This is a genomic window from Marinobacter sp., assembly GCF_048269445.1.
Lineage (GTDB): Bacteria > Pseudomonadota > Gammaproteobacteria > Pseudomonadales > Oleiphilaceae > Marinobacter.
Map to the genome: position 1 here is coordinate 112,263 of NZ_JBLXIQ010000009.1, position 48,068 is coordinate 160,330.

Annotated in this window: 46 protein-coding genes (1 of these 46 only partly in view); 26 read left to right on the top strand and 20 right to left on the bottom strand. The window is 57.1% G+C overall.

Annotated elements, in window-relative coordinates:
* The 7 genes from ACN0XM_RS17640 to pilG all read right to left on the bottom strand — a co-directional run.
* A protein-coding gene (locus ACN0XM_RS17640) for a chemotaxis protein CheB (RefSeq protein ID WP_417568248.1) crosses the window boundary here: on the bottom strand, window positions 1-671 show its 5' portion. The gene continues 382 nt to the left of window position 1, outside the view; the window shows 671 of its 1,053 coding nt (coding positions 1-671); its start codon is at window positions 669-671; its stop codon lies off the left edge, out of view.
* The gene (locus tag ACN0XM_RS17645; protein WP_417568249.1) at window positions 671-8,122 is read right to left on the bottom strand and encodes an Hpt domain-containing protein; all 7,452 of its coding nucleotides are present in this window, start codon (window positions 8,120-8,122) and stop codon (window positions 671-673) included. Before ACN0XM_RS17645 ends, ACN0XM_RS17640 begins: the two co-directional genes overlap by 1 nt.
* 11 nt (window positions 8,123-8,133) lie before the next feature.
* Complete coding sequence (locus ACN0XM_RS17650) at window positions 8,134-9,033, bottom strand: CheR family methyltransferase (RefSeq protein ID WP_417568250.1); 900 nt, start codon at window positions 9,031-9,033, stop codon at window positions 8,134-8,136.
* A gap of 27 nt (window positions 9,034-9,060) precedes the next feature.
* Window positions 9,061-11,136: a methyl-accepting chemotaxis protein gene (locus ACN0XM_RS17655; protein WP_417568251.1), complete on the bottom strand. Its 2,076-nt coding sequence runs from the start codon at window positions 11,134-11,136 to the stop codon at window positions 9,061-9,063.
* Window positions 11,137-11,227: 91 nt separating this feature from the next.
* Window positions 11,228-11,773, bottom strand: coding sequence for a chemotaxis protein CheW (locus tag ACN0XM_RS17660; protein ID WP_417568252.1), 546 nt, complete (start codon window positions 11,771-11,773; stop codon window positions 11,228-11,230).
* A gap of 20 nt (window positions 11,774-11,793) precedes the next feature.
* The gene (pilH, locus tag ACN0XM_RS17665; RefSeq protein WP_088558729.1) at window positions 11,794-12,156 is read right to left on the bottom strand and encodes a twitching motility response regulator PilH; all 363 of its coding nucleotides are present in this window, start codon (window positions 12,154-12,156) and stop codon (window positions 11,794-11,796) included.
* Between the two features lie 32 nt (window positions 12,157-12,188).
* Entirely contained in the window at window positions 12,189-12,581 is a 393-nt protein-coding gene (pilG, locus tag ACN0XM_RS17670; RefSeq protein WP_417568253.1) for a twitching motility response regulator PilG, read from the bottom strand.
* 297 nt (window positions 12,582-12,878) lie between these two features.
* Between pilG and gshB the strand changes: the two genes are divergently transcribed.
* The 8 genes from gshB (at window position 12,879) to ACN0XM_RS17710 (ending at window position 19,895) form a co-directional block, all read left to right on the top strand.
* Entirely contained in the window at window positions 12,879-13,832 is a 954-nt protein-coding gene (gene gshB / locus ACN0XM_RS17675) for a glutathione synthase (protein WP_417568254.1), read from the top strand.
* Window positions 13,833-13,880: 48 nt separating this feature from the next.
* Window positions 13,881-14,747, top strand: coding sequence for an energy transducer TonB (locus tag ACN0XM_RS17680; RefSeq protein ID WP_417568255.1), 867 nt, complete (start codon window positions 13,881-13,883; stop codon window positions 14,745-14,747).
* A complete protein-coding gene (locus ACN0XM_RS17685; RefSeq protein WP_417568256.1) occupies window positions 14,744-15,310 on the top strand; it encodes a YqgE/AlgH family protein in 567 nt (188 codons plus the stop codon). The genes ACN0XM_RS17680 and ACN0XM_RS17685 overlap by 4 nt, the downstream gene beginning before the upstream one ends.
* Window positions 15,303-15,746 carry a Holliday junction resolvase RuvX gene (ruvX, locus tag ACN0XM_RS17690; RefSeq protein WP_417568257.1) on the top strand — a complete coding sequence of 148 codons (444 nt, stop codon included), beginning with the start codon at window positions 15,303-15,305 and terminating at the stop codon, window positions 15,744-15,746. The genes ACN0XM_RS17685 and ruvX overlap by 8 nt, the downstream gene beginning before the upstream one ends.
* Window positions 15,747-15,789: 43 nt before the next feature.
* Window positions 15,790-16,299: a bifunctional pyr operon transcriptional regulator/uracil phosphoribosyltransferase PyrR gene (gene pyrR, locus ACN0XM_RS17695; RefSeq protein WP_417568258.1), complete on the top strand. Its 510-nt coding sequence runs from the start codon at window positions 15,790-15,792 to the stop codon at window positions 16,297-16,299.
* A 27-nt stretch (window positions 16,300-16,326) separates the two neighbouring features.
* Window positions 16,327-17,340 carry an aspartate carbamoyltransferase catalytic subunit gene (locus ACN0XM_RS17700; protein WP_417568259.1) on the top strand — a complete coding sequence of 338 codons (1,014 nt, stop codon included), beginning with the start codon at window positions 16,327-16,329 and terminating at the stop codon, window positions 17,338-17,340.
* Entirely contained in the window at window positions 17,337-18,644 is a 1,308-nt protein-coding gene (locus ACN0XM_RS17705) for a dihydroorotase (RefSeq protein WP_417568260.1), read from the top strand. The genes ACN0XM_RS17700 and ACN0XM_RS17705 overlap by 4 nt, the downstream gene beginning before the upstream one ends.
* Window positions 18,645-18,857: 213 nt before the next feature.
* Window positions 18,858-19,895: a putative solute-binding protein gene (locus ACN0XM_RS17710; RefSeq protein WP_417568261.1), complete on the top strand. Its 1,038-nt coding sequence runs from the start codon at window positions 18,858-18,860 to the stop codon at window positions 19,893-19,895.
* A 48-nt stretch (window positions 19,896-19,943) separates the two neighbouring features.
* Here ACN0XM_RS17710 and ACN0XM_RS17715 read toward each other — a convergent pair whose 3' ends face one another.
* Window positions 19,944-20,216 (bottom strand): HU family DNA-binding protein, encoded by a 273-nt coding sequence (locus tag ACN0XM_RS17715; protein WP_417568262.1) that lies wholly within the window; start codon window positions 20,214-20,216, stop codon window positions 19,944-19,946.
* 293 nt (window positions 20,217-20,509) lie between these two features.
* Here ACN0XM_RS17715 and ACN0XM_RS17720 point away from each other — a divergent pair, with 293 nt between their 5' ends.
* Together ACN0XM_RS17720 and ACN0XM_RS17725 are read left to right on the top strand one after the other, a co-directional pair.
* Window positions 20,510-21,574 carry a hypothetical protein gene (locus tag ACN0XM_RS17720; protein WP_417568263.1) on the top strand — a complete coding sequence of 355 codons (1,065 nt, stop codon included), beginning with the start codon at window positions 20,510-20,512 and terminating at the stop codon, window positions 21,572-21,574.
* A gap of 26 nt (window positions 21,575-21,600) precedes the next feature.
* Window positions 21,601-23,664: a TRAP transporter large permease subunit gene (locus ACN0XM_RS17725; protein WP_417568264.1), complete on the top strand. Its 2,064-nt coding sequence runs from the start codon at window positions 21,601-21,603 to the stop codon at window positions 23,662-23,664.
* Between the two features lie 25 nt (window positions 23,665-23,689).
* Here the strand turns inward: ACN0XM_RS17725 and ACN0XM_RS17730 are convergent, their stop codons facing one another.
* The 7 genes from ACN0XM_RS17730 to mutM all read right to left on the bottom strand — a co-directional run bounded on the left by ACN0XM_RS17730 (window position 23,690) and on the right by mutM (window position 29,298).
* Complete coding sequence (locus ACN0XM_RS17730) at window positions 23,690-23,968, bottom strand: hypothetical protein (protein WP_417568265.1); 279 nt, start codon at window positions 23,966-23,968, stop codon at window positions 23,690-23,692.
* Window positions 23,969-24,091: 123 nt separating this feature from the next.
* Window positions 24,092-25,627 carry a phosphoenolpyruvate carboxykinase gene (locus ACN0XM_RS17735; RefSeq protein ID WP_417568266.1) on the bottom strand — a complete coding sequence of 512 codons (1,536 nt, stop codon included), beginning with the start codon at window positions 25,625-25,627 and terminating at the stop codon, window positions 24,092-24,094.
* A 173-nt stretch (window positions 25,628-25,800) separates the two neighbouring features.
* Window positions 25,801-26,655 (bottom strand): Hsp33 family molecular chaperone HslO, encoded by an 855-nt coding sequence (gene hslO, locus ACN0XM_RS17740; RefSeq protein ID WP_417568267.1) that lies wholly within the window; start codon window positions 26,653-26,655, stop codon window positions 25,801-25,803.
* An 81-nt stretch (window positions 26,656-26,736) separates the two neighbouring features.
* Window positions 26,737-27,144: a ribosome-associated heat shock protein Hsp15 gene (hslR, locus tag ACN0XM_RS17745; protein ID WP_417568268.1), complete on the bottom strand. Its 408-nt coding sequence runs from the start codon at window positions 27,142-27,144 to the stop codon at window positions 26,737-26,739.
* Between the two features lie 41 nt (window positions 27,145-27,185).
* Window positions 27,186-27,875 carry a GMP/IMP nucleotidase gene (gene yrfG, locus ACN0XM_RS17750; RefSeq protein ID WP_417568269.1) on the bottom strand — a complete coding sequence of 230 codons (690 nt, stop codon included), beginning with the start codon at window positions 27,873-27,875 and terminating at the stop codon, window positions 27,186-27,188.
* A gap of 94 nt (window positions 27,876-27,969) precedes the next feature.
* Window positions 27,970-28,302, bottom strand: a complete 333-nt coding sequence (locus ACN0XM_RS17755) for a hypothetical protein (RefSeq protein WP_417568270.1) — start codon at window positions 28,300-28,302, stop codon at window positions 27,970-27,972.
* A gap of 183 nt (window positions 28,303-28,485) precedes the next feature.
* The gene (mutM, locus tag ACN0XM_RS17760; protein ID WP_417568271.1) at window positions 28,486-29,298 is read right to left on the bottom strand and encodes a bifunctional DNA-formamidopyrimidine glycosylase/DNA-(apurinic or apyrimidinic site) lyase; all 813 of its coding nucleotides are present in this window, start codon (window positions 29,296-29,298) and stop codon (window positions 28,486-28,488) included.
* A gap of 138 nt (window positions 29,299-29,436) precedes the next feature.
* Here mutM and ACN0XM_RS17765 point away from each other — a divergent pair, with 138 nt between their 5' ends.
* Window positions 29,437-30,615 carry a fatty acid desaturase gene (locus ACN0XM_RS17765; protein WP_417568272.1) on the top strand — a complete coding sequence of 393 codons (1,179 nt, stop codon included), beginning with the start codon at window positions 29,437-29,439 and terminating at the stop codon, window positions 30,613-30,615.
* A 68-nt stretch (window positions 30,616-30,683) separates the two neighbouring features.
* On the opposite strand, the gene rsmD is transcribed toward ACN0XM_RS17765, so the two are convergent.
* Window positions 30,684-31,334: a 16S rRNA (guanine(966)-N(2))-methyltransferase RsmD gene (rsmD, locus tag ACN0XM_RS17770; protein ID WP_417568273.1), complete on the bottom strand. Its 651-nt coding sequence runs from the start codon at window positions 31,332-31,334 to the stop codon at window positions 30,684-30,686.
* Between the two features lie 159 nt (window positions 31,335-31,493).
* Here rsmD and ftsY point away from each other — a divergent pair, with 159 nt between their 5' ends.
* The 8 genes from ftsY (at window position 31,494) to ACN0XM_RS17810 (ending at window position 39,738) form a co-directional block, all read left to right on the top strand.
* The gene (ftsY, locus tag ACN0XM_RS17775) at window positions 31,494-32,681 is read left to right on the top strand and encodes a signal recognition particle-docking protein FtsY (protein ID WP_417568274.1); all 1,188 of its coding nucleotides are present in this window, start codon (window positions 31,494-31,496) and stop codon (window positions 32,679-32,681) included.
* Between the two features lie 29 nt (window positions 32,682-32,710).
* Window positions 32,711-33,400, top strand: a complete 690-nt coding sequence (ftsE, locus tag ACN0XM_RS17780) for a cell division ATP-binding protein FtsE (RefSeq protein ID WP_417568275.1) — start codon at window positions 32,711-32,713, stop codon at window positions 33,398-33,400.
* Window positions 33,390-34,394, top strand: a complete 1,005-nt coding sequence (gene ftsX / locus ACN0XM_RS17785; RefSeq protein WP_417568276.1) for a permease-like cell division protein FtsX — start codon at window positions 33,390-33,392, stop codon at window positions 34,392-34,394. The genes ftsE and ftsX overlap by 11 nt, the downstream gene beginning before the upstream one ends.
* Window positions 34,395-34,589: 195 nt before the next feature.
* A complete protein-coding gene (rpoH, locus tag ACN0XM_RS17790) occupies window positions 34,590-35,450 on the top strand; it encodes an RNA polymerase sigma factor RpoH (RefSeq protein WP_417568277.1) in 861 nt (286 codons plus the stop codon).
* Window positions 35,451-35,778: 328 nt separating this feature from the next.
* The gene (locus ACN0XM_RS17795) at window positions 35,779-36,690 is read left to right on the top strand and encodes an NAD(P)-dependent oxidoreductase (protein WP_417568278.1); all 912 of its coding nucleotides are present in this window, start codon (window positions 35,779-35,781) and stop codon (window positions 36,688-36,690) included.
* Window positions 36,691-36,697: 7 nt separating this feature from the next.
* Entirely contained in the window at window positions 36,698-37,477 is a 780-nt protein-coding gene (gene hyi / locus ACN0XM_RS17800; RefSeq protein WP_417568279.1) for a hydroxypyruvate isomerase, read from the top strand.
* A gap of 103 nt (window positions 37,478-37,580) precedes the next feature.
* Window positions 37,581-38,261: a response regulator transcription factor gene (locus tag ACN0XM_RS17805; protein ID WP_099618467.1), complete on the top strand. Its 681-nt coding sequence runs from the start codon at window positions 37,581-37,583 to the stop codon at window positions 38,259-38,261.
* Entirely contained in the window at window positions 38,248-39,738 is a 1,491-nt protein-coding gene (locus ACN0XM_RS17810) for an ATP-binding protein (RefSeq protein WP_417568280.1), read from the top strand. Before ACN0XM_RS17805 ends, ACN0XM_RS17810 begins: the two co-directional genes overlap by 14 nt.
* Here the strand turns inward: ACN0XM_RS17810 and ACN0XM_RS17815 are convergent.
* Window positions 39,732-40,013, bottom strand: coding sequence for a hypothetical protein (locus tag ACN0XM_RS17815; RefSeq protein ID WP_417568281.1), 282 nt, complete (start codon window positions 40,011-40,013; stop codon window positions 39,732-39,734). The genes ACN0XM_RS17810 and ACN0XM_RS17815 overlap by 7 nt on opposite strands.
* Window positions 40,014-40,311: 298 nt before the next feature.
* On the opposite strand from ACN0XM_RS17815, the gene greB reads away from it, so the two are divergent.
* On the top strand, window positions 40,312-40,827 hold the full coding sequence (greB, locus tag ACN0XM_RS17820) for a transcription elongation factor GreB (RefSeq protein ID WP_417568282.1): 516 nt from the start codon (window positions 40,312-40,314) through the stop codon (window positions 40,825-40,827).
* Between the two features lie 113 nt (window positions 40,828-40,940).
* Window positions 40,941-41,414 (top strand): hypothetical protein, encoded by a 474-nt coding sequence (locus tag ACN0XM_RS17825; protein WP_417568283.1) that lies wholly within the window; start codon window positions 40,941-40,943, stop codon window positions 41,412-41,414.
* Window positions 41,415-41,422: 8 nt separating this feature from the next.
* Here ACN0XM_RS17825 and ACN0XM_RS17830 read toward each other — a convergent pair whose 3' ends face one another.
* The 3 genes from ACN0XM_RS17830 to ACN0XM_RS17840 all read right to left on the bottom strand — a co-directional run bounded on the left by ACN0XM_RS17830 (window position 41,423) and on the right by ACN0XM_RS17840 (window position 42,746).
* Entirely contained in the window at window positions 41,423-41,740 is a 318-nt protein-coding gene (locus ACN0XM_RS17830) for a site-specific integrase (protein ID WP_417568284.1), read from the bottom strand.
* 136 nt (window positions 41,741-41,876) lie between these two features.
* On the bottom strand, window positions 41,877-42,137 hold the full coding sequence (locus ACN0XM_RS17835; RefSeq protein ID WP_417568285.1) for an acyl-CoA-binding protein: 261 nt from the start codon (window positions 42,135-42,137) through the stop codon (window positions 41,877-41,879).
* A gap of 21 nt (window positions 42,138-42,158) precedes the next feature.
* Entirely contained in the window at window positions 42,159-42,746 is a 588-nt protein-coding gene (locus tag ACN0XM_RS17840) for a hypothetical protein (protein ID WP_417568286.1), read from the bottom strand.
* 510 nt (window positions 42,747-43,256) lie between these two features.
* On the opposite strand from ACN0XM_RS17840, the gene ACN0XM_RS17845 reads away from it, so the two are divergent.
* The 5 genes from ACN0XM_RS17845 (at window position 43,257) to ACN0XM_RS17865 (ending at window position 47,843) form a co-directional block, all read left to right on the top strand.
* On the top strand, window positions 43,257-43,865 hold the full coding sequence (locus ACN0XM_RS17845; protein WP_417568287.1) for a hypothetical protein: 609 nt from the start codon (window positions 43,257-43,259) through the stop codon (window positions 43,863-43,865).
* 34 nt (window positions 43,866-43,899) lie between these two features.
* Window positions 43,900-44,697, top strand: a complete 798-nt coding sequence (locus ACN0XM_RS17850; RefSeq protein WP_417568288.1) for a hypothetical protein — start codon at window positions 43,900-43,902, stop codon at window positions 44,695-44,697.
* Window positions 44,698-44,840: 143 nt separating this feature from the next.
* A complete protein-coding gene (locus tag ACN0XM_RS17855; RefSeq protein WP_417568289.1) occupies window positions 44,841-45,527 on the top strand; it encodes a hypothetical protein in 687 nt (228 codons plus the stop codon).
* A gap of 435 nt (window positions 45,528-45,962) precedes the next feature.
* Window positions 45,963-46,370: a hypothetical protein gene (locus tag ACN0XM_RS17860; RefSeq protein ID WP_417568290.1), complete on the top strand. Its 408-nt coding sequence runs from the start codon at window positions 45,963-45,965 to the stop codon at window positions 46,368-46,370.
* Between the two features lie 1,008 nt (window positions 46,371-47,378).
* Window positions 47,379-47,843, top strand: a complete 465-nt coding sequence (locus tag ACN0XM_RS17865; RefSeq protein ID WP_417568291.1) for a YpsA SLOG family protein — start codon at window positions 47,379-47,381, stop codon at window positions 47,841-47,843.
* The last annotated feature ends 225 nt before the right edge of the window (window positions 47,844-48,068 follow it).

The following is a 48,068-nucleotide window of genomic DNA, read 5'->3' on the forward strand; positions in this document are numbered from 1 at the left end:
AGTACCACATCGCCGTTTTTTACCCGGTAGCCTTCGTCTGCCCGCTTGAGTTTGTAATGGGCGTGGCGGCCCAACACCCGGGTCAGCACATCGGTGAAATTGCCATCGATATGCTGAGCGTAGATAAAGCCTACTGGAAGGCCGGCTGGAAGGTGATCAAGGAAGGTCTTGACCGCCGCCGGGCCACCAAGTGAGGCGCCGAGAATCCAGACCTCCTCGGCCACCGATCCGGGTGCCGCCGGCGAAATCCAGTGTGGCAGGTCTGGCGAGGGGGGGGCGGTCGGCACCTCCGCCTCCAGCTGCTCCAGCGTTGCCTCGGAGTCCAGTTCTTCCAGATGCCCCAGCTGTTGCTCCAGCTTTCCCAGCAATCGCCGTTCCCAGCGAAAATAATCGGTGCTACCGGGCTTGGGCGCTTCGTCCAGACCGAACAGCACCGGGGCTTCGGTGTTCTCCAGCAGGTGATCGAACAGAACCGGGTGGTCCGCCTCGTCTTCCAGTGTCACCAGCCAGAGACTGGCATCCGGAAATTCCGGATAGCCCTGGAGCCGGTCCGGATCCCCTGAGAAGCAGACGTCGAGGCCGAACTTGGCCGTGGCGGCCTGCAAGCGATGGCGCTGCAGGACCACATCCGAGACAATTCCGACCCGTGGCCTGGCGGATTGGCCAGCCATCACTGCCTTCCGGTCAGCCGCTCAATAGTCTCAAGCAACTCGGTTTCCTGGAACGGCTTGCCGAGATACTCATTCACGCCGATGGCGAGCGCCCGCTCACGGTGCTTCTCACCGGTACGGGAGGTGATCATACAGATCGGGGTTTCCCGCAGATTTTCATCATGGCGCACGAAGCTGGCAACCTCGAAGCCATCCATACGTGGCATCTCGATATCTAGCAGAATGATGTCCGGTTTGTGATCTTGAAGCTGGGCCACAGCATCCAGGCCGTCTTTCGCGGTGATGACTTCCATGCCGTTGCGCTCAAGCAATCGCGACGTAACTTTCCGTACCGTAACCGAATCGTCCACCACCATAACGACGGTGGCCTGTTCCTCAAACCGCGCTGACTCACGGGCCTTCTCAAGATTGGCCAGGCGCTGGCGCTCGGACAGTATGTCGGAACGGATCATCGCCGGCAGGTCGAGAATCACCACCACGTTACCATCACCCAGGATGGTCGCGCCGGACACGCCCCGGACCGTGCTGAACTGCGGGCCAAGGGATTTAACAACAATTTCCCGGCTGCCCATCAGGTTATCCACCTGCAGGGCCATGGGCTGCTCCGCACCACGAACCAGAATCACCGGAAGTGGCAGGGCCTGGCCCTGCAGCTTGGGATGGTGGTCGCTGTTCAGCAGGCTGCCGAGGTACTGAAGCCGGTATTCCTGGCCAGCATACTCATACATTGGCGCGTCCGGCTTATAGTATTCTTCGAGTTCGTAAGTGCTGACCCGAACAATGCCTTCAATGGTGTTCAGCGGGATAGCGTAGAAGTCTTCACCGGTGGAAACCATCAGGGCCCGGTTCACGGATACCGTAAACGGCAGGCGCACAGTGAAGGTCGTCCCACGACCTACCGAAGAATCGATATCCAGACTACCACCGAGCTGCTTGATCTCGCTGGCCACCACATCCATGCCCACACCACGGCCTGAAATCTGGGTAACCTGCTGGGCGGTTGAGAAACCGGGTTGCAGAATGAACTGTAGGACTTCTCGTTCGGACAGGTCTTCATCCTGCCGCAGCAAGCCCTGGCGGATGGCCTTGTCGCGGATCACCGAGGATGGAATGCCAGCGCCGTCGTCGATCATGCGCAGGACGACGTCCCCACCTTCCCGGGTCAGTGACAGGGTGACTTCGCCGGTTTCTGGCTTGCCAGCTTTCTTTCGGTCTGACGGGCTTTCGATACCATGGTCCAGAGCGTTCCGGAGCATGTGTTCCAGGGGCGCAATCATGCGCTCAAGGATGTTCCGGTCCATCTCGCCTTCGGCGTTACGGACATCAAACTCCACTTTCTTGCCAAGCTCGCCACTGATCTGGCGAACGATCCGCCGCAGGCGCGGCACCATGGAGGCAAACGGAATCATCCGGGTCTTCATCAGACCTTCCTGGAGTTCCGTATTGATCCGTGACTGCTGTACCAGCAGGGTTTCGGTGTCTCTTACCCGATCAGACAGGGTTTCACGAAGGTCTGTCAGGTCAGAGGAGGACTCGGTTAGCGCCCGTGACAGCTGCTGAATGGAAGAGTAACGGTCCATTTCCAGGGGATCGAAATCGTCTCCGTAATCCGGCCCGTGTTCTTTTTCGGCACTGAACAGGATCTGGGCTTCCGTCTCGATTTCCATGCGACGCAACTGTTCACGCAGACGCTCAATGGTGGCGGCCATTTCTTCCAGGGTGTGGCCGAAATCACTGGTCTGTTGCTCCAGCCGTCCACGGGTGATACTGGTTTCACCCGCCAGGTTGACCAGCTCGTCCAGCAGCGGCGCAGATACCCGGATGGTTTCCTGAGCCGCTCGCTGTGCTTCTGTCGCCTGCTTGCGAACTTTGGCGGGAGACTTTGCAGGTTTTGGTGCCGGTGCTGCCGGTTGTTCGGCTTTGGCTGGCGCCTCGGGCTTCTTCGACCCCAGTGCGGCGGGGGCTGGCTTGGGCTCTTCGGCCTGGACCGGCTCCGGCGCAGAGGCACCGGATTCAAAGCGTTTCCGGATATGCGAAACCAGGGCAATAATGGCGTCGTGGTCTTCGGTAATGGCCTGCCACTGTTGCTCATCGGGGGCATTGCCGCCCAGATCAATCAGCCGGGTTTCAAAGGCGTGGGCCTTGTCGCCAAGCTGGGTAAGCTGAGACAGGCGGGCGCCACCCTTGAGAGTGTGCAATGCCCGCTGGGCTTCCTGATTAAAGTTGTGGTTCGAAGGCTCTTTACGCCAGTCATCGAGCAGCTGTTCCAGCTGATCCATGATTTCACCAGCTTCCTCAAGGAAGATTTCCAGAACTTCCGGGTCAATCGCTTCCTGTCCGGATTCTGTGGTTTCTTGCTGGAGTTCTGCTGCTTCCTCGGCGGCGACGTCGTGGGCCGAACGGAATTCGGCAATGAGGGAAACGTCAGGTTCGGGCTTTTTGCCTTCTTCCAGGCTGTTGAGCATGCCCTTGAGGCTGGTCAACGCCCGGTCGCTGAGGCTGAGCAGGGTCTTCTGATTGTTGGCGCCTGAGATGAGCGGGTCAAGGGCATCAGACCAGGCATCTGCCAGGTCGGCAATCGGATCTACGTCGGACAGTTTCGCCCCGCCCTTCAGGGTATGCAGTTCCTGCTGCAGCTGGGTCAGACCGATCAGTTCCTCCGGTTCGTCCCGCCATTGGTCGAGACACTCACTGATGGCATCCTGAATTTCCAGACCTTCGTCCAGGAAGATGCCAATCAGGTCGTCATCACTGGCCTGAGCGAGGGTATCGCTTAGGCTGGTGGTTTCCGGCGGCGCTTCGCCACGAAGCAGAGACTGAACCTGCGCCACCAGTTCGTGCGCTGGCGGACAGGGCTTCTGGGTGGCGACCTGTTCGACCATCTGGGCCAGCCGGTCGTGGCAGGCGAACAGCAGGTCGTTCATGGTATCGCTGGCTTCCAGCTGACCTTCGGCAACCTTCTCGAAAAGGTCTTCAAGGACATGGGTCAGGTCGCCAATGGCGTCCACGCCGGCCATTCTGGCGCCACCCTTGAGGGTGTGCACGTCCCTTTGGAGTTCTGCTGCAACTGCACGATCTGAAGGATCTTCGGTCCAGGTGTGCAGGGCACTACCGGTGGAATTGATCAGGTCGTAGGCTTCTTCCAGGAAGATGCCCAACAGTTCCGGATCCAGGTGGGAGAGGTCGGTTACGCCCTCCTCCGGCTCTTCAAGCTCCGGAAGTGGAGTGTGTTCCCCGGAGCTATCCCCCAAATCAGGCTGGCCGTCCTCGCCACTGACGTCAGTCACCGGTCGTGTCCCGGTGGAACTGTCCATATAGGCTTGTATCTCACCGATCAGGTCCGGTGCCGGGCGTGGTGTTTCCCTGGCTTCCAGATTCTCTACCATACCGGCCAGACGATCGTGGCAGCGGAACAGGAGATCTGACAGCTCATCGTTGACGGACAGACGTTGTTCAGTCAGGCCTTCGAACAGGTTCTCCAACTCATGGGAGAGATCGCCAACCGCTGGAATATCCGCCAGTCGTGCACCGCCCTTGAGGGTATGCAGGTCCCTTTGCAGCAGGCGGAGGATATCGAGGTTGCCGGTATTCTCGCTCCAGCTCTGGAGGGCTTCCGCCGTGCTGTCGATTAAGTCCTGAGCCTCCTCCAGGAAGATTTCTGCCAGCTCTTCGTCCATATCATCGTCGGATTCTGACATTTCCGGCAGAGGCGGCTGCTCCTCGGCCGGGGATGCTTCTTCCGAAGGCGACTGGATATCATCCATGTCGAAGCTGAGATCGATCTCTTCGAGGTCCTCGGTGAACTCCTGTTCGAAGGCATTCGGTTCGGCGTTTTCTTCCGTAGGGGCCTGCTTCAGGGCTTCCAGGCTGGCGACCAGCTCGTCACTGGACTCGGTGGCGAGTCCGGCGGCGACCTGATCCATCATGTTGATCAATTGTTCGTGGGCTGCCCGAACAGTCTCAAAGAAACCGTTATCCGGCGCTTCATCATTTACGGCAGCGGAATCGTATGCATTTTGCAGGGCACCCGAGAGTGCGGCCACGTCAGTAAGACCCGCATTGGAAGAACCCTGGGTGAGCTGCTCAAGTTCGGCGCGAAGCTGGTCCAGTGAACCGGTGTCCTCGGGATTAGCCGCCCAGTGATCAAGAATTCGGTCGGCATCCAGAACGATGTCCAGACCTTCGTTAAGGAACAGTTGAACTAACTGAGAGGGCGCTTCCGGCTGATGCTGGCCGGACCTGTCTTCGCTATGAGTGCGCAACGTCTCATCCGTGAGGCGACCCAGCTTTTCCAGGAACGCTTCAGTGCCCGGCAGGGAGGCCTGCGGGTTTTCGCGAATCTGGGCCAGGCCCTGGGTCAGGAACTCGCAGGCCGATTCGATCAGCGAGAGAACCTCGCGGTTAGCCCGTTTGTTCTGGGCGCGGGATTCTTTGACGAAACGTTCCAGTGGCGTGATGACTGCCGCAATCGGTGCAATGCCAGCCGTATGGGCACTGCCCTTGAGTGTGTGAAGGGCCCGGGACAGGTCGTCGGTATAGGTGACGGCCGTTTTGTCTCCCGCGGTGGCCAGGAAGTCCTTCAACGCTTGCAGGTGAGACTCGGTTTCACTCTCAAAGATGTCCAGCAATACGGGATCGACGACGTCTTCGTCAGCGTGCCCGGCTCCAGCCCCAGGCGCCCTGGCGTCGACTTCGGATTCGGCAGCAGGCATCGTGCTGGCGTCCGGAATTTCTCCACTGGCCAGAGCGTCGGCACGGGCTTCAAGACTGGAAATGTCCAGCGAGGGTGCCCGACGCTTTTCAAAATCCTCAACCAGTTCCGGCAGATCGGCGGTAACATCGTCCAGCAGGCTGGCAATGTCATCATTCATGAAGATGCTGCCATCGATGACCCGGTTCAGCATGTTTTCCACGGACCAGGCCAGTTCCCCGACAACCAGCGCGCCAACCATCCGGCCGCTGCCCTTCAGGGTATGGAATGCCCGGCGAACTTCGGATAACGCGCTGCGGTCATCGTGCTGACGGAGGAGCATGGGCAGGTATTCGCGGATGGTTTCCAGGACCTCGCCGGCTTCCTCGACAAAGATTTCAAGGATCTCGTCGTCGATCAGGTCGTCGTCATCGCCGGGCTTTTCAGCTGCAGCGCTGGTGTCCTCGGGTGCGAGCTCCGGTTCCTCTGCAGACAGTTCCTGCGCTACTGGTGCTTCAGCTACTTCTTGAGCAACCGCTTCGGCCGCTGCCTCACCCTCGGTGCGACGTGTGGTAGCCATGGCTTCAGCGCGCTGAATGAGTTCGCTGACTTCACCGGTCGTCTGGCCAGACTTGAATTCCTGAATCAGAGAGGGAATGCGGGCATTAACCTCATCCACCAGGTTAAACATGTCGTCCGTAGGGCGGAGGGTCTGGTCGATCACCCGGTTGAGCAGGTTTTCGACCGACCAGGCCAGTTCACCAATGCTGGTTGCGCCAACGAGGCGGCCGCTGCCCTTGAGCGTATGGAAAGCGCGACGAACTTCGGTCAGGGCCTCATGATCATCATGATTCTGGCGCAGGCGCGGGTAGAACTCATGGATGGTTTCGAGAACTTCCTCGGCTTCTTCAACAAAAATACCGAGAATTTCATCGTCCAGAAGTTCCGAATCCGAGCTCTTGGACTCTTCGGGTGCGGTCGCACTGGTTTCCGGAAGCTCCTCAACCGGCTCAACCACGGGGATTTCTTCCGCGGCGGATGCGGACCAGGTGGGCTCCGCACCAACCGGGAACCCGAGGGAAGCCAGGCTGTCCTCTGCCACTCTGAGAATGGAGTCGTTCTCGCCGATTCCTTCGGCCAGGCGCTCCAGGTAATACTCGATGCTGGTAACCGCATCGGCCAGGATGTCGAGCTGTTTCCAGTCCGGCACCTGCTTGCTGTCCAGCAGCACCTCGGTAATGTAGCGTTCGGCTGAGGCCAGCATGTCGGCGACGCGATCCAGCGGAATCAGGCTGAGGCCACCACGGATGCTGTGAAGCAAACCGGGCACATGCTCAATTTCGCGGGTATCCCATTGTGAGGCAATGAAGTTCACAATGGCGGACTTGACCTGTTCCAGGGTGTTGCGGGATTCTCTCAGCAGGGCGCCGCTGGCTTCGCCAAGCTCGCGGGAACCCAGGTTGATCGGGGTATCGGTAGCTTCGTCGATAGGGGCTTGCCGGCGGCCTTCTGCGTCCAGGCCGGCCAGACTGGCTTCGACATAAAGAAGGGCGCCGGCAATATCCATAAGGGTGCCGTCATCCACCTGTTCTGTCTGGGCGCTGAGCTTCTCAACGAGTTCCACCTGCTCGGTGACGACCTTTCGCGGAATGCCAAGACCCAGTACCGCCAAGGTATTGGCCACCTGGCGCAGTCCCGGCAGCAGATCTTCAAGCTCTCTGTTCTGACGTAGCTCTGACCGTACATACAGGTCAAGCTGATCTTTCAGCTTGGCCAATTCTTCGTTAAGCGCGCCGACAACCGAGTGAATCGCATCCCGGCCGGGGCCGGAGACACGGCTTCGGGCGGCATCCACGTCGTCTTCCGAGGGCAGGGCCTGGTTGAGTTGGTAAGCTTCCCGCAGGGCGCTGACCTGGGGTGAATCCAGATCGCGGGCACGAGCCACGTAATACAACAGGTGCTTGAGCAGGGCTTCCGGCACTGGTTGCTGGAGAACATCCGCGTGCTCATCGGTCAGCCGGCGAACCTCGATGTCCAGTTCCCGAAGCAGGGACTTCACTGCCGCATTCACCGGATTGACGTTTGCCTGCAGGGTCTCAACAAAGGCGCTTGCGGTTTTCCAGAGTTCGCCCCGGGGCGTTTTCTCACACAACCGGATCAGTCGTTGGAGGACCTTTTGCATGTAATCGAAATGGGCGCTGAGATCCGCTTCCCGGATGACGCCCGCCAGAGCGAACTGGTACATCTGCCGCAGCTTGCGGATGTGGCCGAGAACCGTCGGGTCCTGCAGGCGCTGTGAAACCTTCCCGGTAACCCGGATCTTAGAGGGGCTGAGGTCGGGCTTGAACAGTGAAGTATCAGACAGCAGGGATTCGCCTCGGGCAGCACGGAGGTCATTCAGCAGCGGCAACAGCACCATCGGGAAATCGTCCTGGCTGCTGGCCAGGTGCTCAAGGTACTGGGGCAACTGAAGAATTGCCTGCATCAACACTTCGACGGCTTCGTCGGTATTGGCAACGGTGTCGTTCAGTACCGCCTGGGTGAGCTTTTCCATTTCCTCGGTGAGCAGCGCCGCACCGTAAAGCTCAACCATTTGCAGGGTGCCATGCACCTGATGGAGATAATTCAGGCAGAAGCGCAGGCGCGCAGTGTCGTCACGATTCTCGACATACGCTTCCAGTGCATGCTGACCCTGGGTCAGCGTGTCCTGTATTTCGCCCCGAACCCAGTCGAGTGCGATGCTGTCATGGTGATTGCCCATAACCACTCCGGTTATTCTTCGTCAGTCTGGCGTTTGATCCACGCCAGCACATGTTCCGAGGGAACTCTCTGTAAACCTGGAGGCTGCCAATCGGTCAGTTCCCCCTGGCCCAGCACCAGCAACCCCCCGGGCGCCAGCCGCTCTGCAAGTCGCTTGACAATTTCCCGCCGGCGCCAGCGGCGAAAATAAATCAGCAGATTCTGGCAGAATATTATGTTCATCCCGTGCATGGGTGCCTTGTCGAGATCCAGAACGTTCAGTCTGGTAAAGCACACCCGGTCACGGATGCTATTCACAATTTCTACAGTATTCCGCTCGGCCGGGCGGAAATACCGGGATTTCATGTCTTCGTCCATTCCCAGCAATTTGCGGGGATTGAACTGGCCGTTCCTGGCCTTGTCGATCACGGGCTTGCTGATATCAGAGCCGGTGACGCCAAAAAGTGGTGGCAACGCCAGCTGACTCATGCATTCGTTCAACACCATGGCCAGTGTGTATGGCTCTTCTCCGGTGGAGCACCCGACACTCCAGGCTTCCAAGGGGCGCTTCTTCAATGGCTCCCGCGGCCTTGTCAGCACATAGTCGGAAACCAGCCGGAAGGCGTCGGGATCCCGGAAGAACCGGGTCTCCTGAACCGTCAGTCTGTCTACCAGCGTTGCCCATTCCCTGATCGCATCCGGCCCGGACACGATCTGCTCATAATAGGCCTGATAGCTGCTGCAGCCGATTTCCCGCATCCGGATGGCAAGGTTGGTCTCCAGAAACGAACGGCGCTCGGCCGACAGGGTTATGCCGGTGCGATGTTCCAGCAGGGTTTGCCACTGGCTGAACTGCGCCTCGTCCATATCGGGGAGTCGACGCAGTGACCAGATGCCCTCGGCAGGTGACAGGTTGTTATGCATTTGCGCCATAAACCGTCAACAGCCCTGGAACCGAAATCAGCCCACCACCGGAACGTCGCTGTCTTCCTCTTCTTCCTGATCCGCCTCGTCTTCTTCTGGCAGGGTGAAGCCGGCAACGGAGGACCGCAACTCGGACGCCATTTCTGCCAGGTTACCGATGGACTTCGCCGTCGCATTGGTACCAGACGAAGTCTGGGACGTGATTTCCTGGATAACGTTCATGGTGTTGGAAATGTGCGCCGCAGAAGATGACTGCTGACGTGCGGCGTTGGAGATGTTCTGAATCAGTTCCGCCAGAGACATGGATACGTTCTCGATTTCCTCGAGCGCGATACCCGCATCCTGGGCCAGACGGGCACCACGGACCACCTCGGCGGTGGTGTGTTCCATGGAGATAACCGCTTCGTTGGTATCCGACTGGATCGTCTTAACCAGCGCTTCGATCTGTTTGGTTGCCGCGGAGGAACGTTCCGCCAGTCGCTGAACTTCGTCCGCAACTACCGCGAAGCCCCGGCCCGCGTCACCGGCCATAGAGGCCTGGATTGCAGCGTTCAGGGACAGGATGTTGGTCTGGTCGGCGATGTCGTTGATCAGCGATACGATGTCACCGATTTCCTGGGAAGACTCACCCAGACGCTTGATCCGTTTGGAGGTTTCCTGGATCTGTTCACGGATGTTGTCCATGCCGCGGATGGTGTTCTGTACCACTTCCGCGCCCTTCTTGGCGATCGCAACCGACCGCTCCGCAACCGCGGAGGATTCGGCTGCGTTCGAGGATACCTGGTCGATGGACACCGCCATCTCGTTGACAGCGGCCGAGGCGCCGGCAATTTCCTGAGCCTGGTGCTCGGAAGCATCGGCAAGGTGCATGGCCGTGGCCTGGGTTTCCTGGGCCGCTGACGCTACCCGCACAGCAGTACCACGAATCGCCTGTACCAGTCCGCGCATCTGGTCGATCGCGTAGTTGATGGAGTCGGCGATGGCGCCGGTGAAGTCCTCGGTAACCGTGGCCTCGGTGGTCAGGTCACCATCAGCCAGGTCGGCCAGTTCGTCCAGCAGTCGCAGGATCGCGTTCTGGTTCTGTTCGTTCTGCTCTTGCGTGGTCGCGAGTCGGGCCTGAGCTTCCCGGTAAAGGGCGAGGCCGATGAACACAACAATCGCAACCATGGCGGCCAGGATGGCAAAGGCCAGAGTCGGGCTGATCAGACGGGAGCCGGACTGGTTGCGGAAATTCTCTGCCAGTACGGAAAGCTCCGAGAGCAGTACTTCGGAATTCTGGAAGATGTCGCTGGCGGCGGTGCGTACCTTGAAGAGGTCGGGAGAGGCTTCAAGGATGGCATCCACGTTCTGGGACACGAATTCAAACAGTTCGTCTACAGCTTCAAGGCCGTAGATTGCGTCCTCATCGGTTACCCGGGAGATACCCATGGCTTCGTTGCCATTGAGCTGGCCCTCCAGAACCCGGCCAAACAGGCTGGCGTCCCGGCCGAACCGGTCGGCGGCGATAACCGCGTCCTCGTCACCGGACAGTACGTTGTTGACCGAGCGGACAATCCGCTCTGCCAGCAGGGACTGGCGCTGTGCCAGTGCGATCTGTTCGGCCGGGGCGTTGTTGTCCAGCAGGATCTGTACGATGTCGTCGTACTCTACCTGCAGCTGCGGAATGGTTTCGTTCAGGGTTCGGGCAACCTCGTGCAGCCCAAGCACAGCGTCCTGGGTGGAGAGGATGCTGTCGGCGTTTTCCCGGACAGTGTTCCAGTGCTCCTGAACACCACTTTGCTGGGCCAGTTCACTCGGTGGCAGGCCGGTCTGCGAGTTGCCCTCGGTCACGTTCGTCCAGAGCTGCTGGTATTCGTCCCGGGAGCGGCGCAGCTGGTTGAACGCTTCGGCAGTGCCACCGGCGGCCTCAGTTGCGTTCTTCGCGATCTGCTGCGAGAGCACCCTAAGCTCGGCGGTGTTGGCAATGTATTGCTGATCGTTCTGGCTGTCTTTGTTGATAATGAACAGCACCACAACGAGCAGGACGGTGAGTGCAATCAGTGCGGCGATCAGGCCGGCAACCAGCTTGTTGCCCCCCTGTCCCATACCGAGTCTTCCGGCTCTGTTCTTCATTTTCTGGCTCCCGGCCTCTTCAAGAAATTGGCAAGTTTGTTTTATCGGGTTTCAGGCGGTCAGGGTGATGTTCCTGCCATTGTCACCACCCTTACCACTGTGCGACGTCCAGAAAGCGTTCGTCTTCGAGCAGGTCGACGGCCGAAAACACTTTCCACACTTCTTCGTTGCGCTCGTATCCGCCTGAGACAAACGGCCGAACGTTTTCAGGTACGCCTTCGAGCGCATCCTTGAAACTGTCTGTTGCGAAGTACTGCATGCCTAACACGCTGTCGACCACGAGCCCACTGAAAATGTCCCCCTGTTCAACCACAAGTACCCGGCGCTCCCGCTGGCTCCGGGACGAGCGGGGAATTTCAAAAAAACCGGCGAGATCGACAAGAGGCAGGAGGCGGCCACGAACATTGGCGGCTCCGAGTAGAAACGGGCGGACCCCCGGAATATGGGTAAACCGGGGGACGTGGAGGATTTCAGTGACTTCACCCATTGGGGCAACGTAGCGTTCGCCCGCAAGAACGAAGCCGATGCCATTCCAGAGTTCAACGGCTTCCTGCTGTTCCGGCAGTCCGGCTGCCATGGACCGGCTGCGCTGGGCGATATCCGTCAGAACGGCAAAAGGGGCGGCCTGGGCGGACATGCTTACTCCACGGTTGGGGATCAGGCAATCAGACTATTGATTGTTTTGATCAGATCGTCTTCGTTAACCGGCTTGACCAGATAACCCTTGGCGCCCTGGCGCGTGCCCCACACACGATCAGTTTCCTGATCCTTGGTGGTAACGATAATCACCGGAATGGAGGCGGTCTCCGGTGCGCGGGTCAGTTGGCGGGTTGCCTGGAAGCCGTTCAGGCCCGGCATAACCACGTCCATCAGAACCAGATCCGGGGTTTCAGCGCGGGCCTTGGCAACGCCGTCCGCGCCGTTGTCGGCGGTCAGCACTTCGTGCTTGTGCTTTTCCAGGATGGTGGAGATTTTCTTAACCTCGGTAGGGGAATCGTCAACAATGAGAATGCGGGCCATGGTTTCCTCGATGGTTCTTGGTGTCAGCAGGTTTACTGTTCCGCCTGCGGAACATACTGGCGGATGGTATTAAGAAGCTCATCCTTGCTGAACGGTTTGGTCAGGTACTGGTCCGAACCTACGATCCGGCCTTTGGCCTTGTCGAACAGCCCGTCCTTGCTGGAGAGCATGATAACCGGCGTCTTTTTGAATGAGGAATTGTTTTTGATGAGTGCGCAGGTCTGGTAGCCGTCCAGGCGGGGCATCATGATATCAACAAAGATGATGTCCGGATGGGAATCGGCAATCTTGGCGAGAGCGTCAAAGCCGTCAGTCGCGGTGATGACATCACAGCCGACCTTTTTCAGAAGGGTTTCTGCGGTGCGACGTATGGTTTTACTGTCGTCGATCACCATGATCTTCAAGTTCTCGAAGTTGTCATCCATTGTCCAACTGCCTTGCGCTCAGCGACTGTCATTATTTTAAAACGGGGTTTTTAACACAAACCTTAAGGTTCTTCTATAAACCCCGCTCATTTATAGATTATCAATGGCCGGATAAAAAGTATTAGTTTGTGACCAAATGTACTTCTGCCCGCAACGTCACGTAACTGACTGAGGATTTCTCCGGATGCATTCACAGCTCGGGTACAATACCATCTGAGTTCACAGCATAGCACTTATTGCCCGGTGCACTCTGCAGACCGGTTCGTGTTTTCAACCCTCAGGAGCGCAAGATAGCCTATGACCGTCCGCCTCGGGATCGTGATGGATCCGATTGAAGATATCCACTTCAAGAAAGACAGTTCGCTCGCCATGTTGCTGGCAGCCCAGAAGCGGGGCTGGGAGATTGAGTACATGGAATTGCCGGACATGTATCTGGATGGTGGCAGGGCAATGGCCCATACCCGGGACTTGACTGTTCACATGGATCCCGAGAACTGGTTCAGCTTCGGCCCGAGCCAGGATCGGGCTCTGGGTGATCTCGATGTGATCCTGATGCGCAAGGATCCTCCGGTGGACCGAGAGTTCCTGATGGCCACCTATATTCTGGAGTCGGCCGAGCAACAGGGCGCGCTGGTGGTCAACCCTGCTTCAACACTGCGTGACTGCAATGAAAAGCTGTTTGCCACCCAGTTTGAGGATCTGACACCGCCCTTATTGGTCAGCCGTTCAGCGACCCGGTTCCGGAAGTTTTACGCCGAGCACGGTGATGTGATCATGAAGCCGGTGGATGGCATGGGTGGCCACTCCATCTTCCGTATCCGGGAAAATGACTTCAATCTCGGGGTGATCATTGAGACCCTGACCAACTATGGCAGCCATCAGGCCATGGCCCAGAAATACATCCCGGAAATCAGTGACGGCGACAAGCGCATTCTGCTGATTGACGGTGAGCCGGTGCCCTATGCACTTGCGCGAATTCCCTCCCACGGCGAGAATCGAGGCAACCTTGCCGCTGGCGGCCGGGGCGAAGGCCGCGAGTTGACCGCCCGGGACCGTGAGATCTGTGACAGGGTCGCCCCGGTGATTCGGGAAAAAGGACTCATCTTTGTCGGGCTGGACGTGATCGGTGATTACCTTACCGAGATCAATGTCACCAGCCCGACCTGCATTCGGGAACTGGATGCGGCCTTCGGGATCGATATCAGTGGCATGCTGATAGACGCCATTGCGAAGCGTCTGGGACAGGCGTAACCCGGCAACACTGGCGGGACAGGTTTAACGACAGGACCAAGATCAGGAATGGCAGTTCAGGTAAGCGACTTCGACCGGTTTTCTTTCACCCTTTTTATGGCTTTGGCGGTGCACGCCATTGTCGTGCTGGGTATCAGCTTTGCGCCTGAACCGCCCCGGTCCTCCGCTCAGACCATGGAAATCACCCTCTCGCAGTTTGATGACGAGAAAGCGCCGGACAAAGCAGACTTTCTTGCCCAGACCAGCCAGCAGGGCAGCGGTACTGAGGAGGAGGTCCAGGAAATGACCACGCCCCGGCCTGCCGAGGTCAGCCAGCCGGAAGTGGCCCAGGTTCAGCCGGAACCGCCCGCCCAGACCAAGCCGCAGCCGCGACAGGAAAAAACGGTGGTGCAGACTGAAAGCCCGTCCAGTCAGAAAGTGCGGCAGCCAGAGGAGCGGACGACACCGGAAGAAGAGCCACTGCCGGTGCGCAAGAAAAAGAGCCTGATGGAGCGCAGTCTCGAGATCGCCAGCCTGGAGGCCCGCTTCGATGCCCAGCAAAAGGCGTATGCCCGGAAACCGAGGGTGATGCGCGTAACCGCAGCGTCCACACTTAAATCCACCAACGCGTGGTACGTACAGAACTGGGTGACCAAGGTGACCCGGGTTGGCAACATCAACTACCCCACTGAGGCGCGCCGTGCCGGAATCTATGGCACACTGAGAATGCTGGTGTCGTTGCAGAAAGATGGCACAATTAAAGAAGTGGCGATTCTGCAGTCCTCCGGCAGCACTGTTCTCGATGATGCGGCGATCCGGATTGTCAGGATGGCCGCACCTTTTGCTCCCTTCCCCGAGGAAATGCGGCAAGAGGTCGATGAACTCGAAATCATACGAACCTGGTCCTTCCAGCGTCGGGGGCTGACATCCGGATGACAGCGTCAAAACACTCTCCTCACAGTCTGCGGCACCACTTTCTGGTGGCCTCACCCTATCTTGCCGACCCGCGCTTCCATGGCGGTGTTGTCTATCTCTGTGAACATTCCGACGACGGTGCCCTGGGGCTGCTGATCAATCACCCTCTGGACATCCACCTTGGTGAGATTCTGGAGCAACTGGACCTGCTTGGTGGTGAGCTCGATTTGCCGGTCTTCAGTGGTGGGCCGGTACAGCCGGAGCGGGGCTTTGTCCTGCATCCTCCCGGAACCACCTGGCAGAACACGGCAAAGGTGACCGAAGACGTTCTGCTGACCACCTCCCGTGATGTGCTGGCAGGCATTGGCCGCGGGGAAGGCCCGGAGGAATACCTGGTGGCGCTCGGCTACTCGGGCTGGGGCGAGGGCCAGCTGGAGGATGAGTTGGGTAGTAACGCCTGGCTCACGTGTCCTGCCAACACGGATATCCTGTTTCGAACACCATGGAAAGATCGCTATAAAGCCGTACTCGAATTGATTGGGATTGACCTTAACCAGCTCAGCGAATCGGTCGGCCATGCCTGAGCCCGGTAACCGCCGCGTGATGTCGTTTGATTTCGGAACCCGCCGGATCGGCGTTGCCACTGGCCAGGAAATGCTGGGAACCGGCCAGCCCGTGGCGCTGATTGCCGCCCGGGACGGTATCCCGGACTGGCAAAAGATTGAAATGCTGCTGCAGGAGTGGCGTCCGGATTTGGTGGTGGTTGGTCTGCCCCTGAACATGGATGACACCGAGAACGATATGTGTGCCCGGGCGCGCAAGTTCGGCAAGCGCCTCCACGGCCGTTACCATGTGCCCGTTGAAATGGTGGACGAGCGCCTGACCAGTTTTCAGGCGAAGGGTGATGTGATGGCCGCCGGTGGCAGCCGAGATTTTGGTCGCCATGGAGTGGATGACCGGGCGGCGGTTCTGATTCTGGAAACCTGGTTTGGCCTGCAGGGCACCCGTGTCGGTGAATGAAAATATGGATAGTCCCCCCGCTTTTAATAACAGTGAGGCAGTCATGACCGCATTGCTTGATATGGACCAGTTGCTAGAACAGATGGAAATCGGATTGCGCCAGGTTCTAGAGCTACGAGGCGTTGAATCCCCAGTACTCATTGGTATCCGTACCGGTGGGGTCTGGCTGGCGGATGTGCTCAGCAAGCGTCTTGATATCGAAGAGCCGTTCGGGGAACTGGATATCTCCTTCTATCGTGATGATTTCAGCCGCATCGGGCTGAACCCAAGGGTGAAGCCTTCCAGTCTGCCATTCGATACCGAAGGAAGGGACATCATCCTGATTGATGATGTCATCATGAGCGGCCGGACTATCCGCGCGGCGATGAATGAAATCTTCGATTATGGCCGCCCAGCCAGTATCATACTGGCCACCCTGATTGACCTGGGAGCCCGGGAACTGCCGATCCAGCCGGATGTGACAGGCAGGACCCTGGCGCTGGATTCCCGTCAACGCGTCAAGCTCCGTGGCCCCGACCCGCTCCGTATCGAGTTTCAGGAAGCCGGACAGTAAACCTCCGAACCAGATAACAGGCGACCCATGACCGCAAACGACCCTTCCCCGCACCACTTGCAGCTGACCCGGGATGGTCAGTTGCGCCATTTTCTGACGCTCGATGGCCTCGAGTGCGCCTTGCTGACCGACATTCTGGATACGGCCGATTCATTTATTGAGGTCGGCGAACGCACCATCAAGAAAGTGCCCCTGCTTCGTGGCAGGACCGTGGTGAACCTGTTCTTCGAATCCAGCACCCGCACCCGCAGCACATTCGAGCTGGCCGCCAAACGTCTCTCTGCCGATGTGCTTAATCTTGATATCAGCACCTCGGCTACCTCCAAGGGTGAATCCCTGTCTGACACGCTTCTGAATCTGGAAGCCATGGCCAGCGACATGTTCGTGGTCCGCCACTCGCAAAGCGGAGCCCCCCATTTCATCGCCGAGAGCGTCACCCCTGGCGTTGCCATTATTAACGCCGGTGACGGCCGCCATGCCCACCCGACCCAGGCGATGCTCGATATGCTCACCATTCGCCAGCACAAGGGACGGTTTGAGGGGCTGAAGGTAGCCATTGTGGGTGATGTACTGCATTCCCGGGTGGCCCGCTCCCAGATTCGTGCCCTGAATGTGCTTGGTGCGGAGGAGATCCGGGTGATCGCCCCGGGGACCTTGCTGCCCAAGGACGTGGAAAGTCTGGGTTGTAAGGTCGAATACGATATGGCTCGAGGTATGAGAGACCTGGATGTGGTGATCATGTTGCGCCTGCAGAATGAGCGGATGGAAGGGGCGTTGCTGCCCAGCGAGCGGGAGTTTTATCGGCTCTATGGCCTTAATCAGCAAAAGCTGGCCCTGGCTCATCCTGAGTGCATTGTCATGCACCCGGGCCCGATCAACCGGGGCGTTGAAATTGAATCTGCGGTGGCGGATGGCCCGCAGTCCGTGATTCTCAACCAGGTGACCAATGGCATCGCCATCCGGATGGCGGTCATGTCCATGGCCATGGGTGGCCAGGTGGCTGAGCGCCAGCAGAAACTGAGTGAAAGGGGCCAGGCATGAGCAGTGTTGAAACATCCACCGGCAGCAGCCTGAAAATCACTGGCGGACGTCTGTGCGACGGTGAGGGCAGGGAATCTGAAAACGTCGCTTTGCTGGTTCGGGATGGCCGGATCGTCGCCATAGGTGAAGCGGCCGCCAGGGAGCAGGCGGACGAAACCATCAGTGCTGAAAACTGTGTGATTGCACCGGGTTTTGTTGATCTGTGCTGCAACCTGCGCGAGCCGGGCAATGGCCAGAAAGGTAATATTGCGTCGGAAACTCTCGCGGCGGCCCATGGCGGCTTTACTACGGTTTGCGCTTCTCCGGAGACTTCCCCGGTGAACGATTCCAGTGCCGTCACCCACCTGATACGTGATGGCGCTGCCAGTCGGTCGCCAATCCGGGTGCTGCCCATCGGCGCGATTACCCGGGGCCTGGAAGGCGATCTGCTCAGCGACATGGCCGGGCTGGCTGCTGCCGGTTGTGTGGCGGTGGGCAACGGCTCCCGGGGGGTGCGTAACGCCCGGATATTACGCAGGTGCATGGCATACGCCCAGACCTTTGGTTTGACTGTGATGTTCAGCCCCGAAAACCAGGCCCTGGCGGCGGACGGCTATGCCCACGACGGGCTGGTAACCTCTCGTCTGGGCCTGCTGGGTATTCCGGAGGTGGCGGAAACGGCGGCGGTGATGGAGATGCTGTTGCTGGCAGAGGAAACCGGTGTGCGGTTGCACCTGAGCCAGCTTTCCTGCGCCCGCAGTGTTGCGATGCTGGCGGAGGCCCGCCGTAGTGGCATTGCCGTAACCGCGGACGTTGCGATACACCAGCTGGTTTTCACCGAAGACGCCCTGGCCGGATTCGACAGCCGGTTTCACGTGCGGCCCCCGCTGCGGAGCGAGGGAGACCGAAAGGCCCTGATTGCTGGTGTTCGTGAGGGTGTCATTGACGCCATCGTGAGCCAGCATCAGCCCCATGACACGGCCGCCAAACAGGCGCCCATGGCGGCCACGGAACCCGGGCTGTCCAACATCGAGAGCGTGCTGTCGCTGGGCTTGGAGCTGGTCGAAATGAACGAATTGGCTCTGCCTGATCTGATCCGGGCGCTGACCACTGGCCCGGCCTCGGTGCTCGGACGAACGGCTCGCCTTGCCGAGGGCGAACCTGCCGATATCTGCCTGTTTGATCCGGAAGCCTTCTGGGCGCCGGGGGTACAGACCCTCGTCTCGGCTGGTCGTCATGCACCCGTGATCGACCGGGAATTGCCCGGCGTTGTCCGGCTCACTCTCGCTGAGGGCCGAAAAGCCTGGCAACAGCCGTCGGCCTGATCGGCGGGCACCGGCGTAAAGTGCGGCAGAGGTTGCGGTGCCTCTGTCGACACCGTCACAGATTCTCCCCCTTTTGTTGAAAAACCCTTGATGGCAGGCACCCGTGCCAACGTATTCTTGTAGCCGTCGGCCTATGGTCGACCAAGGAAAGTGTGGCCTGGCCGGTACACAGGACCGTATCGGTGCCCGACAATAACAATCAGGAGTCATCCCGTGAAATCAGCAAATCTTCCCCAGCGGATAGCCGTGGCGGCTGCCCTCTGTGCCAGTCTGGTATTCCCGTCCCTGGGCCATGCCCAGGCTCAGAGCGAGATCCTTGAGCGCAGCTTCTGTGTGTTCGACCCCGTCGGCGCCAACGGCCCGTTGTTCGCCATCACCAAGACGTTTCAGCCGGTTGCCCTGACAAGTGGCATCAAGCTGGACCTTCGCGCCTACACCGATGAGAAAGTTGCCGCTGAGGACTTCAAGGCAGGGCAGTGCGATGCCGTCCTGCTCACTGGAACCCGGGCCCGGGAATTTAACAAGTTCACCGGTAGCCTGGAAGCCATGGGGGCGGTGCCCGGTGAAGAGGAAATGCGGCTGTTGTACAACACCCTGAGCCAGCCCAAGGCCCGCCCATTCCTGATTGATGGTCCCTATGAGGTTGCCGGTGTTTTCCCGGGCGGCGCCATATACCTGCACACCCGTGATCGCAGTATCGATTCGGTGGAGAAACTGCAAGGCAAGCGGATTGCCACCCTGGATTATGATCAGGCGTCAGTCCGTATGGTTCGCCATGTCGGCGCGTCGGTAGTGGGATCGAACTCGGCCAATTTTGCCGGCAAGTTCAATAACGGCAGCGTCGATCTCGCATACGCCCCTGCGGTCGCCTACACACCACTTGAGCTATACAAGGGTGTGCAGCCCAACGGCGCGGTGGTGAAGTACGCTTTGGGTTACATGAACTTTCAGGTGATCATCCACCGCGAACGTTTCCCTGACTCCGCTGCCCAGATGGTGCGGGATCAGGCAATCAAACGCATTGATGAGGCCTACGATATTATTGCCCAGGCGGAGGCTGAGATCCCGAAGGATGTCTGGATGCATCTGCCACAGGAAGATACTGCAGAGTATGACAAGATGCTGCGTAAGGTTCGACTGTCACTTTTGGAGGACGGGGTTTACGATGAGCGCGCCATCAAGCTGATGAAAGCGATTCGCTGCCGGGTAGATGCCACCCGTTCCGAGTGTGCGTCCGTTGCCGGAACCTGAGGCCCACGCTGAAGAAAAGCAGGCCCGCCTATGCGGGCCTGTTGCTGCCTAGCGAATTTCGTCCTTCAGTGCCTTGCCCGCTTTGAAACCAATGGTCTTGCTGGCCGGGATGCGAAGAGGCTCGCCGGTTTGCGGGTTTCGCCCTTCCCGTGCCTCGCGGCTGCGGATATTGAACGTGCCAAAGCCTATCAGGGTGGTACCTTCGCCCCGGGAAGCTGCGGCTGAGACCTGGTCGGTAAAGGCGGTGATCACTTCGCTGGCCTTTTCACGGGTCAGGCCGGTGCGGTCAGAAATGGCCGCGGCGAGTTCAGGTTTGCGCATCGGATACTCCTTTTTTTGTAGTTCTGCTTTTTATTCTGGTCCTGGCCGGAATCACAACGACTCACGGTTGCTCCTATCTATAGTGGCTCACGGCCTATTGTGCAAACGATAGGGCATTGGAGGTGTGGGTAATTTGGCGTCATTTGCGGCATCTGTCGCATAAAAACAGGATCTTGTAAGCCATAATGCGTGCCTGGTTACAGTCTGTAACAAACGCGTTGGCCAGCCGGTATCCGGCCCGTGCGATTGGGATAAGTCTGCATCAGAACAAAAACGCAAAAGGTGAAGAAGGTATGACCCATTTCCGGAGTCCCTCCCGCAAGGCGCATATTACCGCGCGCCGTTTCCGTAACCTGGTGGCAGCCTGCACAGCCAGTGCGATCCTGAGTGGCTGTGGCGTGGTCAATCATATGGTCTACAAGACCACCGGCGATGTCATGCAGGGTTTTTCCCGTGATCATACGGTTCCCTTTCTCATGGAGAGCAATGATCTGGCCATGGGCTGCGCGATGAGTGAGGCGACCGCGCCCCTGCTGATGTCCTTTGGTCGGGTGACCAGTGAGCCGGATCAGCTTGCGGTCATGCTCTACCTGTCTGCCGGTGGCTGTGCCGACGAACAGGCGCGGGAACATGAGCTGGCGGCCCTTGCCGCCATGCATGCCATGAACGGAAATGCCGCGGAAGATGCCATGATCCGCCAGAAAAGGGCCCATGCCGTCGCCGCCCAACGTTATTACACCGCATGGCAGCACCACAATGCCCATTACGGGGAACCCGGTGACGGCGAATGTCCCGATTTTGACGACGACATGGACGAATTCATCTACATGGCTGGCCTGCTTTCCGGCCTGCAGGCTCTGAATGCCCAGATCCAGTCCACATCATCCATTGGTGTTCCGGCGAATATCGGTTCGATCGTGGCCCGGGCCACCAGCTGCCTGGAAAATGACAAATGGTGGGGCGCGCCCATGGCTTTGCGGGCAACCGTATGGGCCATGATCCCCGGCGCCCAGCCAAAGGGCGAGGACGCCTTCGAGCGATTGGAAATTGCGGATGCCCAGGGGGAAGCGGCTGGCGTGCGGCTGCCCCATGTATTTCATGCCATCGCCGCCCTGAACAAGGGCGATGACGCCATGGTCCGGGCGGTCATCCGGGATCATGCCGAGTCCTTGGAGAATACGCCTGCCAATGAGGACTGGCGGTTTGTGGACGCCATGGCAACCGACATGATTGTGGCGGTTTCCGATCGCCTCTGGGTTGAGAATACCGGCCATCGTACGCCGCTTGGCCAGCTTGGTACCTTCTGGGATGACCGGCAGGAAGAGGTTGAAACCATGGATCTGGATGATCTTCTGTAACCATTCCCCACCCAGAGTAATCAGTTATGTCGAAGGGCGGTTTTCATCGTAGCGGGTTGGAGTGGTTTTCGTCGCTGCCCGTGTGTCTGCTGTTGCTGACAGTGGTCATCTTCTCCACCAGTAGTGATATTCATAACCAGATGTTGCGCGGCGGAGAGCAGCTTTGGAGTGGCTATTACAAGCTACGCATGGATCCGGTTCAACCAACGTGTGATCCCGATCGAGACATTGAGGCGGCAGTGGCTGCCGAGATGGCCACTGAAGCAGCTGTTGACGACCCGATGGCCGCCTTGCTAGGCGCTGAGGAAAAGGACCCGGCCGACATCCGGCTGTCCATTGAGCGTTCTGTAGCCGATTGCCGGCAGGCGCACCGAAACTTCGAGAACCTCCAGGACAAGATGACGCCCGGTGTCAAAGCCTACCGGGCCGTGGAGCTGTTCATTGCCGATCTGATCGCCTTTGGGCTGGAATCCCAGCGTTTCATCCTCGTTATTCTGGTCATGTTGTGCGCCGTGACCGCCACCCTTACCCGCCATCACATCGCCATGCGGGCCATGGAGACCCGCCTGGACTACGCGGTATCCCATGGGCTGCAAACCATTGCCAACGCGATGTTGCTGGGTTCCAGTGCCATCTTCCGGCAATCGACCCTGGGCTCGGAGACCGCGGTCTCATCAGAAGAACTTCTGCTGCACAATTTCTGGATTATCGGCTTTTCCTGTCTGACCCTGGCCAGCCTGTACCGGCTGTTTCGGATGCCGGACGATCTGCAGGAGGGTGGCACTCTGAACAAGGCCTTCCTGGCGGTGCCGCTTTATACCGTCATGTGCCTGATTTCCGGAACCTATTTTGCGCTGATCGGACACGCCTCGGGGATCGGAATTTACCTCGGCAAGATGATGGAGCTGTCCGATATGTTCCTCAATGTGGGTCTCTACGTGTGGGTGGGCATGATGCTCAAGCAAACCCGCCTAGCCACCCTGGTGTTCAATGTTTTCCGGCCATGGCGAATGCCGCCGGAAATGCTGGCGGTTGTGGCTGTTCTGGTTGCGGCGGTGCCGACCGCCTACACCGGCGCTTCCGGCATCTTCGTCATTGCGGCCGGGGCGGTGATCTACAGTGAGCTGCGAGCCGCCGGTGCCCGCCGCCATCTGGCACTGGCCGCGACGGCCATGTCCGGTTCCCTGGGGGTGGTCTTGCGACCCTGTCTGCTTGTGGTTGTGATTGCCTATCTGAATCGGGAAGTGACCACGGACGAACTGTTCGGCTGGGGCATCTGGGTGTTTGTGCTGACAGCCACCATGTTTGGGGTGGTGGTCCTGACCGTGAACCGGCAAAGTCAGTTCAATCTGGCTCCGGCCTCCGAAGCCTTTCCGGCAATGATTCAGGCGCTCAAGCCGCTGATTCCCTATGTGCTGGTGATCGCTGGCGTGGTGCTGTTCTACCGTTTTGCCCTGGATGTGAGTATGGACGAGTTCTCAGCGCCGAGACTGTTGCCGATGATTATGCTGGCACTTCTGGCGTATGAGTATGTCAGTCTGAAAAATGGCAGGGGCAGGGTGTCCGGAGAAGTCAACCATCAGGGGTTGGAGCGAAGCCTGCGCGGCGCCACTAATGATACAACGGCCGAGATCGGCGCATTGCTGCTGTTGTTGGGCCTGTCCGTCAGCATTGGCGGGGTCATTGAACGCTCCCACATCATGGCGGCATTCCCGCAGTCCTTTGACAGTGCCTGGTCGGCGATGCTGCTGATGGTGGTGATTCTGGTGATACTGGGCATGATAATGGATGCCTTTGGTGCCGTGATCCTGGTAACCGCGACGGTTGCGACCATCGCCTACTCCAGTGGCATTCACCCCATTCATTTCTGGATGGTGACCCTGGTGGCCTTTGAACTGGGCTATCTCAGCCCCCCCGTGGCCCTGAACCACCTGCTGACCAGGCAGGTGGTCGGCGAGGCCGAAGTGCTGGCGGCCCAGCAACAAACCGGAACCTTCTATCAGCGTCACGAGCGTATCGTCATGCCGCTGATTGCCATGGGGGTCTCTTTGTTACTGGTGGCCTTCGTGCCGCTGATGTTCTACACATGACACCGGTGCGGTTGCCAGCGCCGGCTTAGCGGTTGCCCCACATCTTCGACACGGCCACATCTGAACCAAGCACGCCTACCAGCAGGCAGAGTCCGCCAATACCCAGGAAAACAATCACCGGAATCAGGGCGCCCGGCTCGCCAGTGTAAAAGAGCGCGATCACCGAGACGGAGGCCAGGATCAGAAATAGCAGGCCCACGGCGTTCAGGATGGTTCGGTGTGATGGCTTGTAATTGTTACCGACTTCGCCGGTTTCCAGAGGCTTGAGGATCGGCGCGAAAAGTTGTCTGAGGCGTTCTTTCATATAGCGTTATCCGTTGTCGATGGACCTTCATCCTCCAAAAAAAGCGCCGTGCTTTCGCAGGGCGCTTTCTTGGAATTGTGGTCAGATGAAGGCTTTCGTCTGGCCTCTTTTCATTACTTGAGCTCAGCTCAGCTTGGGACCGGCTTCCACAATCGCGTCTGCCACATCGAACTTTTTGAAGTTCTCCACGAACTGGGCAATCAGCTCCTGGGCCTTGCCGTCGTAATAGTCCGGGCTTACCCAGGTGTTACGCGGGTTCAGAAGCTCAGTATTCACGCCCGGTACGCGTTTCGGAACGTCCAGATTCAGGGTCGGCAAATGCTCGGTTGCCACATCGTCCAGATCACCGTTCTGGATCGCGGCGATTATGGCACGGGTCGTCGGGATGCTGAAACGCTCGCCTTCACCGTAGGGACCACCGGTCCAGCCTGTATTTACCAGGAAGATCTTGCTACCAAACTCGTCCATACGCTTCATCAGCAGCTCGGCGTAAACGCCGGCCGGGCGCGGGAAGAAAGGTGCGCCGAAGCAGGTGGAGAAGGTGGACTTCAACTTGGAGGACGATCCCATTTCGGTGGAGCCGACCAGGGCGGTATAGCCGCTCAGGAAGTGATAGGCAGCACCTTCACGGCTCAGGATGGACACGGGCGGAAGTACGCCAGTCATATCACAGGTGAGGAACACAATATGCGAAGGCTCGCCAGCACGGTTCTCGATCACCCGTTTTTCGACGTGCTCCAGTGGGTAAGCGCAACGGGAATTTTCGGTCAGGGAAACGTCGGTATAATCCGGCTCGCGGGTCTCCGGGTCGATCATCACGTTTTCGACGATGGCACCGAAACGGATGGCGTTCCAGATGATCGGTTCGTTCTTCTGGGAGAGGTCGATACACTTTGCGTAGCAGCCGCCCTCAATATTGAACACTGTGCCCGGGCCCCAGCCATGCTCGTCATCGCCGATCAGGAAGCGGTGCGGGTCAGCGGAGAGAGTGGTTTTGCCAGTGCCGGACAGGCCGAAGAACAGGCAGGTTTCACCGTCCTCGCCGACATTGGCGGAGCAGTGCATCGGCAACACGTCTTTTTCCGGCAGCAGGAAATTTTGCACGGAGAACATGGCTTTCTTCATTTCGCCGGCGTAGTGCATGCCCGCCAGCAAAACCTTGCGCTTGGCAAAGTTGATCATGACGCAGCCGTCGCTGTTGGTACCGTCCCGCTCGGGAACGCACTCGAAGTTGGCGGCATTCAAAATCTGCCATTCCTGCTTGTCGGCCGGGTTGTAACTTTCAGGACGGATAAACAGGTTGCGGCCGAACAGGTTCTGCCAGGCGGTTTCGGTGGTCATTTTCACCGGCAGGTAGTGCTCGGGGTCGGAGCCGACGTGAACGTGGGACACAAAACGGTCTTTTTCGGCAATGTAGGCTTCAACACGGTCCCAGAGGGCGTCGAATTTTTCGGCGTCAAAAGGACGGTTGATCGGACCCCAGTGGATATCGTCAGAGGTGCTTGGCTCCTCAACAATGTAACGGTCCATGGGAGACCGGCCTGTGCGGTCGCCGGTTTTTACCACCAGCGAACCATTGGAGGCCAGCTGGCCTTCGTCACGTGCCAGTGCCACCTCGACCAGTCGTGGTGTACTCAGATCATTATAAGTGTTGCTCACTTCGACCTCGCCCTCGGGATGTCTTAGTGATTGTTCAGGCCGCCCCCCAAAATTGACGGAAATCTGAACAATCGGGTCAATTCAGGCGCGCTATTATGCCAGAGACGCCGGTAAAAAACGACTGCCCGGGAAGCCTTGCTATCAGTGGCTTCCCGGCGAATTCAGAAGAGCTACTAGTGTAACGTATGACCGGTGAAAAGATGATCAATATCATTTCTATCGAAGCGATAGTGAGCATGACAGAACTGACAGTCCATTTCGATCGAACCCTGTTCATCTAAAATACTGTAGCACTCATCACTGCCGATGGCTTCCAGCGCACCGAGGGTGCGCTCCCTGGAGCAACTGCAACGGAAGGCGACCGGTTCGGCATCGAACAGGCGCACGGTCTCCTCGTGGAATAGCCGGTGCAGGAGGGTTTCGCTGTCCAGCTCCAGTAGTTCGGAGGCCTCTACCGTCCGGGCGAGATGATTGACCCGGTCCCACAGGTCGTCATCCTCTTCTGTGGCGCCCGGCAGTCGCTGCAGCATCAAGCCGGCGGCGGCATTTTCATCGGCGAACAGAAACAGGCTGGTGGGAATCTGTTCCGAGCGCTCGAAGTACTCTTCCAGGCAACCGCCGAGGGTGTCCTGTTCCCGTGGCACCACACCCTGATAACGATTGCCCTGGTTCGGGGTAATGGTGATGGCCATACGGCCCTCGCCCAGCAAGTTGTGGAAGCTGTCCTCGCTCACGGCGTGTTCGTCAAAGCGGGCCAGCCCCCGGATATGGCGGTCGTGGCTGCACTCCGCCATCAGTGTGCGCAAGGGACCTTCGCCTTGGGCCTGGATCGACAGGGTGCCTTCAAATTTCAGGGTGCTGCTCATCAGAATGCTGGCTGCCAGGGTTTCACCCAGCAGGGTTCGAACGGTGTCCGGGTAGGGCGCCTGGCTGCCGATTTCCTGATAGCTGTCCCCCAGCTGTACCCAGGCTCCCCGCACTTGGCTGTGCTCGAAGATAAAACGCTGGAACTGGTCGCGGGATGCCATGATATGTCTCCTGAAAACTGAATGCCGGTCTTGGCGGTGATGATCCCGCCGGTACGCGCGGGAGTGTCTGCATGAAAGGGTTCAGATGCCGTTTTGGTCGCGGAAGCGCTGAATATCGCGACGATCCTTTTTGGAAGGACGCCTGGCCGGAGGAAGCTGCGCCGCCTGCATGGTTTTGCGCTGCCAGGCCATTTCCTCGCGTTTTTTTACGCTGTCTTCGGTTTCGTGGTAAAGCTTCTCGGCTTCCGGTGCACCGCGGCGCCGGTCGCTGACGTCATCAACGATGATGACCTTCTCCTGCCAGCCCAGCCTCAGGGTCAGTTTGGCACCGGCCTCCACCAGCCTTCCGGGCTTGCAGCGCTGGCTGTTGTAATGAACCTTGCCGCCCTCAATCGCCTCTTTGGCCAGGGACCGGGTTTTGTAGAAGCGTGCAGCCCAGAGCCATTTGTCGAGCCTTGTACGTTGGTCGTCAGGGGTTGATGCCATCATATCTCCTCACCTGATGGGCTTGTGACCCGATTATAACCCTGTCATCGGCCGGATGGCAGGGGTGAGCGCTGGCGCAGGGCCGGGAGGATTTCGTCGAAGTGGTGGATGCAGGGTATTTCCGGGTGCCGGGCCCGGGCCTGTTGCTGGCTGTCCGGTGCCAGTACCGCAAGGCATTGCGCAATGCCGGCACTTCGAGCGCTTTCCAGCACAGGGAAGCTGTCGTCTACCATCAGGGTGGTTTCGGCCCGGTAAGGCGCCAGCCGGTGAAGATCCTGCCAGAATTCGGGGTCTTCCTTGGGTTTGCCAAGCTGATGGCTGGAAACAATGGCATCAACCCGGGCTTCAAGCCCGGTACGACGGAGTTTCAGGGCCAGGGGGTCCGGGTGGCAGTTGGTGACAATCACCGAGCGAAGGCCGGATGCCCGAAGGGCGTCAAGAAAATCGGTCACGTGGGGCCGGTAGCCGATCCGGTCGCCGATTTCCGCTTTCAGGCCCGTGATGTCGAGGGAAAGCCGCTCACTCCAGTAGTCGGTGCAAAACCAGTTCAGGGAGCCGCGTTCAGCCATGATCATCGGGATCAGCCGGTCTTTGGCCGCCTGAGGGTGGAGGTCATTTTGCTCGGCATAGCGGGCGGGCAGATGCTCGAGCCAGAAGTGGTTATCAAAATGCAGATCCAGCAGTGTCCCGTCCATGTCGAGGAACACCGTTTCGAGGGAAGACCAGTCAACCATATACAAAAGCAGCCTGAAGATTTTTTCTCAGGCTGCCGGAGATCGCTCGCTAGGGCAAGCAGTGATAATACGGAGACTGCCGGGGAAAGCCGAATCAGTTGTCGGTCTGTTCAACCGTTTCCGGTTTGCGTCCGGTGCGGGTGCAGCCGAGGCAGCGCACAAAGGTAGCTCTGGCCGGGCCCATCACCAGCACTTCGCCGGCTTCATCTGCGTTACCGCCGAGCAGTGAAAAGGGCAGTGACACGAGGTATACGGCGCTGCCCACGATGGTGGTTGCCAGCAGCACCGGGCGGGCAAAAATGGCGTCTCCGGTCATGGCCAGGGCCGATGGCTGCTCATCAACAGCACGGGCGTGGCCAACGGACGAAAATGCCAGCAGGCAGGCTGCCACTGTGGCCACCAGGGTGCGGGAAATCTTGCGGGTCATCTTACTGTCTCCTGAGCTTTTGGCCCTTGTGGATGCTGTGTTCAGGGGAAGTCAGCATCCCGGCCGCATCGTGTGAATACGACCCTATTGTAAACGGTGAGCATTAATCCTCTGTTAACTATGAATCATATTTGCGTATTTTCAAACGATTTTTCGTTGCAGAATGTGCATTTTCGTTAGCGTTCAGCGCTGGCAGCGGGGGCAGTAAACTGTGGCACGGTTGTTCATGCGGATTTCTTTGAGCGGGGTTTCGCATTCCTTGCAGGGTTCTCCGCCACGGCCATAAACCAGCAGGGACTGTGCGAAGTAGCCGGGCTTGCCGTCGCTGTTGACGAAATCCCTCAGGGTGGTGCCGCCCATAAGAATGGCTGCGCTGAGGATCTCCCGAATGGCCTCGGCCAGCCGGTGATAGCGGTTCAGGCTAATTCGCCCGGCCTTGCGCCGGGGGTGTATGCCAGCCTTGAACAGGGCTTCATTAGCGTAGATGTTGCCAGCGCCCACCACCACGTGATTGTCCATGATGAAGGACTTCACCGGGGTGTTCTTGCCACGGGAACGCCGGAACAGCATCGCACCGTTGAATTCCGGCGCCAGAGGTTCTGGCCCCAGGTGGCTGATCAGCGGGTGCTCTGTGACGGAGTCGGCCCAGAGCCAGCAGCCAAACCGCCGGGGGTCGTTGAACCGAAGGATGACCCCGGATTGAAGTGCCAGGTCGATATGGTCATGTGCCACGGGCGGTGTGTCATCAGTAATGATCCGGAGGCTGCCAGACATGCCCAGGTGAACAATCACCGTTCCCTGATCCATGTTGAGGAATAAATATTTCGCTCGCCGGTCTACGCTTCTGATGACCTGCGCCCTGAGTCTCTCACCCAGATCCGCCGGAACCGGCCACCTCAGGCTGCCGTTGCGCACAGTAACGCCAACGATGGTCTGGCCTTCGCAATAGGGCGCAATGCCGCGGCGGGTGGTTTCGACTTCAGGCAGTTCGGGCAAAGGTGATTCTCCGCAGGAAAAGGCACAAGTGTAATCAGTAACAATTTTGCAGCCAAATACTGTTGTTGTGGCTTACAGCTGTACGCTAAAGTGAAGACGTTGGCCTTGCGCCATAGATGATGATTTTGAGGATTTACTATGTGGTTTAATGGTCTTCTTGACCTGTCGGTGATGCAGCTCATTCTGGTTACTCTTGGAATGACCCACATCACGATTGTAAGTGTAACGCTTTACCTGCATCGCCATTCGGCGCACAGCTCGCTGGACCTGCATCCTGTCCTGAAACACTTTTTCCGGTTCTGGCTGTGGCTGACCACCGCCCAGAACACGAAGGAATGGACGGCCATTCACCGTAAACACCACGCCAAATGCGAAACTGAGGAAGATCCTCACAGCCCGGTGGTGTTAGGTATTCGCAAGGTCCTGTTCCAGGGTGCCGAACTTTATGCCGACTCGGCAACGGCGGAGACCCTTGAGCGATACGGCCAGCGCACCCCGGAAGACTGGGTAGAGCGGAACGTTTACAGCCGGTACCGGATGCTGGGTATCATACTGATGGCGATCATCAATCTGGCGCTATTCGGTGTTAATGGCATCTGGATATGGGCGGTACAGATGATGTGGATCCCGGTATGGGCGGCTGGCGTGGTGAACGGCATTGGCCACTGGATGGGTTACCGCAATTATGAATGTGCCGATAACGCCCGCAACATATCGCCCCTCGGGCTGCTGATTGGTGGCGAAGAGCTGCACAACAACCATCACACCTACCCGAACTCGTCCAAGCTGTCCCGCCGCTGGTTCGAAGTAGACATAGGCTGGGGCTATATCCGGCTATTCCAGTTGTTCGGACTGGCGAAGCCGAAAGGGTTCCGCCCGATTGCCCATCATGTGCCCGGTAAGATGGATGTTGACGTGGAAACCGTTCAGGCGATTGCCAATAACCGGTTTGATATCATGCGCCAGTACCGTAAGCGGGTGATGGAGCCCGTGCTGCGCCAACAGAAGGCGCTGATGGACGATGAAATCCGTCCCCGGTACCGGAAACTCCGGCAGTTGCTATCCCGTGAAATTACACTGATTCAGCCCAAGGAAAAGGAAACCCTGGAAACCGTGCTGGAACGCAACGCCGTGCTGCGCCAGATCTATGATAAGAGTCATGAGTTGCAGGCTCTCTGGCGCCAGCGTGGTCTCAAACCCCAGGACAAGCTCAACGCTCTGATGCAGTGGTGCCGGGAAGCGGAAGCCAGCGGCATCCGCTACCTGGAAGAGTTTGCCGAGCACCTCAGGGCCTATTCTCTGCGGCCGTCGGGCTGATCAGGCTCACGAGTTCGACAAGACCCGTGAACTGGGGGTCAGATGAAAGCTTTCATCTGACCCCTTTTTCATTCCGCTTCGGTCATTACCCGAAACAGGGAGTAGGTCACCTGGCCTGCGCTTTTCTGGCGATGCAGCTGCCAGGCGGCTGGTACGGCAGGGGTTGTGATCTCACTTTCGTGTTCCACGTACACCCAACCCCCGGGCCTGATCCATTCCTGCTGGTCAAGGAGCGGGAACAGTCTTTCCAGCCAGCCCTGCCGGAACGGCGGATCCATGAACACAATGTCGAATGGCGGCCGGTTCCTGTGTTTCAGGTAGTTTTCAACGCCGGCACAGACCACTTCGCCGCCATTGGATTTCAATAGCCTGAGGTTGTCCCGTAATGCCCTGGCCAAGGCCGGGGTGTGGTCCACCAGGGTGACTGTGGCAGCGCCACGGGAAAGCGCCTCCAGTCCCAACGCGCCGGAACCGGCAAACAGATCCAGGCAATCACTGCCGGCAAGGTGAAAGGAGAGCCAGTTGAACAGGGTTTCCCGGGTGCGGGCCGGTGTCGGGCGAACGCCGCCGGCATCCGGAAACCGCAGCTTCCGGCTGCGCCAGTCGCCGCCAATGATACGCAGCTCACCGGTGCCGGCCTCGTTCCGGGAGAAAGTGGGGCCGGTCCCTCGTTTTGGTTTTCCTGGTCGGCTCCGGTTTGCGGGGTTTCGGCGCGCCATGTTTGCAGCTCCAGGGGCGGTTTGATTCGGAATAGCTGGTGGCATGGTAACGGAAACCGACGCTGGCGTGATAATCCGCGCGGGCCTCACTTCACCGGGACAGTCTGCTAGAATGTCGGCTTTATTTGTCCCGCCCATTCAGACTGATGGAATGACTTTATGACGGCAGAGTGGATTTCGATCGGCCTTCTGGCCCTTCTTGTGCTCGTATTTGTTCTGGATATTGCCGGCAACCGAAGCCGCGCGCCACGGCCCAAACCGGTTCCGCAACGTAAGCCGGAGGTTGCCAGGGGACCGGCGCCCAAGCCTGAATCGGTCGAGAGCGAAGCGCCAGCTGCCGTTGAGGCGCCTGCCAGGCCGGAGCCAGTTCCGGAACCCGAGCCCGAAGCCGTCCCCAAACCGGAGAAAATGCCGGAACCTGAGCCTCAGGCCAGTGTGTTCGAGCGCATCCGGCAGGGCCTGGGCAAAACCCGGGCGAACCTGACCGGTGGTCTGTCGGATCTCTTCTCGCTGAGCAAGAAAATTGACGAGGATCTGCTGGAGGAAATCGAGACCACACTCCTGATGGCCGATGTGGGTGTCACGGCTACCTCCGAAATTATCGATTCCCTGACTGACAAGCTTCAGCGCAATCAGCTCAAGGACGGCGAGGCTCTGCGGAAGGCTCTGAGGGATGAACTGCATGGTCTGCTGAAAGATGTAACCAAGCCGCTGGAAGTGGACGGCGGTAAGACACCTTATGTGATTCTGATGGTGGGTGTTAACGGGGTAGGAAAGACCACCACCATTGGCAAGCTCACCAAGAAATTCCTGAACGAGGGCAAATCGGTGATGCTGGCGGCAGGTGATACCTTCCGCGCGGCCGCCGTTGAGCAGCTGCAGGTGTGGGGAGAGCGTAATAACGTACCGGTGGTGGCGCAACACACCGGTGCTGACAGTGCCTCGGTGATTTTTGACGCCATTCAGTCCGCCAAGTCCCGTGGTGTGGACGTGTTAATTGCCGATACCGCAGGGCGATTGCAGAACAAGGACAACCTGATGGGCGAGCTGGAGAAGGTTGTTCGGGTGATGAAAAAGCTGGATGAAACCGCGCCGCATGAGGTGATGCTGGTGCTGGATGCCGGCACCGGCCAGAACGCTCTGAGTCAGGCTCAGGTGTTCCAGCAGGCCGTCGGTGTGAGCGGCATTACCTTAACAAAACTGGACGGCACGGCCAAAGGCGGTATTGTGTTCGCCATTGCTCGTCAGTTGCAGCTCCCCATCCGTTTTATCGGGGTCGGTGAGCAGGTGGACGACCTGCGCAGTTTCGATGCCGAAACCTTTGTGGATGCACTGTTTGACGAATAGCCCGGAGTTGAACGCAGCGGTAGCCGTCCATGATTGAGTTTCGTCAGGTCACCAAGCGATACGACAGTGATCACACTGCCCTCCGCCAGGTCAATTTTGGCCTGGAGCGGGGTGAACTCGCGTTTCTCACCGGCCACTCCGGTGCGGGTAAGAGCACCCTTCTGAAACTCATTATGGTGATGGAGCGCCCCAGTGCTGGCGAGGTAATCGTTGGCGGGCAAGTACTGAACCGTTTGCCCCGCCGGCAGATTCCCTATATTCGCCGCCACATCGGTGTGGTGTTTCAGAACCATCAGCTGCTGTTTGACCGTACGGTTTTTGACAATGTGGCCATGCCTTTGGAAGTCATGGGGGCATCCCCACGCGACACCGGGCGCCGGGTCCGTGCCGCCCTGGACAAGGTGGGGCTGCTGAGCAAGGAAAGAATGAATCCAATGCAGCTCTCCGGCGGTGAGCAGCAGCGAGTGGGTATTGCCCGGGCAGTGGTTAACAAGCCCCCGGTGCTGCTGGCGGATGAGCCGACCGGTAACCTTGATCCGGCGTTGTCTTCCGACATCATGAATCTCTTTGGCCAGTTCAGCCAAGTGGGTGTCACTGTATTGATTGCCACTCACGATATTGCCCTGATCAACGAAATGGGGCGGCGAACCCTGACGCTTGACCACGGTCGCCTTACAGCGGGTGGCGCGCCGGTGTTGGGAGGTGTGAGTGGCCACTGACCCCCGTCGGAAGCCGGAGCAGTCCCGTGGAGCCAACAGGGCTCGCTCGGCATGGCGCGAGCAGGCAGAAAGCTACCTGACCCACCACCGCAAGGTGGCGCGGGACAGCGCCCAGCGCCTATGGCATACCCCGATTGCCAGCCTGATGACCTGGACAGTAATGGGGGTGGCGCTGGCGCTGCCGGTCGCGTTGCTATTGTTGCTGGCCAGTCTTCAGGGTGTGAGCGCCGGCTGGGAGAGCAGTGCACGGGTGACTGCCTATATCGAACTGGACGTGCCCCTGGAGCAGGCCCGCGAGCTCCGTGACGGGGTGGCCGAAGACGGCCGGGTCGCCAGTGTCGAGCTGGTGGATCGCGATCAGGCGCTGGAAGAGTTCCGGGCATCGTCCGGGCTTGAAGATGCCCTGGATTTCCTGGAAGAAAATCCCTTGCCACACACCCTGCTAGTGACGCCCGAGGAAAGCGCCCGTTCCGCCGAAGGCGTGGAAGCTCTGGTTCGGTTTATGGAAGGGATGAAAGGCGTCGAACGGGTTCAGGTGGATCTGGGCTGGTTGCAGCGTCTGAATGCCATGACCGATCTGTTGGCCCGGGCTGTCTGGGCACTGGCTATCCTGCTGGCGGCTGCTGTGGTGCTGGTGATAGGGAATACGGTGCGGCTATCCATCGAGAGCCGGCGGGATGAAATTCTCGTCGCCAAGCTGGTGGGCGGCACCGACAGCTTCGTTCGCAGGCCCTTTCTCTACACCGGCGCCTGGTTCGGTCTCGGTGGTGGGGTAGTTGCACTGATACTGTTGCAGCTCTCCTTATGGTGGCTCAGCGGGCCTATAGAGCGGCTGGCAGGCCTGTACCGGAGCGATTTCTCGCTCAACGGACTGAATTTTGATGGTGCCCTGGCGTTGATTATTGTAGCGATGCTGCTAGGCTGGCTTGGCGCTTGGGTCGCGGTGAAGCGTCATCTTGATGACATGGAACCGGGCGATATTGCCGGAGGATAATGATCCGGATAGCGGGAAAACCGTATTGAGGAAACAGCTTCCGTTGACGTAGTGTCGAAGTCAGCAGAGTCATGGTGGGTTTTCCAGATAGTTGATTCCTAACGTTTTACTGGGAAGTTCGGGAACTTTTAGGGTTCTTGGCGGTCTAAGTTTTTATTGATATATTCAAGGGCCGTCGGGTTCGGAGGTTAAAGCATGGGTACGAATTTACAGCTGGTTGACAGACTGGTTCCGGGCGCAAATCTCGAGTCGTACATTCAGGCAGCGAGCCGCATTCCGGTACTTACTGCGGATGAAGAGCGGGAGCTGGCTGAGCGGCTCCATTACGAGGGCGACGTAGACGCAGCCCGTTACCTGGTTATGTCACACCTGCGTTTCGTGATCCACATTGCCCGGAGCTACTCCGGGTATGGTCTGGCTCAGGCCGACCTTATCCAGGAAGGCAACGTTGGCCTGATGAAAGCGGTCAAGCGCTTCAACCCGGAATTCGGCGTTCGGTTGGTGTCGTTTGCCGTGCACTGGATCAAGGCCGAGATTCACGAGTTTATTTTGCGCAATTGGCGGATTGTGAAAGTGGCCACCACCAAGGCCCAGCGCAAGTTGTTCTTCAATCTGCGCAGTCAGAAAAAGAAGCTGGCCTGGTTGAGTCACGATGAGTTGAATGCGGTGGCGGAAGATCTGGGTGTCGCGCCCAAGGTAGTTCGGGAAATGGAAGGCCGGCTGGCCTCCCATGACACGGCATTCGATGGTCCGATGGACGATGACGATGATAACGCCTATCAGGCGCCGGCGTATTATCTGGAAGACGTTCGTAGTAATCCGGCCACCCAGCTGGAGAATTCCGACTGGTCAGAGGATTCCAATGGCCGCCTGATGCAGGCCCTGGAGCAGCTGGATGAGCGTAGTCAGGATATTCTGCGCGAGCGCTGGTTGTCGGAAAGCAAATCAACGCTGCATGAGTTGGCCGACAGGTATGGCGTTTCTGCGGAGCGGATTCGTCAGCTTGAGAAGAATGCGATGAAGAAGATTCGCGTGCAGATGTCTGAGGCGGCCTGATTGATTGGCTGGCCTCAGCGGGCCAAGTAGCTAAAAACGCCACCACCAGTTCCGGTTGGTGGCGTTTTTGTTTGTATAATCGTTAGTTGGACTCCGTGGAAGACGGGATGGGGTGGGGCCTTCCAAAACACGCTCCTTGCGGCACATCCATGTGGCGCTTGGGCTCCGCCCCTCAGTGCTTATTGCTCCTGCGTCGCACTGAGGGTCCGGGGCAGGCCATCCATGGCCAGCCCGTGAAGCGCTTTCGCGCTCCACCCATGGCTCCGCACAGTTTTGGAAGGCCCCACCCCATCCCGTCCCGAACATTTGATGCAAGGGCCGAATAAAAATGACCTCGAATTATCCACACATCGCCTTTCTTGGTATTGGCCTGATGGGCGCGCCGATGACCCGCAATCTTCTCGATGCAGGTTTCCCGATGACTTTGTGGAACCGGACCACCAGCAAGTGTGAACCGTTTTCTTCCGAGGCAACCATCGCAAAATCTCCGGCAGAGGCGGTTGCCAATGCTGACTTGGTGATCACCATGCTGGAGAACAGCGATGTGGTGGAACAGGTGATGGTGGCCCAGGGTGCGATTGAGGCTCTGAAACCGGGTGCACTGGTGATCGACATGAGTTCTGTCCAGCCCTCCGTGGCTCGTCGCCATGCGTCACTTGCGGCGGGGCAGGGCGCGGGGTATGTGGACGCGCCGGTCTCTGGTGGCACTGTGGGCGCTGCTGAGGCGCGTCTGAGCATCATGGTCGGGGGTTCGAAGGAGGACGTTGATCGGGCCCGGCCGGTGTTTGAGGCATTGGGCAAATGCACGCGGATTGGTCCGGTGGGGTCTGGCCAGCTGGCCAAGCTGGCCAACCAGGCCATTGTCGGGATTACGATCGGGGCCGTATCCGAGGCACTGTTGCTGGCAGCCAAGGGTGGGGCTGATCCGGCGGCGGTTCGGGAGGCCTTGCTGGGTGGCTTTGCCGGTAGCCGGATTCTGGATTTGCACGGTCAGCGGATGATTGACCGGGATTTTGCCCCCGGTGCGCCGGCTCGTATTCAGCTCAAGGACATGCGGATGATTCTGGATGAGGCTCGCGCGGAAGGTTTGACGCTGCCGCTGGCGCAGCAGACCCATAATGAATATCTGTCGCTGGTGGCCAATGGTCACAGTGATGTTGACCACAGCGGCCTGCTGCTGGAGCTGGAGCACCTGAACGGTGCTTTGCTCGGCTCACTCGGCCGCGGCCCGAAGGAGTAACGACACCATGCCCCGTTTTGCTGCCAACCTGTCCATGCTGTTTACCGAAGTGGATTTCCCGGAGCGCTTTGCCATGGCTCGGGCTGCCGGGTTTGAGGGAGTTGAGTACCTGTTTCCCTATGCCTACCCGAAAAACATGCTCAGCCAGATGCTGAGCGACAATCAGTTGACCCAGGTACTGTTCAACCTGCCGCCGGGTGACTGGGATGCCGGTGAGCGGGGTATTGCCTGTCTGCCAGACCGGGTGAAGGAGTTTCAGGGAGGGGTGGATCAAGCCATCGAATATGCCCGGGCATTAGGTTGCCGTCAGCTGAACTGCCTGGCAGGGTTAAGGCCAGCTGGCCTGTCAGAGGAAATTGCATGGCAGACGCTGGTGGCGAACGTTACCTGGGCCGCCGATAAGCTGGCAGAGGAAAATATAACGCTGTGCCTGGAAGCCATTAATTCCCGGGTGGATATGCCGGGTTTCTTTCTCGATACCTCCGGCAAGGTGCTGGCGCTGATTGAGGAGGTAGACGCAGACAACGTTCGCCTGCAGTATGACCTTTACCATATGCAGATCATGGAAGGGGATCTGGTGCGCTCGATGGAGTGCCTGTTACCGTGGATTGGCCACATTCAGTTTGCGGATAACCCCGGGCGCCACGAACCCGGCACCGGGGAGATTAACTTTTCGAATGTTTTTGCAGCCATCGATCGCATGGGTTATGAAGGCTGGGTTGGGGCCGAGTACCGGCCTTCAGCCGCTACGGGGGACAGCCTCGGCTGGTTCGTGGGTCAGGGGTGACCGTCGCCATAGGCGACACCCTCTTACAAGATCGTAACTGGCCGGCTTCCCAAGTTCTTCGTACCCTTGGGGTCAATCTAATCCGCTATCGGGAGGAGAGCCGGTGAAAGCGCTGGTAATCGAAGACGATCAGGACGTAGCAAACTATCTTGTTAAAGGGCTGAAGGAATCTGACTTCGTGGTCGATCATGCGGCTGACGGCAAGGAAGGTATGATGATGGCGGCCAGTGAAGACTACGACATTATGATTGTGGACCGCATGCTGCCGGGGATGGATGGGCTGTCTATCATCAAGACCGTCCGGGCGACCGGAAACCAGGTGCCGGTTTTGATTCTGAGCGCCCTGGGTGATGTGGACGACCGCGTCGAAGGCTTGCGGGGCGGTGGTGACGATTACCTGACCAAACCGTTTTCCTTTACCGAACTGCTGGCTCGCATCGAATCCTTGATTCGACGTAATCGCCAGGCGGCGGAAACCGAAACGGTTTTGCGGGTGGCCGATCTGGAAATGGATCTGCTGGCCAGGACCGTCAAAAGGGCTGGCCAGAATATTGACGTTCAGCCCCGTGAATTCCGGTTGCTTGAATACCTGATGCGGAACGCCGGCCAGGTGGTTACCCGGACCATGCTGCTGGAGAAAGTCTGGGACTATCACTTTGATCCCCAGACCAACGTCATCGACGTTCACATCAGCCGGCTGCGTGCCAAGATCGATAAGGAATTCGAGACACCCTTACTGCAAACCATCCGGGGAGCAGGGTACATGTTACGTGAAACTGCTTAGTCAGCTAAGGACTTCGTCTTTTCAATTAGCCCTGTTGTACATGGTGGTGTTTGCCACCTCGGTGTTTTTGCTGCTCGCTTTTATTTACTGGCGCACAGCGGGCTTCATGACCGCCCAGACCGACGAAACCATTGAAGCGGAAATCGCCGGTCTGGCGGAGCAGTATCGGGGCCGTGGCGTAAACGGCCTGATTACCATTATTCGCGAGCGTGTTGCCCGCGATCCCAATGCCAAATCCATTTATCTGTTGACGACCGACGACTTCCTGAAGCTCGCCGGAAACATCGAGACCTGGCCTGAAGGCAGCCGATCCGAAAGCGGCTGGATCAATTTCACCCTGAACGAATCTGTCGGCTGGACAGGCCCTGAGCGCCTGGCCCGCGCCCGTATTTTTGAGGTTCAGGGTGGCCTGCGCTTGCTGGTGGGCCGGGATGTGGATGAACTTACCAATCTTAAGCGGGTGATTGAAACTGCCATTAACTGGGGGATGGGGATCACTCTGGCGCTGGCCCTGCTGGGCGGCTTTTTGATGAGCCGGAGCACGACCCGGAGAATTGAGGTGATCAACAACACCTCCCGCCGAATCATGAATGGCCACTTGTCCCTGAGAATTCCTACCCGTGGAACGGACGACGATTTTGATCAGCTGGCGGAAAACCTGAACCAGATGCTGGACCGCATTGTTTATCTGATGGAAGGTATCCGGCACGTTTCCGACTCCATTGCCCATGACCTACGCACCCCCCTGACCCGCCTGCGGAACCAGCTTGAAAATACCCTGATGTCGGTGGATAACGATGAAGCGAGGGAACAGGCCGGCCGAGCAGTGGCCGAGGCCGATCAGTTGCTCGCCACCTTCAACGCCCTGCTGCGTATCGCCCGGCTTGAAACCCGGGGCAATGCCGCTGATATGACACCGGTATCGCTAGATGCGCTGGTTACCGACGCGTGCGAACTCTATGAAGCCCTGGCCGAGGATAAAGACCAGTCTTTTGAGCAGTCCCTGGAAAACGGGGTGATCATCGAGGGTGATCGGGACCTGCTGTTCCAGATGGTCAGTAACCTGATAGATAACGCGATCAAATACACCCCGGAACATGGTGCTATCGGTGTCGCCGTGCGAAAGGAGGGGGCCGAGGCCATCTTCGAGGTTCGGGACAGTGGTATCGGCATTCCCGATGCCGAGAAAGATCAGGTGTTCCAGCGTTTCTATCGTGTTGGCAAGAGCCGCTCACTACCCGGTAATGGTTTGGGGCTGAGCCTGGTGAGTGCCGTTGCTGAAATCCATCAGGGCCGGATTGTTTTGACCGATACCCGGCCCGGTGAGACCCCGCCCGGATTGACTGTCACCGTCCGGATGCCTGCCTTTACCGAGGCCCGGAAACGGATACGCGCAGCACAGGCGGAACAGCCGGCGGATTCAGCGGGCGGGGAAACCCGAACCGCAACCGAAACCACCGGCGCAGAAACTCACTGACTGGCGCGGAACCGGTGAATCCTCGACAGCACCGGAGCGACCAGCGCGTCCTTACGGGACTCAATCTGATGGGTAATCTTTTCAACCTGTGAACGGCGGCGATTCACCCGCACCTGAATGCTGTCCCACTCTCCTTCCAGGTGCTTCTGTTCCGCCATCAGGAAGGCCGCAACGTTATGGCGGTTCACCTTGCCGGTGATGCCGAACTGGTCTAGTCGATAACCAAGGGCGTCCACGCCGTTCAGCGCCATATTCAGCAGTGTTTGAGTATTCATGTCGATATCTCCGTGACTGAAAACTGGGAAAAATTAATTTTCCAAAGTTATGCCTTGTCCCTAGAGTGTGCAACCTAATTAGAAAGTCGCGTGTTCGCACTTTCCCTGACTAAAAGGTAATTCGTCGGCCACGCCGGCGTAATGCTCGCTGTGGATAATGGAATTTGTAGCTTTGGAAGCCTGCACGAATTGTTGCTTGCTTCTCCCTCCAGCACAGCGCTAGCCTTACCCCGTTTTTACGGGGTTTTTTTATATCTCCCATTCCTGTATTCCCATTGGCAGAGGACGTTGCGAATCAATGACCAAGGTTCCCGATAATGGTGGGCCACGCCCCCGATACATCACCCCAGACGGTGAACGGGCGCTGCGTGAGGAGTTGCAGTATCTGTGGAAGATCAAGCGGCCGGAAGTCACCCAGGCCGTAAGGGAGGCTGCTGCCCTTGGTGATCGCTCTGAAAACGCTGAATACATCTACGGCAAAAAGCAGTTACGGGAAATCGACCGCCGGCTTCGCTTTCTGGGTAAACGGCTGGATGAGCTCACCGTTGTGGACCGGTTGCCTGATGATCGCAACAAGGTATTTTTTGGTGCCTGGGTGACTGTGGAAGATGAGGAAGGCGACGAGCAAACCTATCGACTGGTGGGGGCCGACGAATTTGATCTGAACAAAGGCTATCTGAGTATCAACTCGCCGCTGGCCCGGGCCCTGATCGGCAAGCGCCTCGACGATGAAGTGAATGTTCGCACTCCGGAGGGTTGGAAATCGGTATTGGTGGTCGGCATTCGCTACCAGGAACCTTCCGGCGACAAGTGAAAAGCGTCACAGAATCGTCGACTGGTCGGGCAATCGGTGTATTTTGACGATAGACTGATCAAAATTTGTCACACGCTTATGTAGGCAAGGATTTGTCAGCCGGGATTTTCACCATGGGTATGCGTTCGGATTGCGAAAAAACGGAGAGCAATGCCAGGAGTTCGCTGGTTTTTGCCGGCCTGACGGCATTACTGATGTGCCCGGTCCTTGCCCTGGCCGAGGAGACCTCATCGGCTGACAGTGAGGGCAGCGCCTTCCAGTTTGAAGAACGATCCACCCTTCATACCATTCCGCTTCGTTCCATCGAGGAAGAAGCCCTGTCGAATACCGTGATTGAAGGCGGACTTTCGGCGCCGGCAGTGGGCGTGCCGGTAAGGCCTCGCACGGAAGATGATTTCTATCTGGACCCATTGTCGCTTCAGCCCGGCGACAGCCGTACCGACCTGGGCCGATCGGAAATTCCGGTGGAGTTCCGGTTCAGCAATCCCAAGTCCATTCCCGGACAGACCCACGGCAACAACTACGTGATCCGCCCGCCCGAGAACCGCACCTACGATGCCCTGAACATCAATATGACCGGGCGTTGAGCCTGGTCTCAGGCGGCGGCACAGCCGGTACTGTCTATTGCTGCCTTGCCCAGAACATCCTCGTAAAAGAATGTCAGTGCCTGACTGGCCTGGTTGAACCTTGCCCGGGATACTCGAATGCGGTCATTCAGATACTGCAGAAACAGCTGGCGGTCTTCATTGCCCAGGGCTTCCGGGTCTTTCTGACCGTGGAACAGCACGAACCGCGTGATCCAGTGAAGGTAGGTCTGCTCTGCACGCTGATTGAGCTGATGTTTGCGGATGGCGTCCTTGACCCGGCCCACAAGGCCCGGCTGGGATTCATCCAGCGACTCGTCGATGTCCATATGAGTAACTCTTCCTGATGTATTGGTGTTGCTATAATGCGCGCATCTTATGACAGTCTTTTGACCATCGCAAAGGTTTTAGGTGGGGGATTGATCCCGGTCAGGCACCGCACCGGGATCCGGAGTGCAGAGAGGCTTACTTGAGGGCTTCGAGCTTGTCGATATACTGCTGCATGGCGTCTTCGCTAGACATGCCCTTGAGCTTTTCCCAGGCATCAAACTTGGCCCGGCCAACAAAATCCATCATGCCTGGGCGCTTGCCAGACACATCACCTTCTGTGGCCTGTTTGTAGAGCCCGTAGAACTCAAGTTTCACTTCGTTGGATGGCTTGAAGTCACCTTCGGCGGTCTGAATGTAGTTAACGGCTTCATCAAAGCGGGTTTTCAGGTCACTCATTTTTCGATTCCTTTATCTGGCTTACATCTCGTGAAGTGCCATTATTTCATCGGCATACGGTCGCACTGCTTCAATATCTCTCACGGGAGCATTGCGGATCACTTTGTTGGATCTCACCGTGCTTTCCATCATCTTCCGGATGTTCTGTTTCTCAGCTTCAGGCAGATTTTCCATTAAAGCCATGTAGTTCTCCATTGCCCCCGTATCCACGGCGGGCTGGCCTTCCGCGTGGATGGCCATGTACGCCGTGAAAATACGGTCGCCTATACGGCCCCACTGTTCAAGACTCTCGAAGCCGTGACGCTCAGCCACGGCACCTACCTTTCGTTGCGTGGGCGGATGGTTACTCAGCTCGTCTACCATACCCGAATACATACGGGTGAAGTCTATGTTCCAGTCGTCACTGCCTGTGAATTCCTCGTCCGGCTCGCTTGCTTCCGAATCGTCAAAAATGGATTGCATGTCCTGTAAGCTGGCAAGAAAGGATTCAATGGTTGAGCTTCTCAGATCGGAGGCATGGGCTGGCACTACCAGCAGGCATAGCGTTATCGCCAATGTAAGCTGGCGATAATTGCAATAGGTGAGAATGCGACGGGCGTGAGCGTACATTGAAAGTTCCTTTTTCTGTTGAGGTATTTTCCTGTCGGACCGGAAAGCGGAACCGGAACGGATTCGTAATCTACAATATTTCCCAACAGCCAGAAAGCTCGGTATCGCGTGGGATAAGTGGCATGCGCTGTAGTGAGATCTACATCAAGTCTCTGGAAGACATCCACAAGTTACGGATCGATCTGATGCAGCGGTGTCCACTGCACTGGGTGTTCTTGACATCATATTTTGGCCGCAAATGTGCTCCCTAGCTAAACAAAAGCGAACATTCGAGTCAGGGCTTTCTTCCGGAGCTTCCAAGCTCATCACAGCCATTCCATCCAGTATGATTGGCGGAGCAAATTGCAGACGCTGAATGATTACATGGCAGAGATGGCCCTGCTCGGCTAAGCTATTGTTTTATCAATTTATGTGCAGCGCGATTGATAGCTCAAAGTCAGTAGTAATGGCGCAGTTCAATATCTGCAATGATAAAGTGTGCTGCCTAATTGCTGTTAGTTGGTAGAGCATATGGAGCATGTTGTAAACATCATAGATGCATTAGCGTGGCCAGCGGCAGTTGTCTGGCTGGGCTACCTCTTCCGTTCGGATCTCCGAAAACTGCTCGGCCGAGTGACATCTCTGAAATACAAGGATGTCGAAGCAAGATTTGAAAAAGAGCTCGCTGCTGCAGAGGAAGAGGCAAGAAAGGCGTTACCGAAGAAGGAGAAGCCATTATCTCCTGCAGACGAGGAGCCCGTTTATCCTCCCCCTTACGATGAACGATATGAGCGCTTGCTTCGCATTGCCGATGAGTCGCCCCGCGCGGCTTTGCTCGAAGCATGGGTTGAGGTGGAGGCATCTCTTTCCGAAGCCGCAGAGAGAAACGGTATCCAAAATTCTCGCAGGGTCTCCCCTCGTAAGGTTGTTCTTGAGCTAATTAATACCGGAGGTTATGCGAAAACATTGCTTTCGTTTTTTGAGGATCTTAGAGGATTACGCAACGAAGCTGCTCATGCTCCCCATTTTGTGCCGACGAGCAAACAGACACGCAGGTACCTACAAATGGCGATTGAGCTTGCTCTCACCTTGCAGAATCCATTGGAACCAACTAACCAGCCACGCAAGGCGGACGCGTGAGACGCGCCGCTTCGTTCCGCGTTAGGGTTTCAGAATGACATGGATCGTTGGTAGAACATTTGTCTCGGGCTATGCAGCAATTATCTCCGATGTACAAGTAACGTGGGGCTCTCAGTCTGCCGACTGTCTGAGAAAGGTTTATGCAGTAGCGCCAAACATGGCGTGCGGGTTTTCCGGGAGTGTCGAGACAGGCTTTAAGCTTCTTGCAGATATGAGGAGGTTTGCAGCAATCCATGGTGCTGACGAAAAGTTAATTAGCCCGAGGAGATTTCTTCAGGAATGGCATCGGTCAGGTAGAAGAGAATTTCAAAAATCTCCTGTAAAGGATCAAAAATTAGGTTGCTCCCTTTTGTTAGCAGGCTTTTCACCGAGAGAGTCAGTAGGGAAAAATGTTTACTCGCCACGCACTGATATTATCGTCATGCGACATTCCAATGGGTTTCAACCTAAGGTGATGTGTCGTAACCAAGCAACATCAATAGGCTCGGGCAGCACGAAAGAAAAGTACGCAATGTTTTTGGACGATCTCAATGAGCCGAAGAACTCTGTAACGACCGATAGTGATCACGGTTCGTTAGGCAAAGCTGGTGAAACGTTGGCTTTCCTCACCTCGATAATGATGCGACAGAATATAGAGGCCGGTATCAGCCCGCATGTTCATTGCACTCTGGTCGGTTCTTTTGGGGTACGTTCTGAAGCAATAGATTTTACTTGCAGCAAGGGTGACGAAAAAATCGAGCACAAGATGCCGCCGGTTGCCGCGACTCATAGTGATTTCAAAGAGTTTGAGAGAAAATTCATCGGGTTAGGAAGTGCGTTGGCACTTGCGTAAAGTGGGTCGCTTTCCATCAAAATCCTAACAATTAATTCAAGTTCGCTACGGCCCTGATGGGCCTCCGCCGGACCGCCTTGTCTACGCACCGCTCCGACAAGTCGGCCGCTTGACATTGGCGTTAGTCAGGGAGTGATTTCGGAGTGTTTTGGAGAACAATTCCAGGAGCAGTCAATTTAGCAGCATTATCGTCGATGCTTCTGCTGCTAGTAAAGTTGTTCATATTCAATCAAATTTCTGAGCCAGTTGACGGCTTTCATGAGCTCGGACTGGTTATCGAAGCGGTGCTTGCATCAGTATTAGCGAGTTACGTTTTCTACCTGATAGTAGTGCACTTCAGAGAGGTGCGAGAAAAGACAACAATCTATCCCTTCGTAACACGGTGGGCGAATCTTGTAGTGCAAGATTGCAGAACGCAGATCGCCGGCTTCTCTAAGGTGGATCCGACCAAACTCGATTTCCAAACTTTGGAAAAGCAAGACATCGAAGCTGTTTTCGCTAGATTAGAACCTAATGGAGGCGCCCCGTTAGTTTTCTGGCAAGGAGGGCAGGCAAACTGGCTTCAATATTTTGAAAACTATAGGGTTAGATCTTCGCATCACATTGATAAGATAATGACGCAGCTTATATTTCTTGAAGCCCCGCTGGTGGCTTTGTTGATGAAAGTCCAAGACTCAAGACATTTTAGCCTGATCGAAAGTTTGTCGAGGGTCAGATTGAACAACGACAATCTTATGACTTTTGCAGGCGGTTTTTTCGAGTATGTGCAAGCCTGCCGGGAGTTGGACGGGTATCTGAAAGCCCACGCTATTCACTCGGCTAATGACTAACAAGTCACGGAAGCCGGAGGCTTGAGACGTACCGCTTAGTTTTGGCGGTATCGCACCATCTGAATGTCCGCTTTGCGACCAGGCCGAGCTTCTCAAAAACTCCCAAACAAAAGCGAACATAAGAGCCAGGGCTTTGCTCCAGTGACTCCAAGCCAGCCACCGCCATTTCATCCAGTTTGATTGGCGGAGCACGTTGCAGAAGTTAGATGACTACGTGGCAAAGATGGTCATGCTCGGCTAAGCTATTGTTTTATTGTTTTATTGTTTTATTGTTTTATTGTTTTATTGTTTTATTGTTTTATTGTTTTATTGTTTTATTGTTTTATGCACAGCGTAATTGGTGGCTCAAAGTTAGTAATAATGACTCAGTCAAATTTGTGCAATGGTAAAGCGTGCTGCCTAATTGCTGTTATGAGGATAGCCACAGGATCAACTATGGGACTGCGACGTTTAGTTAAGGTCAAAATCGGGTTCAAGTCGAGCAGATTAAGCATCGTCCGAATTGTGCAAGCCACCGATAGCGAGCTGATCCTTTCGAATGGGATGACTATCAAGATTTTGGATGAGTGGCGAAAGCACCTTAGCTTCTGGGCCAACGGTGAAACCGGGGCAATTTACTACGACAAACAGAAGTTTTGCGGGACGGAGGCCTACACAATCTTAAATCATGGCAGGTTTACCGGAATAGTCGTTCGCGTAGATGCTGATAGAGATATTTCCGCAAACCATGTGCTCGGTGTAAACCCTCCGATGGGTTGGTCCGGAGGGAATTATGTTGATTATTGCCAAGAAATTATGGCCGGTGAATTTGGAGCTTGGTCTGAGCTAGCGATGACTTTGTAGTCAGCCCACCACCTCGTAACAATGTGGTCAATGGGACACCAACTACGGCGCGCTCCGTTGTCGTCCATTACCACAGGCGTTAAATTCTCGGGAATGAGGGCGATCCGCAGATGAGCCTACTAGTATTGGTGCTAGGAATTGTATTGTTTCTCGCTGGAGCCTATCTCCAGAGTGAGGACCGAAACAGCACCGCTGCATGGTGATTCCTGGGTATAGGGGTCTTTTTGTGGGTTGGCTCAATATACTAGGGTGCTTCATGCGCCACTCATCTCAGCGCTAAATCTGGCACGGAGCCATTATGACGCCTTTTCAGAATATCTGGGTGATACTCTGCACCTTCGGACCCGCAATATATGTGGGTTTGGTGGTCAATTGGTGGTCGGGAATTATTGCCTACGTTGCGGCAATGCTTCTTAGCAGCATTCTTGGTTGGGGGTTGGTCAGTCTTTTGCCTGTGAAACACCTTGCTGCAAGCGGCTACCTAAAAAACTTTTTCGTTGCTCTCGTAATCGTCGCGTCGGGATACCTTATCGGTGCCCAATAAGTGCTTTATTAGCATATGAGCCAGCATAAACTTGGATCGAAGAAACTTTGTCAGCTGGCTCTACTGTCGGTGTTCTGGGTGCCTTATTTTATATTGCCCTGGCTCACCGGCTGGTCGTTCGCCTCAAGTGTAAGTTGTGATTGGTGTTGGGCCGACGTTCTGCGCCACGCATTCGCAATGTTTGGTTACGGAACAATTGGTTGCCTATTCTACGCAGTGACTTCTCAACGAAAGAGTTTGGAGTCGTTTGAAACAAAGCTGTGGCAAGCCATGGGGATCAACGTTTGCTTTTTCATAGCAACACTCTACCTCACGGCAAACTGGGACATCATTCTTTTGTAGCGTCAGTAATTTAACAAATAATTCCAATTCGTTCCGCGCCATACGGCCCATCACCGGACGCCCTTTTCTCCGCTTCGCTGCAAAAGGTCGCCGCTAAACAAAAGCGTTGATTTGGACAGAGCATGCTCTCAAAGGTCATAAGTGGTGGGCAAACTGGCGCTGATCGTGCTGCGCTAGATGCTGCTCTTACATTGGGGTTTCCAATCGGCGGCAGCTGTCCTGTCGGGCGGGTGGCTGAAGATGGGCCGATCAATAACGCATACACGTTGACGGAAATCGGCGGAGGGTATCGCCAGCGAACAAAGCAAAATGTAACGGACTCAGACGGTACGGCTATTTTTTACGAGTCTTATCTTCGAGGAGGAACGGAAACAACCGTTCTTTTTTGCATTCGGCAAAGCAAACCGTACAAACTTATTGATATCGCTCTGGTGGAGCCTCTGCGCGCAGCAGAGCTTCTTAGTGAATTTGTCCGTGAGCTCAACGTAAGTATCTTAAATGTCGCAGGTCCAAGATCAAGCGGTTGCCCAGCAATATACAACTACGTGGTACAGGCACTGAGCCATGTGCTAAAGCAATCCACATAACCGAGCGAGGCACGGCGACACCTACTGCATTGCGGCTTCACCTCCATTCCGTAACCGCGCATGCTCGCTGGCGTTATCCGAAAGTCTGAAAGTTCGCTTTGCGACCAAACGCCCAAGTTATGATTTCAATACCATCAAGTGCATCACGTGACCTGCCCCCAATAACTAAACCACTCACTGCTTAGTAATGTCGGTTAATTTCGACCCTTTTCCCGTAGTCCGGTA

What these genes read in the sequence shown, in the direction of transcription:
- ACN0XM_RS17655 (WP_417568251.1), bottom strand. Translation starts at nt 11,136, where the DNA reads ATGAAGAACAGAGCCGGAAGACTCGGTATGGGACAGGGGGGCAACAAG.
- ACN0XM_RS17860 (WP_417568290.1), top strand. Translation starts at nt 45,963, where the DNA reads ATGGGACTGCGACGTTTAGTTAAGGTCAAAATCGGGTTCAAGTCGAGC.
- ACN0XM_RS17835 (WP_417568285.1), bottom strand. Translation starts at nt 42,137, where the DNA reads ATGAGTGACCTGAAAACCCGCTTTGATGAAGCCGTTAACTACATTCAG.
- ACN0XM_RS17795 (WP_417568278.1), top strand. Translation starts at nt 35,779, where the DNA reads ATGACCTCGAATTATCCACACATCGCCTTTCTTGGTATTGGCCTGATG.
- ACN0XM_RS17645 (WP_417568249.1), bottom strand. Translation starts at nt 8,122, where the DNA reads ATGGGCAATCACCATGACAGCATCGCACTCGACTGGGTTCGGGGCGAA.
- ACN0XM_RS17765 (WP_417568272.1), top strand. Translation starts at nt 29,437, where the DNA reads ATGTGGTTTAATGGTCTTCTTGACCTGTCGGTGATGCAGCTCATTCTG.
- ACN0XM_RS17680 (WP_417568255.1), top strand. Translation starts at nt 13,881, where the DNA reads ATGGCAGTTCAGGTAAGCGACTTCGACCGGTTTTCTTTCACCCTTTTT.
- ACN0XM_RS17815 (WP_417568281.1), bottom strand. Translation starts at nt 40,013, where the DNA reads ATGAATACTCAAACACTGCTGAATATGGCGCTGAACGGCGTGGACGCC.
- greB (WP_417568282.1), top strand. Translation starts at nt 40,312, where the DNA reads ATGACCAAGGTTCCCGATAATGGTGGGCCACGCCCCCGATACATCACC.
- ACN0XM_RS17850 (WP_417568288.1), top strand. Translation starts at nt 43,900, where the DNA reads ATGACATGGATCGTTGGTAGAACATTTGTCTCGGGCTATGCAGCAATT.
- ACN0XM_RS17865 (WP_417568291.1), top strand. Translation starts at nt 47,379, where the DNA reads ATGCTCTCAAAGGTCATAAGTGGTGGGCAAACTGGCGCTGATCGTGCT.
- rsmD (WP_417568273.1), bottom strand. Translation starts at nt 31,334, where the DNA reads ATGGCGCGCCGAAACCCCGCAAACCGGAGCCGACCAGGAAAACCAAAA.
- ACN0XM_RS17730 (WP_417568265.1), bottom strand. Translation starts at nt 23,968, where the DNA reads ATGAAAGAACGCCTCAGACAACTTTTCGCGCCGATCCTCAAGCCTCTG.
- ACN0XM_RS17685 (WP_417568256.1), top strand. Translation starts at nt 14,744, where the DNA reads ATGACAGCGTCAAAACACTCTCCTCACAGTCTGCGGCACCACTTTCTG.
- ACN0XM_RS17845 (WP_417568287.1), top strand. Translation starts at nt 43,257, where the DNA reads ATGGAGCATGTTGTAAACATCATAGATGCATTAGCGTGGCCAGCGGCA.
- ACN0XM_RS17700 (WP_417568259.1), top strand. Translation starts at nt 16,327, where the DNA reads ATGACCGCAAACGACCCTTCCCCGCACCACTTGCAGCTGACCCGGGAT.
- ACN0XM_RS17825 (WP_417568283.1), top strand. Translation starts at nt 40,941, where the DNA reads ATGGGTATGCGTTCGGATTGCGAAAAAACGGAGAGCAATGCCAGGAGT.
- pyrR (WP_417568258.1), top strand. Translation starts at nt 15,790, where the DNA reads ATGACCGCATTGCTTGATATGGACCAGTTGCTAGAACAGATGGAAATC.
- rpoH (WP_417568277.1), top strand. Translation starts at nt 34,590, where the DNA reads ATGGGTACGAATTTACAGCTGGTTGACAGACTGGTTCCGGGCGCAAAT.
- yrfG (WP_417568269.1), bottom strand. Translation starts at nt 27,875, where the DNA reads ATGGTTGACTGGTCTTCCCTCGAAACGGTGTTCCTCGACATGGACGGG.
- ftsY (WP_417568274.1), top strand. Translation starts at nt 31,494, where the DNA reads ATGACGGCAGAGTGGATTTCGATCGGCCTTCTGGCCCTTCTTGTGCTC.
- hslR (WP_417568268.1), bottom strand. Translation starts at nt 27,144, where the DNA reads ATGATGGCATCAACCCCTGACGACCAACGTACAAGGCTCGACAAATGG.
- ACN0XM_RS17840 (WP_417568286.1), bottom strand. Translation starts at nt 42,746, where the DNA reads ATGTACGCTCACGCCCGTCGCATTCTCACCTATTGCAATTATCGCCAG.
- pilG (WP_417568253.1), bottom strand. Translation starts at nt 12,581, where the DNA reads ATGGATGACAACTTCGAGAACTTGAAGATCATGGTGATCGACGACAGT.
- ACN0XM_RS17755 (WP_417568270.1), bottom strand. Translation starts at nt 28,302, where the DNA reads ATGACCCGCAAGATTTCCCGCACCCTGGTGGCCACAGTGGCAGCCTGC.
- ACN0XM_RS17705 (WP_417568260.1), top strand. Translation starts at nt 17,337, where the DNA reads ATGAGCAGTGTTGAAACATCCACCGGCAGCAGCCTGAAAATCACTGGC.
- ACN0XM_RS17720 (WP_417568263.1), top strand. Translation starts at nt 20,510, where the DNA reads ATGACCCATTTCCGGAGTCCCTCCCGCAAGGCGCATATTACCGCGCGC.
- ACN0XM_RS17725 (WP_417568264.1), top strand. Translation starts at nt 21,601, where the DNA reads ATGTCGAAGGGCGGTTTTCATCGTAGCGGGTTGGAGTGGTTTTCGTCG.
- gshB (WP_417568254.1), top strand. Translation starts at nt 12,879, where the DNA reads ATGACCGTCCGCCTCGGGATCGTGATGGATCCGATTGAAGATATCCAC.
- ACN0XM_RS17650 (WP_417568250.1), bottom strand. Translation starts at nt 9,033, where the DNA reads ATGGCGCAAATGCATAACAACCTGTCACCTGCCGAGGGCATCTGGTCA.
- hslO (WP_417568267.1), bottom strand. Translation starts at nt 26,655, where the DNA reads ATGGCATCCCGCGACCAGTTCCAGCGTTTTATCTTCGAGCACAGCCAA.
- hyi (WP_417568279.1), top strand. Translation starts at nt 36,698, where the DNA reads ATGCCCCGTTTTGCTGCCAACCTGTCCATGCTGTTTACCGAAGTGGAT.
- ftsE (WP_417568275.1), top strand. Translation starts at nt 32,711, where the DNA reads ATGATTGAGTTTCGTCAGGTCACCAAGCGATACGACAGTGATCACACT.
- ACN0XM_RS17830 (WP_417568284.1), bottom strand. Translation starts at nt 41,740, where the DNA reads ATGGACATCGACGAGTCGCTGGATGAATCCCAGCCGGGCCTTGTGGGC.
- ACN0XM_RS17715 (WP_417568262.1), bottom strand. Translation starts at nt 20,216, where the DNA reads ATGCGCAAACCTGAACTCGCCGCGGCCATTTCTGACCGCACCGGCCTG.
- ACN0XM_RS17660 (WP_417568252.1), bottom strand. Translation starts at nt 11,773, where the DNA reads ATGTCCGCCCAGGCCGCCCCTTTTGCCGTTCTGACGGATATCGCCCAG.
- pilH (WP_088558729.1), bottom strand. Translation starts at nt 12,156, where the DNA reads ATGGCCCGCATTCTCATTGTTGACGATTCCCCTACCGAGGTTAAGAAA.
- ruvX (WP_417568257.1), top strand. Translation starts at nt 15,303, where the DNA reads ATGCCTGAGCCCGGTAACCGCCGCGTGATGTCGTTTGATTTCGGAACC.